We start from the raw sequence: 56,181 nt of genomic DNA, 5'->3' as shown, positions 1-56,181 counted from the left end.
GCCGACAGCTTCTGGTAGAAGTCCACCAGTGGCTTGGTCTGGCTGTGGTAGACCGACAGGCGGTGACGCACGGTTTCTTCCTTGTCGTCATCGCGCTGGATCAGGTCTTCGCCAGTGACGTCGTCCTTGCCTTCCACCTTCGGCGGGTTGTACTGGATATGGTAGGTACGACCCGAGGCCAGGTGCACGCGGCGACCGGCCATGCGGCCGACGATTTCTTCGTCGTCCACGGCGATCTCGACCACGGCGTCGATGTCGACACCGGCGGCGACCATGGCTTCAGCTTGCGGGATGGTGCGCGGGAAGCCGTCGAACAGGCAGCCGTTGGCGCAGTCTGGTTGAGCGATGCGCTCCTTGACCAGGCTGATGATCAGCTCGTCGGAGACCAGCTGGCCGGCATCCATGACTTTTTTCAGCTCCAGGCCCAGCGGGGTGCCGGCCTTGACGGCGGCACGCAGCATGTCACCGGTGGAGATCTGCGGAATACCGAACTTTTCGGTGATGAACTTTGCCTGAGTACCTTTACCGGCCCCGGGAGCTCCCAGCAGAATTACGCGCATCTTGTGCTCCTCATATTTTTCTTTGCAAATCAACGGATTCGGCGCACAAGGCCAACTCCGGAAAATCGGACGAGACCGTAAAATCGGTCAAAAGGCTGCTCAAGATACACAGCGCCCGCCCCCCCGACAAGCGTCCAAAAGTGCCAGGAACGGGCCGCCCGCGGCTGGCCGGGGCACGGGTTGCGCCCGGCGCAACCGGCCGTCACGGGTTGGCGCAAGGCCAACCCCGTCCATCACCGGGACCGGTTTCGAACGACCTCAGCCGGTATTGCGCAAACCAGCCGCGATCCCCGCCACGGTCACCAGCAAGGCCTGCTCCAACGGGCTGTCCAGAGCGGCTTCACGGCTGCGCGAGCGCGCCAGCAACTCGGCCTGCAGGCGGTGCAACGGGTCCAGGTAGGTGTTGCGCAGGCGGATGAATTCCAGGGTTTCCGGGCTGTGCGCCAGTAGCACCGGCTGCCCGGTCAGGCCCAGCACCACCTGGCACGACTGCGACAATAGGTCGCGCAGGTGCGCGCCCAGTGGCAGCAGTTCGGGTTGCACCAGACGTTCGTCGTAGGCCTCGGCGATTTGTGCATCGGCCTTGGCCAGGACCATCTCCAGCATGTCGATGCGGGTGCGGAAGAACGGCCATTGCTCGCGCATCTGCGCCAGCAGCGCCCCCTGTCCGCGTGCCAGGGCATTGTTCAGCGCCGTTTCCCAGCCCAGCCAGGCCGGCAGCATCAGCCTTGTCTGGGTCCAGCCGAATATCCACGGGATCGCCCGCAGGCTCTCGATGCCGCCGGCGCGGCGCTTGGCCGGGCGGCTTCCCAGCGGCAGGCGGCCGAGTTCCTGCTCGGGGGTGGACTGGCGGAAGTACTCGACGAAGTCCGGGTTTTCGCGCACCACGTCGCGGTAGGCCTTGACGCCATCGGCGGCCAACTGGTCCATCAACGCGCGCCAGGCCGGCTCCGGCGGTGGCGGCGGAAGCAGGGTCGCCTCCAGCACGGCGGCCAGGTAGAGGTTGAGGTTCTGCTCGGCAATGCCCGGCAAGCCGAACTTGAAGCGGATCATCTCGCCCTGCTCGGTGGTGCGGAAACGCCCGCCCACCGAGCCCGGCGGTTGCGACAGGATCGCCGCGTGGGCCGGTCCGCCGCCGCGCCCGACCGTGCCGCCCCGGCCATGGAACAGCAGCAGCTCGACCTGGTGCTCGCGACAGATGCGCACCAGGTTCTCCTGGGCACGGTACTGGGCCCAGGCCGCCGCGGTGGTGCCGGCGTCCTTGGCGGAGTCGGAATAGCCGATCATCACCTCCTGCGGCCCTTGCAAACCAGCGCGGTAGCCCGGCAAACCGAGCAGACGTTCCATCACCGGGCCCGCGTTGTCCAGGTCGGCCAGGGTCTCGAACAGCGGCACCACGCGCATCGACCGGGTCAGCCCGGCCTCCTTCAGCAGCAATTGCACCGCCAGCACATCGGAGGCCGCGCCGGCCATGGAGATCACGTACGACCCCAGCGACGCCGCAGGCGCGGCGGCGATCTCGCGGCAGGTGGCGAGCACCTCGGCCGTCTCGGCCTGGGGCTGGAAATGCGCCGGCAACAGCGGGCGACGGTTGTTCAGCTCGGCCTGAAGGAACGTGATGCGTCGCTCCTCGTCCCACTCGGCATAGCGACCGAGGCCGAGGTAGTCGGTGATTTCCGACAGCGCGTCGCGGTGCCGGGCGGCATCCTGGCGCACGTCCAGGCGCACCAGGAACAGGCCGAAGGTCACCGCCCGACGCAGGCAGTCAAGCAACGGGCCGTCGGCGATCACACCCATGCCGCATTCATGCAGCGACTGGTAGGCCAACTCCAGCGGCGCGATCAGCTCGCGATTGTCCACCAGCACCGCAGCGCTGGCAGGTTGTGTGCCTGTCAGCGAGGCATGGGCCCAGGCACGGGTGGCGCGCAGGCGGTCGCGCAGCTGCTTGAGCAGGGCTCGATAAGGCTCGGCGCTGTCGCCGACCTTGTCTTTCAGCGCGGCGCTGGCCTGCTGCATGGACAGCTCGGCGGCCAGGCCGTCGATATCGCGCAGGAACAGGTCGGCGGCCATCCAGCGCGCCAGCAGCAGGACTTCGCGGGTGACCGCCGCCGTAACGTTGGGATTGCCGTCGCGGTCACCGCCCATCCAGGAGGCGAAGCGCACCGGCGCCGACTCCAGCGGCAGGCGCAGCCCGGTGGCCTCGAACAAGGCCGCGTCGACCTTGCGCAGGTGGTTGGGGATCGCCTGCCACAACGAGTGCTCGATGACCGCGAAGCCCCACTTGGCTTCATCCACCGGGGTTGGCCGGGTGCGACGGATCTCCTCGGTGTGCCAGGCCTCGGCGATCAGGCGGCGCAGGCGTTCACGCACCTGCTGGCGCTCGCCGGGAACGAGGTCGCGGTGGTCCTGCGCGGCCAGTTGCGCGGCAATGGCGTCGTACTTCTGGATCAGGGTGCGGCGGGCCACCTCGGTGGGATGGGCGGTAAGCACCAGCTCGATGTTCAGCCTAGCCAGTTGCCGGGCCAGCTCATCGTTGCCGTGGCCCGCCGCCTTCAGCCGCGCCAGCAGTTCCGGCAGCACCCGCGCCTCGAACGGCTCGGGCCGGTCGGCGTCGCGGCGCCGGATAAGCTGGTACTGCTCGGCGATGTTGGCCAGGTTGAGAAACTGGTTGAATGCCCGCGCCACCGGCAGCAGGTCCTCCTCGGCCAGGTCGCCCAGGGTCGAGCTCAGTCGCTCGCCCTGCCCGCGCCGGTCGGCCTTGGCGCTGTGGCGGATGTCCTCGATCTTCTGCAGGAACGCCTCGCCATGCTGCTGGCGGATGGTCTCGCCCAGCAGTTCTCCCAAAAGGTGCACATCCTCGCGCAAGCGCAGATCGATATCACTCATCAGCCTTCTCCACTCCAGGAAACCGCATGCGCCCAAGAGTGCCCACTCGCGCCCGCGCCTGGCAAGCCAGAAGCGCCCAGAGCAACTAAAGTGAACACAGGACATCCGAAGCAATGCCACTACCAGGCTTTGACAGAGAGGTCATCATGAAAATCCGCCAACTCGCCGAGCACTGGGAACAGAACGCCGCCGGCCGCCTGAGTCCCACCGGCCATGTCCTGCACCTGGACATGGAAGCCGAAGCGCGCCTGGCCGCGCTGATCGACATGTACCCCAAGCGCAGCCCCGAGGAACTGCTGGGCGAATTGGTGGCGGCGGCGCTCGAGGAACTGGAAGCCAGCTTCCCCTACATCAAGGGCCAGCAGGTGATCGCCACCGACGAAGAAGGCGACCCGCTGTACGAGGATATCGGCCCCACGCCACGCTTCCTGGCCCTCTCCCGACGCCACCTGCAAGCCCTCGGCAGGGTGCGCAAGGAGCCGTCGCACTGAACCTTTCCGGGTGCCGGGCGAAGCCCGGCATACCGTCATCCACGGCGGAAGTTCCAGGAAAAATCCGCTGACTGATTAGTCAGAAAAAAATACCTTTAGCGTGCAAATTTTTCTGAACTATTCAAAAAATGCCTGGGTCACAGCCAATAGCCATCACGGCAAAACCCTGTAAACACGGGCCTTTGCGCCCGACGCTGGCCACAGGGGAACAGCGATAGCCACCGCGTGGCATCGTCGTTTAACAGGAGTGACCCAATGGAGTTGACCACCATGAAGACCCGCATCGCACAACCTTCCTCCACTCACCTGCGCGGGCTCAAGCTGGCCGCGCTGGCCCTGGGCAGCAGCCTGGTGCTGGCCGGCTGCGCGGGCAAGCCGCCGACCGAGCAATACGCCGTGACCCAATCGGCGGTCAACTCGGCGGTCAGTGCAGGTGGCACCGAATTCGCCGCGGTGGAGATGAAGGCTGCCCAGGACAAGTTCAAGAAGGCCGAGATCGCCATGCACGACAAGCAGTACGACCAGGCCAAGCTGCTGGCCGAACAAGCCGAATGGGACGCCCGCGTCGCCGAACGCAAGGCCCAGGCAGCCAAGGCCCAGAAAGCCGTACAGGATGCCCGCCAGGGTATCAACGACGTACGCGAGGAAGGCCTGCGCAGCGCCGAATGAGCCCTGCCCAGCCTCATGAGCCTTCGTTAACGATCAAAGGATGAACACTATGCGCAACTACGTCATGATTCCCGCCCTGCTGGCCTTGAGCGTGGGCCTTGCCGCCTGCTCCCACGACCCGAACGCCAACCTGGAGTCGGCCCGCACCAACTTCTCCGCCCTGCAGAGCGACCCACAGTCGAGCAAAGTGGCCGCGCTCGAGACCAAGGACGCTCAGGACTGGCTGAACAAGGCCGACAAGGCCTACATGGATCGCGAGGACTCGAAAAAAGTCGACCAGCTCGCCTACCTGACCAACCAGCGTGTCGAAGTGGCCAAGCAGACCATCGCCCTGCGTAGCGCCGAGGCCGAACTCAAGAACGCCGCCGCCCAGCGCGCCCAGGCCAAGCTGGACGCCCGCGACGCGCAGATCAAGAAGCTGCAGGACAGCCTGAACGCCAAGCAGACCGACCGTGGCACCCTGGTGACCTTCGGTGACGTGCTGTTCGACTTCAACAAGGCCGTACTCAAGAGCAGCGCCTACCCCAACGTCACCAAGCTGGCCCAGTTCCTCCAGGAGAACCCTGAGCGCAAGGTGATCGTCGAGGGCTACACCGACAGCGTTGGTTCGGCCAACTACAACCAGACCCTGTCCGAGCGTCGCGCCGCTGCGGTGCGCATGGCACTGGTACGTGCCGGCGTCGATCCAGCACGCATCGTCGCCCAGGGGTACGGCAAGGAGTACCCGGTGGCCGACAACAGCAGCAACTCGGGCCGCGCGCAGAACCGTCGGGTGGAGGTGACCATCTCCAACGACAACCAGCCGGTGGCACCGCGTTCGGTGAGCCAAATCCAGTAATCGCTAGTGCTTGAGTGAAAAACCCCGCCTGATGGCGGGGTTTTTCATGGCTTGGGATTGAACATCGTGCAGGTGACGCCTCGCGGGGCAAGCCCGCTCCCACGCAAAAAACATCCTCTTGAAACCTGGTCTGGCACCGACCCCATCTGAAAGTCAGGACACGCTCACTGCACCTGCTGCGGCGTCTCCTGCCCCATGCAGCGCACCGCGCGCTTGCGGTTGTCCACCAGCACCCCGGTCAGGCCCTTCTGCTCGGTGTCGAACAGCACCAGCACGCCATCGATGCACTGCGCCACCTGTGGCGCCGGCGTCAGCGAGACCTTGTAGTCTTCCCCCGGAATGGTCTTGAGCATGGTGAAATCCTGCAGCAACAGCGCATCCTCGGGCTTGGCGAAATGCAGGTAGCCGTAGTACCAGAGGGCTCCCACCGTCACGATGATGCTGCCGACACCGGTCAGGATCAGCGGGATGGCGTTGCGTTCTTCACTCATTGCTTGTTCTTCTCGTCAGGGTAGTTAGGTACTTCGGCCAGGCGGCGCAGGCCGTTGAAATGGGTAGGGTCTTCCAGGAAACGCAGCATCACCTGACGCCAGGTCGGATCGGCGAAGGTCTGCACATGGTCGCCCCGGGTCAATTGCAGCACCCGGGGCGGCGGCGCCTGGCGGTACAGGCGCAGGCCGTTGTCCAACGGTACGAGGTTGTCGTCGATGCTGTGGAAGAACAGCTTCGGCGGGCTGTCCAGACGGGCGATCGAATTGACCGCGCTGTCGCCGTCCGGCACCAGCCACGACAGTGGCACCTGCAGCGGCCAGGTCATCCACGAAGTGCTCAGGGCATAACGCCCCACCGCCCGGTAGCTGGCGGGCACGCCATCGAACACCAGGGCGCTGAAGCGTCGGCGCTGCTCGGGATGCTGGGCCAGGTAGTGGATGGCCATGGCCCCACCGAGGCTCTGGCCGAGCAGCACCAGCGGCCGGCCCTGGGCCTGGGGCGCCTTGTCGAGCCAGTCCAGCGCCGCGCCGATGTCACCATAGACTTCAGGCAATGTCGGCTTGCCCTGGGACAGCCCATAGCCGCGATAGTCGATCATCAACACCTGGTAGCCTGCTTTCGGCAGCCAGTAGCTGCCGCCCAGGTGCCAGGCCAGGTTGCCGCCATTGCCATGCAGGTGCAGCACCGTTCCCTTGACCTCGACACCCTGCGGCACGGGCAGCCACCAGCCATGCAGGCGCGTGCCGTCGGCGGCGCTGAGGGTCAGGTCCTGATACTGCAGATGGGCCATTTGCGGGGTGAACGGCTGACCGGGCTCGGGATAGAACAGCAGGCTGCTGCAACCGCCCAACAGCAGCAGCCCGAGGCCGAAGACGAGGTGACGGCAGGCGTCAGAGAATGTTCGCGTAGTCGGCTTCAATACGGTCCAGGCTCAGGTGGTTGAGGAAGTTGGAGAAGCACATCCAGGCCGACAGCGCGTTGAGGTCGCGGAACTGCTCGGGCAGGTACTTGGGCGGTTCGACCAGCCCTTCCTCGACCAGCTGGCGCAGCGTGCGCATGTCTTCCAGGGTAGTCTTGCCGCAGAACAGCAAAGGGATCTGCTCGAGCTTGCCCTTCTTCACGGCCAACTGAATGTAGTTGTAAACCATGATGAAGCCCTTGAGGTAGGACAAGTCCTTGGTGAATGGCAGGCCGTTGGGCACCGAGCCCCGGAACACCCGGCTGGCGTTGCTGTAGCTCTGCCCCATCTCGAAGCCCTGGCCACGGAAGAACTCGAAGACCTGCAGGAAGTCGGCGCCCTCCTCCACCATGTGGATGGCACGGGTACGGTTGGTGAGCTTGCGCAGGCGGCTGGGGTAGGAGGCGAAGGCGATCACCTCCATGAGGATCGCCAGGCCCTCCTGGGTCACCGTCGACGAGGGCGGGCCCTTGGCCAGGAAAGTACAGATCGGCTGGTTCAGGCCGTTGAGGGTGGTACCGACGTGCACCAGGCCTTCATGCACTTCCAGGGCGCGCACGTCGCGGCTGTTGAACATGGCGTCGGCGCGTACCTTGATGTAGTCGGCCCCGGCCGCGGCGTCGGCAACGATGCCGTCGGACTCGAACACGCGGATGGTCTCCTCGGCCTCGCCGAACACCTTGTTCAGGCGACGCTGGAGGATCTCCACCGCTTCCTTGGCCGTGAGGTTCTTCGGCTCGTCCTTCAGGTCGCCGCGACCGTCGATGTTGTTCAGGTAGTCCGAGAGCATCAGGCCCAGGTCGGCCAGGGTTGGATCACCGGCGTGGAAGGCGTCGGAGGCGGCGCCGTAGAGCTCCTGAGAGATCAGCCCGAAGTCCTCGGTGCCGCGTGCCTCGAGCATGCGCACCACCATGCGGTATTCCTTGCACATGCGCCGCATGATCTGCCCGACCGGGTTGAACTGGCCCAACTGCCGGGTGATGTCGCGCTCGATGCTCTGGAACTCGGCCTTCACCGCGCTGGAGTCGAACGACAGCGGGCGGTTCTGGTAGTAGGCACGGTCCACCGCCGGTGGCTCCTTGCCCTTGGCCTTGAGGAAGCCCTGGCGGATGCCGTCGTCCCATTTCACTGCGTCGAGTACGCGGATCGGGGTCTGGGTGGCGACGATGCGGTCGGACAACGTGCGTATGGTCTGCTGGTACTCGTCCACGCGGGACTCCTTCTTGGAGCCTCATCGCGGGGCAAGCCCGCTCCCACAACCAGGAGCGGGCTTGCCCCGCGACGAGGCCGGTATGCTCACTGCTATTTACCGGAACGCTGGAAGCGCGCCACCTCGACGAACAGATCGGAGTTGGCGGGATCGTCCAGGTACGCCAGCACCCGCTCGGTCGGGCTGTCGATCAGCACGCCCTCGCCGTTATCTTCCGGCACTTCGGTGTTGCGTCCGCTCAGTTCTTTCTTGGCGACGGCCTGCTGCACCTGCTCGACATCGAGGTTGTAGACCACCAGCTGCTTGCCGTCGATCACCTCGAAGCCACCGATCAGGAAATTGCCACCCAGGCGCTTGGGCACCCCGGCCGACAGGTACCAGCGGTTGCCGTGCCGGGCCACGGTGAAGGCGTATTCCTCGGGGGCCTTGCCCTGGGCACGGGCCACCGCTTTGTAGGTGTTGCCACCCGCGCGGCTGATGCTCAGTTTCAGCGGCTGGCCCCAGGCGTCCTTGCTGCTCCACTGCCCCAGCAGGGCCTTGGGCGCCGGCTGGTTGGCCGGCAGTGGCTCGTCGAACGTCACCAGACAACCGCCCAGCAGGAGGAATGACAAGGTCAACAACACCACACGCCAGGCTTTCATCAGGTTCTCCTTGAAAAGTCGTTCGCCACTCAGGCCGAGGCCAGCACCATCTGCAGGTATCGGACAAGGATAGCGAGCATCTGCTCATCGGCCTGCGCATTCGCATCCTTGAGCAGGCCCTGATATTCCATCTGCTCGATTATCGCCGTCAACATCTGGGCATCCTGCTCGGGCTGGCGCGAGCCGACCACCTGCAGGATCTGCCGTGCGCCATGCAGCAGGATCTGCTCGTGGGCCTGCACCAGCTCGGCCAGGCGCGGGCACAGCAGCGCCTCCTGGCGGAAGGCCTGCTCGGCCATGAGGAAGTCGCGGCGGTTGTTCAGCTGGCGCAGGACGTAGTCGGCCAGCATGCGCGCCACTTCATCGGCCAGGTGCGCCCGGGCCTCGGGGGTGCCGTCGCCCTGGGCCAGCAACTGGCGCAGCACACCTTCGGTGTTGGTCCACAGCTTGGCCATGTAAGCCGCGCTGCGTTCGACGTACTGGGCGAAGGTGTCGGCCAGCAGGTCCTGGATATCCTTGAAATAGTAGGTGGTGGCCGACAGCGGCACGGCAGCCTCGGCGGCCACGGCACGGTGGCGCACGCCGCGCACGCCATCGCGCACGACGATGCGCATGGCGGCGTCGAGGATCTGCTGGCGGCGCTGTTCGCTGCCCTGGCGGGCGGTCTTGCGGCCCTGGTACTGCACGCTCTCGGCGACGGCGGTGGCGATACCGGCGGCACCCTGGTGGGGCATTGCGGGGGTCACTCTGGTTTACCTCACGAACAGTGGGTTGCCTGCCCGGCAATGAGGCCGGCACTGACAACATAAAGCTTCAGGCATGAAAAAGCCGCCTCGAAAGGCGGCTTGTTCAGATCGCTCAGGCCTGTGGACGCATGTGCGGGAACAGGATCACGTCGCGGATCGACGGCGAGTTGGTCAGCAGCATCACCAGGCGGTCGATGCCGATGCCTTCACCGGCGGTCGGCGGCATGCCGTATTCCAGGGCGCGGACGAAGTCGGCATCGTAGTGCATGGCCTCGTCGTCACCGGCGTCCTTTTCGGCCACCTGGGCCAGGAAGCGCTCGGCCTGGTCTTCGGCATCGTTGAGCTCGGAGTAGGCGTTGGCAATCTCGCGGCCACCGATGAACAGCTCGAAGCGGTCGGTCACGGCCGGATTGTCGTCGTTGCGACGGGCCAGCGGCGAGACTTCGAACGGGTACTCGGTGATGAAGTGCGGCTGTTCCAGCTTGTGCTCGACCAGCTCTTCGAAAATCATCACCTGCAGCTTGCCCAGGCCTTCGTGGCCGAGCACCTTGGCGCCGGCTTTCTTGGCGATCTCGCGGGCACGTTCGACATCCTGCAGGTCGGCGGCGGTGAGCTCCGGGTTGTACTTGAGGATCGAGTCGAACACCGACAGGCGCACGAACGGCTCGCCGAAGTGGAACACCTTGTCGCCGTACGGCACATCGGTGCTGCCCAGTACCAGCTGCGCCAGCTCGCGGAACAGTTCCTCGGTGAGGTCCATGTTGTCGCGGTAGTCGGCGTAGGCCTGGTAGAACTCAAGCATGGTGAATTCAGGGTTGTGACGAGTCGAAACGCCTTCGTTACGGAAGTTGCGGTTGATCTCGAACACCTTCTCGAAGCCACCGACCACCAGGCGCTTGAGGTACAGCTCCGGCGCGATGCGCAGGAACATGGCCATGTCCAGGGCGTTGTGGTGGGTTTCGAACGGCTTGGCCGCGGCGCCGCCGGGGATGGTCTGCAGCATCGGGGTTTCGACTTCGAGGAAGTCGCGCTCGATGAGGAACTTGCGGATGTGCGAGATCACCTGCGAACGCACACGGAAGGTGTGGCGGGTTTCCTCGTTGACCATCAGGTCGACGTAGCGCTGGCGGTAGCGCTGCTCGGTGTCGGTCAGGCCGTGGTGCTTGTCCGGCAGTGGGCGCAGCGACTTGGTCAGCAGGCGCACGCTGGTCATCTCGACGTACAGGTCACCCTTGCCGGAGCGGGCCAGGGTGCCTTCGGCGCTGATGATGTCACCCAGGTCCCAGGTCTTGACCGCGGCCAGGGTCTCTTCCGGCAGGGTCTTGCGATTGACGTAGACCTGGATACGGCCGGTCATGTCCTGGATGACCATGAACGAGCCACGGTTGAGCATGATGCGACCGGCGACCTTGACCGGGATGGCGGCTGCTTCCAGCTCTTCCTTGGTCTTGTCCGCGTACTGCTTTTGCAGGTCGTTGCAGTAGCTGTCGCGGCGGAAGTCGTTGGGGAAGGCATTGCCCTTGGCGCGCTCGGCGGCAAGTTTTTCCTTGCGCAAGGCGATCAGGGCGTTTTCTTCCTGTTGCAGGTCTTGCGCTTCGGTCTTGAGGTCGCTCATGTCGTCATTCTTTCCATCAGGTGTTCGTTGCCCCTGTCGGGCAGGGCACGCGATACGGGCCCTGGGCCTCGTATCGCGGCGGTGGTGTACGGTTTACAGCCCCTGCTTGAGGCTCGCTTCCAGGTACTGGTCGAGGTCGCCGTCCAGGACCTTCTGGCAGTCGCTGCGCTCGACGCCGGTACGCAGGTCCTTGATGCGCGAGTCGTCGAGCACGTAGGAGCGGATCTGGTGGCCCCAGCCGATGTCCGACTTGCTGTCTTCCAGGGCCTGGGAGGCGGCGTTGCGCTTCTGCATTTCCAGCTCGTACAACTTGGCCCGCAGCATTTTCATGGCGGTGTCCTTGTTGGCGTGCTGGGAGCGTTCGTTCTGGCAGGCCACCACGGTGTTGGTCGGCACGTGGGTGATACGCACCGCCGAGTCGGTGGTGTTGACGTGCTGACCACCGGCACCGGAGGAGCGGTAGGTGTCGATGCGCAGGTCGGACGGGTTGATCTCGATCTCGACCTTGTCGTCGATCTCGGGCGATACGAACACCGCCGAGAACGAGGTGTGGCGACGGGCGCCGGAGTCGAACGGGCTCTTGCGCACCAGGCGGTGAACGCCGATCTCGGTGCGCAGCCAGCCGAAGGCGTACTCGCCCTTGATGTGCACGGTGGCGCCCTTGATGCCGGCGACTTCGCCTTCGGACAGCTCGATGATGGTGGCGTCGAAGCCACGCTTGTCGGCCCAGCGCAGGTACATGCGCAGCAGGATGTTGGCCCAGTCCTGGGCCTCGGTGCCGCCGGAGCCGGCCTGGATGTCCAGGTAGGCGTTGTTCGGGTCCATCTCGCCGCTGAACATGCGACGGAACTCAAGCTGGGCGAGGGATTCCTCAAGCCCTTGCAGCTCGGTCTCGACATCGCTGACAGCGCCTTCATCGCCCTCCTCGACAGCCATGTCGAGCAGGTCCTTGCAGTCGGTCAGGCCGTTGGACAGTTTATCGAGGGTCTCGACCACCTGTGCCAGCATGGCGCGCTCGCGGCCCAGGGCCTGGGCGTACTCGGGTTTGTTCCAGACAGCGGCGTCTTCCAGCTCGCGGTTTACTTCGACCAGACGATCATGTTTGTGATCGTAGTCAAAGATACCCCCGAATGGACTGGGAACGCTCGGTGAGGTCCTTGATGGTGTTCAGGATCGGTTGGATTTCCATGGGCGGGCAGCTCTCGTGCGAATTCGGTGAAAAGCCCGCGAGTATAACCGAGTCTGGGCCATGGCGGCAGACCCGCCGGGCGGTATGCCGGTAATCCTCACCCGCCCCGCCCAACCCGCTACTGCGAAATCAGCGTGCTTCCATGTGGGCGATCATCAACTGCACGCTCTCGTTCCCGCGAAACTCATTGACATCCAGCTTGTAGGCCAGCTCCACCCACCGCACCGTAGGGTTCGGCCAGACCTCGCGATCGATGCCGAAGGCAATTCCGTCCAGGCGCACCGCTCCGCACTCGCTCTTGAGCACCACCTTCAGGTGGCGCTCCCCCACGACGCGTTGTTCGACCAGCTGAAACACCCCATGGAACAACGGCTCTGGAAAGTGCTGCCCCCAAGGCCCGGCATTGCGCAATGCCCGCGCCAGGTCCAGGTGAAACTCCTCGACCGCCAGGGTACCGTCCGACAACAGCCGACCGGTCAAGTCATCCTCACGCAACTGACGCCGCACCTCTTCATCGAATGCCTCGGCAAACGAAGGAAAGTTTTCGGCCGGCAACGACAGACCAGCCGCCATCGCGTGCCCGCCAAACTTGCTGATCAAGGCCGGATGCCGCGCTGCCACGGCATCCAGCGCGTCGCGGATATGGAACCCCGGCACCGAGCGCGCCGAGCCCTTGAGCATCCCCTCCCCCGCATCGGCGAAGGCGATGGTCGGACGGTGGTAACGCTCCTTCAACCGCGAGGCAAGAATGCCGATCACCCCCTGGTGCCATTCGGCGTCGAACAGGCACAGGCCATAGGGCATGGACTCGACTGGCAGGTCCTTGAGCTGGGCCAGCGCCTCGCGCTGCATGCCCTGCTCGATGGACTTGCGGTCCTGGTTCAGGCCGTCGAGCTGCTGGGCCATGTCCAGCGCCAACGCCGCGTCGTCGCACAACAGGCATTCGATACCCAGGCTCATGTCGTCCAACCGCCCGGCGGCGTTGAGCCGAGGGCCGAGGATGAAGCCCAGGTCGGTGGAGGTGATGCGTCGATGATCGCGCCGCGCCACCTCGAGAATAGCCTTGAGCCCGGGGCGGGCGCGGCCGGCGCGGATTCGCTCCAGCCCCTGGTGCACCAGGATGCGGTTGTTGGCGTCCAGCGGCACCACGTCGGCGACGCTGCCCAGTGCCACCAGATCGAGCAACTCACCGATGTTCGGCTGCGGCTGAGCCTCGTAGCGCCCCAGGCTGCGCAGGCGCGCGCGCAGGGCCATCAGCACGTAGAAGATCACCCCCACGCCCGCCAGGGACTTGCTCGGGAACCCGCATCCCGGCTGGTTCGGATTGACGATGGCATCGGCGGCGGGCAACTGTTCGCCCGGCAGGTGGTGGTCGGTGACCAGTACCTTGAGCCCGGCGGCCTTGGCGGCCGCCACCCCCTCGACGCTGGAGATGCCGTTGTCCACGGTGATCAGCAACTGCGGCTGGCGCTGCAGGGCGACCTCGACGATCTCCGGAGTCAAGCCGTATCCGTATTCGAAACGATTGGGCACCAGGTAGTCGACATGCGCCGCGCCCAGCAGGCGCAGGCCAAGCACACCGACGGTACTGGCGGTGGCGCCGTCGGCGTCGAAGTCGCCGACAATGAGAATGCGCTGGCGCTGGTCGAGTGCCTCGACCAGCAGGTCCACCGCCGCATCGATGCCCTTGAGCTGCTGGAATGGCAGCAAGCGCGCCAGGCTCTTGTCCAGTTCAGCCTCGGTCTGAACGCCACGGGCGGCGTACAGGCGGGTCAGCAGGGGTGGCAGGTTGCCCAGCAATGGCAGGGGCGACGGCAGGGGACGGGGTTCGATACGCATGGGGTCTTCGATAATCTGGTGTGAATCAGGTCAGCCGCGCTCGCCGAGCAGCCACTGCAGCTGCACTTCGTGCTGGCCACGGTCGTCGGTGACGAACACCGTGCCTTCGCTGATCATCACATCCCACTTGATGGTGCGCGGCATGTCGGTGGCGAGGACCTCCAGCACGTCCTGCGGCACGGCGGCGATGCTCAGGTTCTTCAGGCCCTTGACTGCGCCAAGCACCTTGTTCTCCCAGACGCGCAAGCTGCCATAGGCCAACAGACTGGTGCGCTCGGTCCGCCGCGAGCACCAGGTCAGGCGGTCGGCGTCGGGCTGGCCAACCTCGATCCAGTGCAGGATGCGATCGTCCAGGCTTTTTTCCCACAGGGCCGCCTCATCGACGTCCGACAGGCCGCGACCGAAGGACAGCTGCTCGTTGTACCAGAGGGCATAGGCCAGCAGGCGCACGGCCATGCGTTCTTCGGTTTCCGAGGGATGACGGGCAATGGTCTGGCGGACGTTCTCGTACACGCCGCGATCGAGGTCGGTCAGATTCAGTTCGAACTTGTAGGTGGTGGACGGCTGGGCCATGGGCAATGGGCTTCTTGCGGGAGAAAGGCGCACAGTCTAACTGATCCCGGGCGCCAGCGCCGGATCAGACAACGCCGATATACCTGCCATCGCCGAGCTGTGATACAACCTGCCCTCACGCCCAGCCGCCACGGATGCCCCATGCCTACGCCCAGCAAACCCCTCGCCGGCCTGAAAGTCATCGAGCTCGGCACCCTGATCGCCGGCCCGTTCGCCTCGCGGATCTGCGCCGAATTCGGCGCCGAGGTGATCAAGGTCGAATCCCCCGATGGCGGCGACCCGCTGCGCAAGTGGCGCAAGCTCTATGAAGGCACGTCGCTGTGGTGGTTCGTCCAGGCGCGCAACAAGCAGTCGCTGACCCTCAACCTCAAGCACCCGGAAGGCCGCGACGTGCTCAAGCGCCTGCTGGCCGACGCCGACATCCTGATCGAGAACTTCCGCCCCGGCGTGCTGGAGAAGCTGGGGCTGGGCTGGGACGTGCTCCATAGCCTCAATCCGCGACTGGTCATGGTGCGCCTGTCGGGCTTCGGCCAGACCGGGCCGATGAAAGACCAGCCGGGCTTCGGCGCGGTCGGCGAGTCCATGGGCGGGCTACGCTACATCACCGGTTTCGAGGACCGCCCGCCGGTACGTACCGGCATCTCCATCGGCGACTCCATTGCCGCGCTGTGGGGCGTGATCGGCGCACTGATGGCCCTGCGTCATCGCGAGGTCAACGGTGGCGCGGGCCAGGTGGTGGACGTGGCGCTGTACGAGGCGATCTTCGCCATGATGGAGAGCATGGTGCCAGAGTTCGATGTGTTCGGCTTCATCCGCGAACGCACCGGCAACATCATGCCGGGCATCACACCCTCCTGCATCCACACCACCGCCGATGGCCGTCACGTGCAGATCGGCGCCAACGGCGACGCGATCTTCAAGCGTTTCATGCAGGCCATCGGCCGCGACGACCTGGCCAACGATGCGAGCCTGGCCACCAACGACGGCCGGGATGCGCGCCGCGACGAGCTGTACGGAATCATCGACCGCTGGGCCAACAGCCTGCCGCTGGCCGACGTAATGCAGGTGTTGAACGACGCCGAGGTCCCGGCCAGCCGGATCTACTCCGCCGAGGACATGCTGGGCGATCCGCAATTCCTCGCCCGCGAGATGTTCCTCCAGGCACGGCTGCCGGACGGCAAGCCGTTCAAGATGCCAGGCATCGTGCCCAAGCTGTCCGACACCCCCGGCTCCGCCGAGTGGGTCGGCCCGGCCCTCGGCGAACACACGGCCACGGTACTGGCCAGCCTGGGTTACGACGCAACCGCCATTGCCCGCCTGCGCGCGGCCGGTACGGTCTGACCCACACCCCATGGGTATCCGCCATTTGCCCATCGTGCTCTGCCTGTTGCTGACCGCTCTTGCGGGGCAGATGGCCGAGGCCAGGGAACGCCTGCTATGGTTGGTGCGCGACCTGCCGCCGTTCACCATCTTCGAAGGGCCGGCCAAGGGCCAGGGGGTGATCGACCAACTGTTGCCGATGCTGATCGCCCGGATGCCCGAGTACGACCACCGCATCGTCCGGGTCAATCGGGCCCGGGGCCTGCAGATGCTCCAGGAGCCCAGCTTCACCTGCGACCCGACCCTGCTTTGGACGCCCGAGCGCGCCAGGTATGTGCACTTTTCCCAGCCATCGCTGGGCGTGCTGAGCAGCGGCCTGATCGTGCGTAAGCAAGACCAGGCGTTGCTGGCGCCCTACCTGGAAGGCCAGCAGGTCGACCTGCAGCGCTTGCTGGCCGAAACCCACCTCAAGCTGGGGATCGTCGCCGAACGCAGCTACAGCGCGCAGGTCGACGAAGTCCTCCGGAATCTGCCTGATGCCGCGTTCAGCCGACACTATGGCAACGATGCCACGGCCAGCCTGCTGCAGATGCAGCAACTGGGTCGCCTGCAACTGGTGCTCGGCTATTGGCCCGAGATGCGTTACCTGATCCAGCAGCAGAATGGCTCGCTGGACGACTACAGCTTCCACCCCATCCTTGCCGTGAACCGCTACCAGTTCCTGCATGTGGGCTGCTCGGACACTCCCCTGGGACGCGAGGCGATTGCCCATATCGACCAGTTGCTGCCGACCCTGCGCCGCGGTACCTTGCCCGAACTTTACGCCCACTGGCTGGACCCGGGGCTGCAAGAGGACTACCTGGAGCAGGCCAGGCATTTCTTTGAACAGGGGGAGCCGTCGGCACGCTGAAACATCCTGAAGCCGATTGCCCTGGGCGGTTCTGGAATCGAGGCAAAAAGAAACCCCGGCCGCTGGGGAGGACGACCGGGGTCAAGCGAAAGCCCTTGGGACTTCCAGTGACAGTCTGGACGGTACCGGAGCAAAGCACCATTCGACGGCCCTTGCTGAATCTGATGGGTCTGTCAGGCAAAGGTTCCGTGCATCTGCCGCTGATGTTGCAAGGCGGCGATCACACAGGGTTGCAGGCGACCTTCGGCGATCTGCAAGTCACGGTGCAGTCCATCGACCAAGTCGATCAGCAACTGCTGCTCCGCCAATTGACGAGCGCAGACCTCGCGTTGCAGGATCGGCACGCCGTGCTCGTCATGGAGCGTCAATTGGCGACTGCCATGGCTATCGGCCGCACTGAGCTCGGCCTGGTATGGAGTCAGGGCGTCGTTGAGCAGTCTGCAGACTCTTTCCATCCGGATCACTCTCTGGCTAAGGTTCGAGGAAACTGACCATCGGGACCAACGGAAAGTTCGCCTTGGCCCGTTACCGCGAGCATGCGCGGCCAACATGACAGTTTCGGTGCATCCAGCCAGTGGCCGACTAGAGGCGCTCCAACACCTGTTCCAGGCCTACCATCGACATCGGCCATGGCAACTCTGCCAGCACGTTCAAACCGTACTGACGGGCCTCGAGCGCCAGGTCCATTTCCCCCGCGCCGGCGCACCCGACAAACAGCAATCCCCCCGCGCAGGAGGCCTGCATCAGGTACTTGAACAGGCGCCGGGCATAGCCCCTGGACATGCGCTGGTCGAGCACCAATACATCCACGGGGCGCTGCCGCGCCGTTGCGGTAGGCACGTCATCGGTGACCCGGACGTTGTAGACCCCCTGGGCATTGAAAGCCTGATGCAGCAACATCTGGTGGTAGGGCCGAGCCTGGTGGATAAGAACATTGAGCTGACGCATGAGCTTCCCCCGGAACAGTGTGCCTTGTGGGTTGGAACGACCACTTTAGTAGGGGTAGGTACCGAACTACATGGGAAAAGTCTGAAAGATCGAGACCCTGTGTCACGCACACAAAAAAGCCCGTCCAGGACGGGCTTTCTCGCATAGCGCTCGATTTACAGCGGTTTGCCGCGGTTGCCATGCTGGCTGACGAACGCCTGGACGGTCTTCAGGTCGTTGGCCAGCACTGTGCAGCGCTCTTCACGGCTGAACAGGTCGCTCAGGTGCGCCGGCAGCTCCAGGGCCTTGGCGACACCAGCCTTCTCCACCGCCTCGGGGAACTTGACCGGGTGCGCGGTACCCAGCACCACCATCGGCGTATCCAGGCTGCGGCGGCACTCGCGGGCGGCCTTGACGCCGATCGCGGTGTGCGGGTCGAGGACTTCACCGGTGGCCTTGAACACCTCGGCAATGGTCTCGCAGGTCTGCTCGTCGGTGACAGCCAGCGAGTCGAACAGCTTGCGCGCCTCGGTCCAGCGATCCTGCTCGACGCTGAAGCCGCCGCCTTGCTTGAAGGTGTCCATCAGTTGGGCAACCGCGGCGCCATTGCGACCGTGCAGGTCGAACAGCAAGCGCTCGAAGTTGGACGAGACCATGATGTCCATCGACGGCGACAGGGTCGGATGCAGGGCATCCTTGACGTACTGGTTGCCGCTCATGAAGCGGTGCAGGATGTCGTTGCGGTTGGTCGCCACCACCAGCTGGCTGATCGGCAGGCCCATGTTGCGCGCCAGGTAGCCGGCGAAGATGTCGCCGAAGTTGCCGGTCGGCACCGAGAACGCCACCGAACGGGCCGGGCCGCCGAGCTGCAGTGCTGCGTGGAAGTAGTAGACGATCTGGGCCATGATCCGCGCCCAGTTGATCGAGTTGACCGCCACCAGGCGGGTGCCCTTGAGGAACGACTGGTCAGCGAAGCTGGCCTTGACCATTTCCTGGCAGTCGTCGAAGTTGCCTTCGATGGCGATGTTGTGGATGTTGTCGCCGAGAATGGTCGTCATCTGCCGGCGCTGCACTTCCGACACGCGTTGGTGCGGGTGCAGGATGAAGATGTCGACGTTGTCGCAACGGCGGCAGCCTTCGATGGCGGCCGAGCCGGTATCACCACTGGTGGCGCCGACGATCACCACGCGCTCGCCGCGCTTGACCAGTACATGGTCGAGCAGGCGGCCGAGCAGCTGCAGGGCGAAATCCTTGAACGCCAGGGTCGGGCCGTGGAACAGCTCCATGACCCACTCGTTGCCGTTGAGCTGGCGCAGCGGCGCGACCGCGGCGTGGGCGAAGTTGCCGTAGGTCTCTTCGAGGATCTTCTTGAAGTCGGCGTCGGCGATGCTGCCTTCGACGAACGGACGCATCACCCTGAAGGCCAGTTCGTGGTACGGCAGGCCCGCCCAGGAGGCGATTTCCTCCTGGGTGAAGCGTGGCAGGTTCTCGGGCACGTACAGGCCGCCATCGCTGGCGAGGCCCGCCAGCAGGACGTCTTCGAAGTTCAGGGCCGGAGCCTGGCCGCGGGTACTGATATAGCGCATGGGTGCAAACCTTCGATGCTGGGCGCGGGCCGCCGTTGCGGCCCGCCGCCGGAATTAATTGAGCTGTTCGACGCGGATGCGCACGACCTTGCCGACCACGTCCTGGAGCGCTTCCAGGGCGACGATGGCGTCGTCGATGCGTTGCTCGACCACACGGTGTGTCAGCAGGATCATCGGTACCAGGCCGTCCTGCTCCTCGGCTTCCTTCTGCATGATCGACTCGATGTTGATGCCGCGCTCCGAAAGGATGCTGGCGACCTGTGCCAGCACGCCCGGGTGGTCCTTGGCCTGGATCCGCAGGTAGTAGGCACTTTCGCAGGCTTCGATCGGCAGGATCGGATGGGCCGACAGCGCGTCCGGCTGGAACGCCAGGTGTGGCACGCGGTTCTCCGGGTCGGAAGTCATGGCGCGAACCACGTCCACCAGGTCGGCGACCACCGACGACGCGGTCGGCTCCATGCCGGCACCGGCGCCGTAGTACAGGGTGGAACCGGCGGCGTCGCCGTTGACCATCACCGCGTTCATCACGCCGTTGACGTTGGCGATCAGGCGATCGTTGGGGATCAGCGTCGGGTGCACGCGCAGCTCGATGCCGTCGGCGGTGCGACGGGCCACGCCCAGGTGCTTGATGCGGTAGCCCAGGGCCTCGGCGTAGTTGACGTCGGCGGTGGTCAGCTGGGTGATGCCCTCGGTGTAGGCCTTGTCGAACTGCAGCGGGATACCGAAGGCGATGGACGCCAGGATGGTCAGCTTGTGCGCGGCGTCGATGCCTTCGACGTCGAAGGTCGGGTCGGCCTCGGCATAGCCCAGCGCCTGGGCTTCGGCCAGCACGTCGGGGAAAGCGCGGCCCTTGTCACGCATCTCGGTAAGGATGAAGTTGCCGGTGCCGTTGATGATGCCGGCCAGCCAGTTGATGCGGTTGGCAGACAGGCCCTCGCGGATCGCCTTGATCACCGGGATGCCACCGGCCACGGCGGCTTCGAAGGCGACGATGACGCCCTTCTCGCGGGCCTTGGCGAAGATCTCGTTGCCGTGCACGGCGATCAGCGCCTTGTTGGCGGTGACCACGTGCTTGCCGTTTTCGATGGCCTTGAGCACCAGGTCGCGGGCGATGGTGTAGCCGCCAATCAATTCGATGACGATATCGATCTCAGGGTTGCTCGCGACTTCGAACACATCAGCGGTAATGGGGGTACCGGTAATCTGGCAGTTCGGGTTCTGCGAGCGCATGGCAATCTGTGCCACTTCAATACCGCGCCCGGCACGGCGGGCGATCTCCTCGGCGTTGCGCTGAAGTACATTGAAGGTTCCGCCACCGACGGTCCCCAACCCACAGATGCCTACTTTGACCGGTTTCACTGTGAACTCCCCATAGAACGGCCGGCACCTGCGCCGACCGTGAAACATGCCGTCACCCCATGACGACGGCGTACTGAATTGATTACTTGCTCTCTGCCAGGGCCAGCTTGGCCACTTGCGGCGCCGGCTGGTAACCCGGAATCACCTGGCCATTCTGTAGAACGATCGCCGGCGTGCCATTTACACCAATCGACTGGCCCAGCTGGAACTGCTTGCTGACCGGGTTGGCGCACTTGGCGGCCTTGATCTCCTTGCCGTCGACCATCTTGTCCAGCGCCGCGCGGCGATCGCTGGAGCACCATACCGCCTGCAGTTGCTCGTCACCCGGCGAGCCCAGCCCCTGGCGCGGGAAGGCGACGTAGCGCACCTCGATACCGCGGCGGTTGAGTTCCGGCACTTCGGCGTGCAGCTTGTGGCAATACGGGCAGGTGGTGTCGGTGAACACGGTGATGTGCGACTTGGTTTCACCCTTGGCCGGGTAGACCACCATCTCGCCGACCGGAATGCCGTTGATCAGCTTGGCAATGCCCTGGCGCTCGGTCTTCTCGGTGAGGTTGACCGGCTTGCCGTCCTGGATCTGGAACAGGTAGCCCTGCATGACGAACTGGCCGTCGGCGCTGGCGTACAGCACGCGACCGCCCTGCAGCTTGACTTCGTACAGGCCATTGAGCGGGCTGCTGCTGACGCTCTCGACAGGCACTTCCAGCTCGAGGTTCTGCAAGGACTTGCGGATCGCCTGCTCGGCACCGGCATTGGCATCGGTGGCCGCGGCGACGGCAAAGGTACTGGCCAGCGCCAGGGCGGCGGCGGCGAAAATCTGGGTCACGCGCATGGGGTACTCCTGAAGGCGGACGGGGCCGTGGGGGCGTTGCTTGACCCTGGCGGGTGGCGAACATTCGGCCCTTGCAACAAACCGTCCAAGCCTACCACAACAAACTGGCGCAGTAGGGGTACTCAGGCACCGGTCGGCGGAACATGAAAAGCATTCATCCACGTGGATGGTGTTCGGCGTGCAACTGCTGCAGCCGGGCCTTGGCCACATGGGTGTAGATCTGCGTGGTGGACAGGTCGCTGTGGCCCAGCAGCATCTGCACCACGCGCAGGTCGGCGCCATGGTTGAGCAGGTGCGTGGCAAAGGCGTGGCGCAGCGTGTGCGGCGACAGCGGCTTGTCGATGCCGGCCACCCGCGCCTGGTGCTTGATACGGTGCCAGAAGGTCTGGCGGGTCATCTGCTCGCCGCGCTGGCTGGGGAACAGCACGTCGCTGGGGCGCCCATTGAGCAGCTCGGCGCGGCCATCGCGCAGGTAGCGCTCGAGCCACACCACCGCCTCCTCGCCCATCGGCACCAGGCGCTCCTTGCTGCCCTTGCCCATCACCCGCAGCACGCCCTGGCGCAGGTTGACCTGGTCCAGGGTCAGGCTGACCAGCTCGGTCACCCGCAGGCCACAGGCATAAAGCACCTCGAGCATGGCGCGGTCGCGCTGGCCGATGGCCTCGCCAAGATCCGGCGCCTGCAACAGGGCCTCGACATCGGCCTCCGACAGCGACTTGGGCAGGGGCCGCCCCAGTTGCGGCATGTCCACCTGCAGCGTCGGGTCGACAGCGACCAGCCGCTCGCGCAGCAGGTAACGGAAGAACCCGCGTACCCCGGAAAGAAAGCGCGCGGTCGAGCGCGGCTTGTAGCCCTGGTCGAAACGCCAGGCCAGGTGGTCGAGGATCAGTTCGCGCCCGGCATCAGGCAGTGCCACGCCGTGCTCCTGCAGCCAGCCATTGAACAGCGCCAGGTCGCTGCGATACGAAGCGCGGGTGTTGTCGGACAGCCCCTTCTCCAGCCAGAGGGCGTCGAGGAACTGGTCGATCAAGGGGTGGTCCAGTGCAGGCATGGAGACTCGGTGGCAAACGACGAAATGACGCTTAGTCTTTCATAACACGGCATGCAGAGGGAGCCCGCGTGAACGAACAGCAAATTCTTTTGAGTGTCGGCGGCATCGGCGCCGCCGCCCTGCTCTGCCAGTGGCTGGCCTGGCGCCTGAAACTGCCGGCGATCCTGTTCCTGCTGCTGTGCGGCATCCTCGCAGGACCGGTGCTGGGCTGGCTGCAGCCGCAGGCGCTGTTCGGCCCGCTGCTGATGCCGCTGGTATCGCTGGCGGTGGCGCTGATCCTGTTCGAAGGCAGCCTGACCCTGCACCTGTCGCAATGGCGAGAGATCGGCAGCGTGGTGCACCGCCTGGTCACCGTCGGTGCGCTGAGCACCTGGCTGGTGATCGCCCTGGCCACCCATTGGCTGCTGGGCTTCGACTGGCCCCTGGCGATCCTGTTCGGCACCCTGACCCTGGTCACCGGCCCCACGGTGATCGTGCCCATGCTACGGGTGGTGCGGCCGAAGGCGGCGATCGCCAACATCCTGCGCTGGGAAGGCATCGTCATCGACCCGATCGGCGCGCTGCTGGCGGTGGTGGTCTACAGCTTCATCATCGCCAGCGCCGCCGACGAAGGCCTCAGCCACAGCCTGGCGACCTTCGCCGGGGTGATCTTCTGCGGCAGTGCGCTGGGTGTTGCCGGTGGCTGGCTGCTCGGGCAGGTCATGCGCGAGCAGTGGCTGCCGGAATACCTGCACAACCTGGCCTCGCTGGCGGCGGTGCTGGGCATCTTCATCGCCGCCAACCAGATCGTCCACGAATCGGGGCTGCTGGCGGTCACGGTCATGGGCATGTGGCTGGCCAACATGCCCGGCGTGGACGTGCGACAGATCCTGCATTTCAAGGAAAACCTCAGCGTGCTGCTGATCTCCGGCCTGTTCATCCTCCTGGCCGCGCGGCTCGACCTGCACGCGCTGCTGGCCCTGGGGCCGGCGGTACTGGGACTGCTGCTGGTGATCCAGTTGCTGGCGCGACCGCTGAACGTGCTGCTGTCGACCCTGGGCTCGCCACTGAGCTGGCGGGAACGGGCATTGCTGGCCTGGATCGCGCCACGAGGCATCGTGGCGGCGGCCGTATCGGCGATTTTCGCCATTCGCCTGGACCAGGCCGGGCACGAAGGCGCACTGCTGCTGGTGCCGCTGACCTTCGCCGTGATCATCGGCACCGTGGTGCTGCAAAGCGCCACCGCCAGGCCCCTGGCGCGCCTGCTGAAGGTGGCGGAACCGGCGCCGAGCGGGTTTCTCGTGGTCGGCGCCAACCCGCCTGCGCGGGTCATCGCCAAGGCCCTGCAGCAACTGGGCTGCCGGGTGCTGCTGACCGACTCGAGCTGGGAGAACATCCGCGCCGCGCGCATGGACAACCTGCCGACCTACTTCGGCAACCCCGCCTCGCAGCACGCCGACGCCCACCTCGACCTGGTCGGCCTGGGCCATCTGCTGGGGCTGTCACCGGCGGGCGAGCTCAACGCCCTGGCCTGCGCGCGCTTTCGCCATGACTTTGGCCAGGCCCGATTGTTCGTGCTGGCCAGCGGCCTGGAAAAACAGCGCAGCGACAAGCACCGGGCCAGCGAGGAGCATCGCGGGCAATTGCTCGGGTCGAGCCCGATGACCTATGGGCAACTGGCCAAGCTGCTGCACCAGGGTGCCGAGCTGTACAGCACGACGTTGACCGAGGCCTTCTGCTGGGACGACTACCAGCAACTGCATGGCCCGCGCGCCACGCTGCTGTTCGCCCGGGACGGGCAAGGCTGGGTGCATGTGGCCAGCCCGGACAACCCGCTCAAGCCGCAGCCTGGGTGGACACTGGTGGCGCTGGTGGAGCCGGAGCTGACCGAGCAGCCCGTAGCGCATTGACTCATGAGTGGCCCGGCAATCAGGCCAACGGCAGCACCGGCACCGGGCGCTTGTCCTCGTCGATGGCAACGAAGCTGAACACGCCATGGATCGCCCGCTCCCGCCCGTCGAGGTACATGTTCTCGACGAACACATCCACCTGCACCTGCAGGCTGGTGTTGCCGACCTTGATCACCGTGCCCACCAGCTCGACGATCGAACCGGCCGGGATCGGGTGCTTGAAATCGATACGATCGGTGGACACGGTCACCAGTGGCAGCCGGCAGAATCGGGTGGCGGCAATGAACGACACTTCGTCCATCCACGCCAGGGCGGTACCGCCGAACAAGGTGTTGTGGTGGTTGGTGGTGTTGGGGAACACCGCTTTGGTCACGCGGGTCACCGACAGCTCGGTGCGGCGCTGGATTTCCTGGTCTCGGGTGGTCATTTTCGGTCACATCGCAAGGGCGGGTTTCAGAAAGCAAAAAAGCAGCCCGAAGGCTGCTTTTTTCTCGCAAGGCGGCCTAGGCCGCCAGGCAAACTGTACTCAGGACAGTTTTTCCTTGATGCGAGCGGCTTTGCCGGACAGGTCGCGCAGGTAGTACAGCTTGGCTTTACGCACGTCACCACGACGTTTCACGGCCAGGCTGTCGATCTGCGGGCTGTAGGTCTGGAAGGTACGCTCTACGCCAACGCCGCTGGAGATCTTGCGCACGGTGAAGGCGCTGTTCAGACCGCGGTTACGCTTGGCGATAACGACGCCTTCGAACGCCTGCAGACGCGAGCGGTCGCCTTCCTTCACTTTAACCTGGACGACAACGGTGTCGCCTGGTGCGAAAGTCGGGATCTCTTTGCTCATCTGCTCGGCTTCGAGCTGCTGGATGATCTTGTTGGTCATGCTGTGCTCCTAAGATGGATACTTGATCCACCATCGATACGTTTAACTATCGTCCCGCTCGCGGATGTATTCCTCGAGCAGCTTCTTCTCTTCTCCAGAAAGCGAGCGACTTTCCAGAAGATCGGCGCGTCGTTCGAAGGTCCTACCAAGGGACTGCTTCATCCGCCAACGCCGGATATGTGCATGGTTGCCACTTAGCAACACGTCGGGAACACGCTGATCCGCATACACCTCAGGTCGGGTGTAGTGCGGGCAATCCAGCAGACCGTCGGTGAAAGAGTCTTCCTCCGCCGAGTCCACATGCCCTAAAGCTCCGGGCAGCAGTCGTGTAACCGCATCGATCAGTACCATGGCCGGCAGCTCGCCACCGGAAAGCACATAGTCGCCAATCGACCACTCCTCATCGACATGAGCCTCGATAAAGCGCTCGTCGATGCCTTCATAACGACCGGCGATCAGGATCAACGACTCCTGTTCGGCCAGGCCTTTGACCGCTTGCTGGGTCAGCTTGCGGCCTTGTGGCGAAAGGTAGATCACCTTTGCCGATGCTCCGGTCGCCTGCCTGGCGCTAACCAGGGCGTCTTCCAGAGGCTTGATCTTCATCACCATGCCCGGGCCACCGCCAAACGGCCGATCATCTACCGTGTGGTGACGATCTGTGGTGTAGTCCCGCGGGTTCCAGCAGGTCACTTGCAGCAACCCCTGTTTCACCGCGCGGCTGGTAATGCCGTACTCCGTGATGGCCGAGAACATCTCGGGGAACAACGTGATGACGTCTACGCGAAGGTTACCCATCGTCTAGAAGTCCGCGTCCCACTCAACCCGCATCACGCCTGCTTCCAGGTCGATTGCCAGCACGCATTGCCCGGTGTAGGGCAACAGACGCTCGCGATCATCCAGGCTGCCTGCGCAGGGTTTGACCACCATTACATCGTTCGCGCCGGTCTCCAACAGGTGATCGATCTTGCCGAACAGCTGTTCGTCCTGATTGATGACCTTCAGGCCCACCAACTGGTACCAGTAGTACTCGTCGGCTGCCAGGTTGGGCAAAAGGCTCCGCGGTATGCAGATTTCGTAACCGCTCAGAAGACGGGCTTCATCACGATCATCGAGGCCTTTGAGTTTTACGACCAGGCCCTTCTGGGAGCCACGACCGCTGACCAGCTCGACCTGTTTTACCTTGCCTTCGTGCTTGAGCGTCCAGCGCGGATAATCCAACAGGTTTTCAATCGGATCGGTAAAGGAATACACCTTCACCTCGCCGCGAACGCCGTGAACCGAAAAAATCTTGCCAACGACGATGAGGTCGTCAGCCTTTTCTGGCGTCGCGTTCATACTGCTCAGGCTGCAGCCTTGGCAGCTTCCTTCAGCAGCTGAGCAACGCGCTCAGACGGCTGTGCGCCCTGGCTCAGCCAGTAGGTGACGCGCTCTTGGTTGACCGACAGCTTGACTTCGGCGCCCGATGCGATCGGGTTGAAGAAGCCAACGCGCTCAACGAAACGGCCGTCACGGGCGTTACGCGAGTTGGTCACGGTCAGGTGGTAGAATGGGCGCTTTTTCGAGCCGCCACGGGCCAGACGAATGGTTACCATGTGAACATCGTTCCTATAGTCGGTGCTGCAAAACTGAATGCCCAATGGGCACACGGGTGCCCAAAAGGCCGCATATTCTCGGGGAATACACGGACATTTGCAAATGCCTTTTTCGGCAATGCCAGGGCCTGCCGCTCAGTTCTGCCGGTTTGGGCCACCTCGCGGCGGCCATGATCCCGCCGGAGCGGGGGTCTGGCGGGCTTCCTCATATAAGGAAGCCCGCCGGAATCTTTTACAGTTTCGGCATGCCGCCACCCGGCAGCATCCCGCCAAGGCCACGCATCATCTTGGCCATGCCGCCCTTGGCGGAGAATTTCTTCATCATCTTCTGCATCTGCTTGTGCTGCTTGATCAAGCGGCCGATGTCCTGCACCTGGGTGCCGGAACCGAGGGCGATGCGGCGCTTGCGCGAACCGCTGATCAGGTCGGGGTCGCGACGCTCGGCCGGCGTCATGGAGTTGATGATCGCCTCCATCTGCTTGAACTGCTTCTCGGCCGCGCCCTGGGCATTGCCCATCTGCGACAGGTTCACGCCACCGATGCTCGGCAGCTTGTCCATCAGGCCGCCGAGACCGCCCATGTTCTTCATCTGCTGCAGTTGGTCGCGGAAGTCCTCGAGATCGAAGCCCTTGCCCTTCTTCAGCTTCTTGGCCAGCTTGTCGGCCTTGGCCTTGTCGATGTTCTGCTCGGCCTGCTCGATCAGGCTGAGCACATCGCCCATGCCGAGGATGCGCGAGGCAATGCGATCAGGGTGGAACGGTTCCAGGGCCTCGGTCTTCTCGCCCATGCCGATGAACTTGATCGGCTTGCCGGTGATGGCGCGCACCGACAGCGCGGCACCGCCACGGGCGTCGCCGTCGACCTTGGTCAGCACCACGCCGGTGAGCGGCAGGGCGTCGCCGAAGGCCTTGGCGGTGTTGGCCGCGTCCTGGCCGGTCATGGCGTCGACCACGAACAGGGTCTCGATCGGCTTGACCGCAGCGTGCAGGGCCTTGATCTCGTCCATCATGTCGGCGTCGACATGCAGTCGACCGGCGGTATCGACGATCACCACGTCGATGAACTTGAGCTTGGCCTCGCGGATCGCCGCCTCGGCGATGGCCACTGGCTTCTGGCTGATATCGGACGGGAAGAAAGTCACCCCGATGTCGTTGGCCAGGGTTTCGAGCTGCTTGATCGCCGCCGGACGGTAGACGTCGGCCGACACCACCATCACGCTCTTCTTCTTGCGCTCTTTCAGGTGACGCGCCAGCTTGCCGGCGGTGGTGGTCTTACCGGCACCTTGCAGACCGGCCATCAGCACCACGGCAGGCGGCGCGGCGTTGAGCGTCAGCTCTTCGTTGGCCGCGCCCATCAGGCTTTCCAGCTCGGCCTGGACGATCTTCACGAAGGCCTGGCCTGGCGTCAGGCTGCGCGACACCTCGGTGCCGACCGCGCGCTCCTTGACGCTGTTGACGAAATCCTTGACCACCGGCAGGGCGACGTCGGCCTCGAGCAGGGCCATGCGCACTTCGCGCAGCGTGTCCTTGATGTTGTCTTCGGTCAGCTTGGCCTTGCCGGTGACATGGCGTAGCGTCTGTGACAGGCGGTCGGTCAGGTTTTCGAACATGGTGATCCTTTCAGGCCCAGTGAAGCCGAGGTTTTTCAGATGCCCAGGTGAACATGTACACGCGCCGGGCAGAGCAAGGCGGCGATTATAGCGGAGACTGCTTCCTGCGCACACCTCGCTCGGGACCACCGGCTAGCCCCGCGATTGACACGCAGTCTTCCTTGCCCACCGCGATCTATGCCAAACTCCGTCCCTTTAGGGCTTGCCTGCCAGGACTTATGCTCTCTTCACCCAGCCTCATCCCCAATCTGCTCGCCGCCTTCCTCTATCTGGCCGCGTCCGTCTACCAGGCCACCGGGCTGGCCCGTGGCGCCCGCGCCGACAAACGGCTGCTGGGCCTGCTCGGCACGCTGGCGGTGGTCGCCCAGGGCGGCGCCCTGTTCTTCCAGTTGATCACGCCCCTGGGCCTGAGCCTGGACTTCTTCAGCGCCGCCAGCCTGATCGCCGTGGCGGTGATCGGCCTGACCCTGCTCGCCTGCCTGAGCATCCCGGTGGAGAACCTGCTGGTGCTGCTGTTCCCGCTTGGCGCGGTGACCGCGCTGCTGGCCCAGTTCGCCCCGCCCGGCACGGTGCCGCTGATCAACGAAGAGCCCGGCATTCTCGCGCACATCCTGCTGTCGATCCTGGCCTACGGCCTGTTCACCATCGCCGTGTTCCAGGCCCTGCTGCTGTTGCTGCAGGACCACCAGCTCAAGCACAAGCATCCGTCCGGGCTGATCCGCAACTTCCCGCCGCTGCAGACCATGGAAAGCCTGCTGTTCGGCTTCCTCTGGGCCGGCTGGGTGCTGCTGTCGCTGTCGCTGATCTCCGGCTGGCTGTTCCTCGACAACCTGTTCGCCCAGCATCTGGTGCACAAGACCCTGCTGGCCTGCGTGGCCTGGGTCGTGTTCAGCGTGCTGCTGTGGGGCCGTACCCGCCTCGGCTGGCGCGGGCACAAGGCTATCCGCTGGACCCTGGCCGGCTTCTGCCTGCTGATGCTGGCCTATTTCGGCAGCAAGCTGGTCCGCGAATTCATCCTGCATATCTGACGGTCGCCCATGGACACCCTGCCGTACGCCCCGCTGCTCGGCATCATCGCACTGGCGCTGCTGTGGTCGGCGTTGTTCACCGCGGTCGACAGCGCCCGCCAGCAAGCCACTGGCCAGGGCGACGCCACCCTCCCCGCCCAGGGCCTGGTGCTCGGCGCCAGCCTCGGCAAGTTACTGGTGCTGGGCCTGGCCTGCCTGATCGGCCAGCGCTACGACGGTGAGCACGGTTTCTGGCTGGCGGGCCTCGGGGCCGCCTTCACCCTGCTGGTGCTCGCCGACTACCTGCCGCGCCGCCTGGCCCGCCGCGACCCGCAAGCCTTCCTGAGCCTGGGCGGTAACCTGCTTAAATGGCCGCTGGCGCTGCTGCAGCCGCTGGGCTGCCTGCTCGACGGCTGCGCCAAGCAGATCCTGCGCCCGTTCCGCGCGCAACCCACGGCGGTGGCCCTGCATCCGCAAGCAGACGACGACTTCGACGAGGACGGCCCGGCTGACAGCACCCGCCACGGACTGCTCGAAGGCCTGCAGGCACTGGACAAGATCACCGTCAACGACATCCTGGTGCCACGAAACGAAGTCGATGGCATCAACCTCGACGACCCCATCGAACGCATCATCGAGCAACTGATCGTCAGCCGTCACACCCGCCTGCCGGTCTACCACAACGACATCAACCAGGTCGAAGCGGTACTCAACACCAAGCTGATCAGCCACCTGCTGCCGCGAGCCGAGCTGACCCCGGAGAAACTCCAGGCGGCCTGTTACGAACCCTACTTCGTCCCCGAAAGCACTCCGCTGCAGATGCAGTTGCTGAACTTCCACAAGCAGCAGCGGCGCATGGGCGTGGTGGTGGACGAGTACGGCGAGGTGCTGGGCATCGTGACCCTGGAGGACATCCTCGAGGAGATCGTCGGCGAGTTCGAGGACGAGCAGAGCCTGGACAACCCTCACGTCCACCCCCAACCCGACGGCCGCTTCGTCATCGAGGGGACAGCCTCGCTGCGCGAGATCAACCGCACCCTTGGCTGGCACCTGCCCTGTGACGGCGGGCCGAAAACCCTCAACGGGCTGGTCACCGAGGCATTGGAAAGCATCCCGGCAAGCGCGGTCTGCCTGAAAATTGGCAGATATCGGCTGGAAATCCTCGAAACCGAGGACAATTGCGCGAGCAAGGTACTGGTCTGGACACTGACTCGCTAGCTATACTCGAAACACGCTTACCCAGCCCTACCGTCCCGCCCGCTACCCGCACCCGGCGCCCGACGGCCAGTCCGCACCACTGACATGCCCCGCGGTCCTGCTTCAGCACCCCGAACAGCAACCGCTCACCGCCTATCCCCTGGGCTATCGTCAGTCGCGCGACCAACAACAATACGCTCCGGCTCCCGTGTGCCCGTCACATGGGCCGTGCCCCATGGAGCATGACTGTCAGGGACCTTCGCATGACTACCAGCAGCACCTACGCCGAACCTGCCTCGGCAACACCGGTCAATTCGCCGGCCCGGGTGGCCACCGCCAGCTTCATCGGCACCGCCATCGAGTTCTACGATTTCTATGTCTACGCCACCGCCGCCGCACTGGTGATCGGGCCGGTGTTCTTCCCGTCCGGCTCCGGCACCGCGCAGATGCTCGCGGCCTTTCTCACCTTTGGTATCGCCTTTCTCGCCCGCCCGCTGGGCTCGGCGCTGTTCGGCCACTTTGGCGACCGCATCGGGCGCAAGTCGACGCTGGTCGCCTCGCTGCTGCTGATGGGCGTGTCCACCACGCTGATCGGCGTGCTGCCCGGCTATGACAGCATCGGCGTCTGGGCGCCGATCATCCTTTGCCTGCTGCGCTTCGGCCAAGGCCTGGGGCTGGGCGGCGAATGGGGCGGCGCAGCGCTACTGGCCACCGAGAACGCGCCACAGGGCAAGCGCGCCTGGTTCGGCATGTTCCCGCAGCTGGGCCCGTCGATCGGCTTTCTCGCCGCCAACGGCCTGTTCCTCACCCTGGCCCTGGTGCTCAGCGACGAGCAGTTCCGCGAATGGGGCTGGCGCATTCCGTTCCTGCTCAGCGCGGCGCTGGTGCTGGTGGGCCTGTACGTGCGCCTGAAGCTGGAGGAAAGCCCGGTGTTCGCCCAAGCGGTCGCCCGTCACGAACGGGTGAAGATGCCGGTGGTCGACCTGTTCGCCCGCTACTGGCTGCCGACGCTGCTGGGTGCCGCGGCCATGGTGGTGTGCTACGCGCTGTTCTACATCTCCACGGTGTTCTCGCTCAGCTATGGCGTGACCACCCTCGGCTACAGTCGCGAGACCTTCCTCGGCCTGCTGTGCTTCGCGGTGGTGTTCATGGCCCTGGCCACGCCGCTGTCGGCCTGGCTCAGCGACCGTTATGGGCGCAAGCCGGTGCTGGTGGTCGGCGGCCTGCTGGCGATCGCCTCGGGCTTCACCATGGAGCCGCTGCTGACCTCGGGTTCGACCACGGGCGTGGCGCTGTTCCTGGCCATCGAGCTGTTCTTGATGGGGGTGACCTTCGCGCCGATGGGCGCGCTGCTGCCCGAACTGTTCCCGACCCATGTGCGCTACACCGGCGCCTCGGCGGCCTACAACCTGGGCGGCATCGTCGGCGCCTCGGCGGCACCGTTCTTTGCCCAGAAGCTGGTGAGCATGGGGGGATTGAGCTGGGTGGGAGGGTATGTGTCGGTGGCGGCGGTGATCAGCCTGATTGCCGTGTTGTGCCTGAAAGAGACGCGCAATACCGAGCTTTGAAGCAATCGCGGGGCAAGCCCGCTCCCACGCCAGGCTGATACTGGCGTGGGAGCGCCGCGATCGTTGCAGATCAGAACTCGACCTTGACCGCCTGCGAAGCACGGGTCGCTTTGGCTCGCGCCGCCTCGACCGACTCGTCACGGGCCAGGCACACGCCCATGCGGCGGGTGCCGTTGATCTCCGGCTTGCCGAACAGGCGAATGGCGGTATCCGGCTCGCTCAGGGCGGCGCCGAGGTTGGCGAAGCTGGTCTGCTGCGACTGACCTTCCGGCAGGATCACCGCCGAGGCGGATGGACCGAACTGGCGCACCACCGGGATCGGCAGGCCGAGAATGGCCCGGGCATGCAGGGCGAACTGCGACAGGTCCTGGGAGATCAGGGTCACAAGGCCGGTGTCGTGCGGACGCGGCGAGACCTCGCTGAACCACACCTGGTCGCCCTTGACGAACAGCTCCACGCCGAACAGACCACGCCCGCCCAACGCGTCGGTGACCGCCTGGGCCACCCGCTGCGACTCGGCCAAGGCCTTCGGGCTCATGGCCTGGGGTTGCCAGGACTCCTGGTAGTCGCCCTTCTCCTGACGGTGACCGACCGGCGCGAGGAAGGTGGTGCCGCCCACATGGCGCACGGTCAGCAGGGTGATCTCGTACTCGAAGTCGATGAAGCCCTCGATGATCACCCGGCCCTTGCCGGCGCGGCCACCTTCCTGGGCATAGTCCCAGGCCTTGCGCAGGTCATCGTCGCCGCGCAGCAGGCTCTGGCCCTTGCCCGACGAGCTCATCACCGGCTTGACCACGCACGGGTAGCCCAGGTCGGCCACGGCCTTGGCGTAGTCCTCGTAGGTGTCGGCGAAGTGATACGGCGAAGTCGGCAGGTCGAGTTCTTCGGCAGCCAGGCGGCGGATGCCTTCGCGGTTCATGGTCAGCTGGGTAGCGCGGGCGGTGGGCACCACGTTGAAGCCTTCGTTTTCCAGCTCGACCAGGGTGGCGGTGGCGATGGCCTCGATCTCGGGCACGATGTAGTGCGGCTTCTCAGCCTCGATCACCGCGCGCAGGGCGACGCCGTCGAGCATGTTGATCACATGGCTGCGGTGCGCGACCTGCATGGCCGGCGCGTTGGCGTAACGGTCCACGGCAATCACCTCGACACCCAGGCGCTGCAGCTCGATCACCACTTCCTTGCCCAGCTCGCCGCAGCCGCACAGCAGTACACGGGTCGCGGTGGGCGACAATGGGGTTCCGATACGGGTCATTTCAGGTCCTCGAAGGCGTCCGGGGCCGCGCCACGCTGGCTGCCGCCCGCTGAAAAATGGACCGGTATTCTACATCAGGATGTGGCCACCGCGCGCCGTGCCCGCCAGGCCATGATCAACCAGACCGCCGTTACCCCGGCGAACTTCGAGGCCAGCGCCGTGCCGATCACCGCCGGGGTCAGCGCGCCGATCATGCCGAAGAAGATGAAGGTGTCGACCGGGATGCTCAGCGCCGAACTCAGCCACAGGCGGTCACGCAAGGGCCGTCGGGTGATGCTGAACACCAGCCAGTCGATCAGCTCGGAGACGAAGAACGCGGTGGCGCTGGCCAGGGCGATGGCCGGCTCCGACGTCGCGTAGGACAGCACCAGCGCCGCCAGCATGGCCAGCAACGCGCCGTGGCCGTAGCGGGTCTGCACCATGTCGCGCAGGATGAACACCAATCCGCCCCAGGCGGACCAGATCACGTCCAGGTGCGGCGCGCTGGAAAAGGCGTAGTTGATCAGCACCACGCTGCTGATGTAGGCGATGAGATAGAACATGGTCTTTGCGTTCGGTGGGCCAGCCGCACAGATTAGCGCCGGCCCCATCGCGGGACAAGCCCGCTCCCACGCCACCGGCGTCCAGTATTACAGGCCAATCACCAGACCCGCCGCCAGCGCCCGCTCATGGCACTTCTTGAGCACCTCCCGGCGCTGCTCGTTATCCATCCGCCCCCAGCGGGTGATCTCGTCCACCGTGCGCTGGCACCCGGTGCAGATATCCTGCTCGTCCAGCGCGCAGATGCTGACGCAGGGCGAGGCCACGGGCCGTTCGTCAGTCTTCATCGATCACCAGCTCGCGCGCATAGCGCTGGGCGTTGTGCACGTAGTGCGCGGCGCTGGCCTCGAGCATGCGCTTCTGCTGCTCGGTAAGCTCGCGCACCACCTTGCCCGGCGAGCCCATCACCAGCGAACCGTCGGGAATTTCCTTGCCTTCGGGGATCAGCGCATTGGCGCCGATGATGCAATGCTTGCCGATCCGCGCCCCGTTGAGAATCACCGCGTTGATGCCGATCAGGCTGTAGTCGCCGACCGTGCAGCCGTGCAGCATGGCGTTGTGGCCGATGGTCACGCCACGGCCGATGGCCAGCGGCGCACCCATGTCGGTGTGCATCACCGTGCCGTCCTGGACGTTGCTGTCCTCGCCGATGTCGATCAGCTCGTTGTCGCCGCGCAGCACCGCGCCGAACCAGACGCTGGCGCGGGCCTGCAGGCGCACCTTGCCGATCAGCGTGGCGTTGGGCGCGGTCCAGCTCTCGGGGTGGGTCTCGACCCGCAGGTCGCCCAGGCGGTATTTCATGTATCGCTCCTCACGGTTGAACGCGGTGGCGGGGTGTACCCCGCTCAGTTCTTGATGAAACGCTCGGGTGGCTGGTGCAGGCTGATGCCGGCATCGAACAGCAGGTTGACCAGTTCGACGATCATGATCGCCGACAAGCCCCAGATCTTGTAGTCGCCGTAACGGTAGCTGGGCACGTACCAGCTGCGCCCCTGGTAGTCGATGCGATGGGTGTGATCACGGGGATCCTGACGGAAGAACGCAAGCGGCACGGTGAACACTGCGGCAATTTCGGCATCATTGGCGCGGTACTCGACATAGTCGGGGATCAAACCGACGAACGGTGTCACCTTCAGGCCGTGCAACGAGATCACTGGACTGAGCGGCCCGAGCACCTCGACCAACCCGGGCGGCAGGCCGATTTCTTCCTCGGCCTCGCGCAGGGCGGTGAACACCAGGTCGGGGTCTTCCGGATCGCGCCGACCGCCTGGAAAGGCAACTTCGCCGCCGTGGGTCGACAGGCCCTGGGCGCGCAGGGTCAGCACCAGCTCCGGCTCTTCACTGCGGGTAATGGGCAACAACACCGCCGCTTCGGGGAAACGGCGGTCCGTCTCCAGTGACGCGGGGGTATGGTTGCTCATTCGGCGAAGAAGCTCGTCCAGCATTACGCACTCTCGTGTCCAAGGCCTGCCCTGCATGATGCACCAAAGCCGCGAGGCACCCAAGCCCCGCCCGCAGGCCGCTTGCGGTGGGCGGGCCGGGCGCGCCAAGATAGTCCGACCCCAATGGAATGAATGTAAGCATGAAATTCTGCAGCGCGTGCGGCCAACCGGTCACCCAGCGAATCCCCGAAGGCGACAGCCGCCTGCGGTATGTCTGCGACCATTGCCAGACCATCCACTACCAGAACCCCAACATCGTCGCCGGGGTGCTGCCCACCTGGCGTTCCCAGGTGCTGCTGTGCCGCCGCGCCATCGAGCCGCGCCGGGGCTTCTGGACCTTGCCCGCCGGGTTCATGGAGAACGGCGAGACCCTGGATGCCGCCGCCCGTCGCGAAACCGTCGAGGAGGCCTGCGCCCGGGTCGCCGAGATGAGCCTGTACCAGCTGTTCGACCTGCCGCACATCAACCAGGTACACGTGTTCTTCCGTGCCGAGCTGGCCGACCTGGACTTCGCAGTGGGCATCGAGAGCCTGGAGGTACGCCTGTTCGAGGAACACGAGATCCCCTGGGGCGAGCTGGCTTTCCGCACCGTCACACGCACACTAGAATGCTATTATCGCGACCGCATCAGGCAGCACTACCCCATAGGCCATGAATACCTGCCGCCGATGAACGTTTCGTCGCCCACCATTTAAGTCTTCAGGGATACGGTTTCATGCGCTGGCTGCTTGCCCTCTTCTGCCTCAGTGTCGCCTCGGTGTCGCAAGCCGCCTTCACCGAGACCATCATCCGCAAGACACCGTCGGCCGTGCAGTCGCCGGCCCAGCCCGCCACTGGCGGCGCCCAGCAGGAACGGCTGATCGACAAGGTGCTGGTGATCAAGTCCGAACGCCGCCTGCAGTTGATCAGCCGCGGCGAGCCCCTCAAGACCTACCGCATCTCCCTGGGCAAACAGCCCAAGGGCGCCAAGCAGCGCGAGGGCGACAAGAAGACCCCCGAAGGGCTGTACTGGCTTGACTGGCGCAAGGTCAGCGACCGCTACAACCTGGCCATGCACATCTCCTACCCGAACATCACCGACGCCGCCAAGGCCCGCAGCGAAGGCGTGCCCCCCGGCAGCATGATCATGATCCACGGCACGCCGATCAACGAGGAGTACCCCGAGTGGTACTTCCACACCCTCGACTGGACCGAAGGCTGCATCGCCATGCGCAATGACGACATGCGCGAGGTGTGGAGCATGGTCAAGGACGGCACGCTGATCGAAATCCGGCCCTGATCCTCTCCCCAGTATCTGATTACAACGAAGGCCTGTCCTGCTCATGCAGGGCAGGCCTTTCTCTTTCGCCTTCAAACTCTGTTTCCGGGTTTCGCTGCTCACTTTTCCTACAGGCCAGATGGCATTCCCTCCTACAAAGTGATGGCATTGAGCCACATAAATACCCCTACTCGCCTTCTTAAAATTCCCGCAATTGATTACTCGATTTCGTACATCACTTGCGAGGTTCTCATGCAAAATCCTGCTCCCAAAACCACTCCCGACACTTTACGCTGGGCTGTCTTTCTCGCCCTGCTGGGCACCACCCAGGTCCAAGCGCAAGGCGCCCTGACCCCGACGCCGGGCCCTGGCGGTACCCCGATCATCGACAATGGCCACGGCGTTCCGGTGATCGACATCGTCGCACCCAATGCCAGCGGCCTGTCGCACAACCAGTTCCTCGACTACAACGTCGGCAAGCAAGGTGTGGTGTTGAACAACGCCCTGCAGGCCGGGCAATCTCAACTGGCCGGCCAGCTCGGTGCCAACCCGCAGTTCCAAGGCCAGGCCGCCTCGACCATCCTCAACGAGGTCATCAGCCAGAATGCCTCGAGAATCGAAGGCGCACAGGAAATCTTCGGGCAGAAAGCCGATTACCTGCTTGCCAATCCCAACGGCATCACGGTCAACGGTGGCAGCTTCATCAATACGACCCGCGCGGGCTTCGTGGTGGGTAATGCGCACGTCCAGGATGGGCAGGTCAAGCATCTCGACAGCCGTGATGCCCGAGGCGCCCTCGATGTGCTGGGGCGTGGCCTGAGCAATGGCGAAGGCGCCTTGGAGCTTATCGCGCCACGTATCGATGCCAAAGGCTTGCTGTTGGCCAAGGACGACCTGAACCTCACCGTCGGACGTAATACTGTCGATGCCGAAAGCCGCGCAGTGCTGCAGCATCTGCCAGGCATATCCGGATCCATTGACGCCAGCCTGCTCGGCTCGATGCGCGCCGGTCAGATTCGCATCGTCAGCACTGCCGAGGGCGCGGGTGTGCAGATCGGTGGGATGAACCTGCACGCGGAACGTGGTGACCTGAGCATCCAGTCAGCCGGTAACCTGGTGGTGCAAGGCGACGAACTACTCCAGACCAACCTCACCAGCAGCAACGGCAAGCTGGCACTGAGCGCTGAGCGCGATTTGCAGTTCACTGCGGCCAATGGCAAGGGCCGGCAGGTCGAGCTCAACGCCGGGAAGAACCTGACGCTCGATACCATTACCCGTGAAACCTTGCAGAGCGACCCTGTCGACTGGGTCAAGAAGAGTTGGTTCGTCACCACCGAAAGCCGCAAGGGCATTACCGAGACCACCGACCGCAAGATTGTAGGCAGCCGTCTTGTGGCGCAGGACAATCTGGACCTGCTGGCAGGTAATGACCTGACCCTGACCGCCGCACAGCTTGAAGCGGGTAACACCCTGAACCTGCGCAGTGGCAACAAGATGACGATCGGTGCCGGCCTGGAAAGCCGCGATACCAAGGAGCAGCACAGCCACAGCATTTACCTTGACCGCACAGACACTGACGGCACGTCGCACACGGAGCAGCTCAAGGCCAGCACGCTCAAGGGCAACAAACTCGTTGCGCATGCCGGCAGCGATATGCAGGTCAGTGGCTCACACCTCAATGCCAGGCACCACCTCCAGCTGGACACCCAGGGCGACTTGACCATTGAAAGCGCCGAGGAGAACGACCATGGCCACCGCATCACCGGCGTTCGCGACTTCGTTGCCAGCGCCGGGAAAACGGCAACAGATTCAGGCCAGTACTCCGCGAAAATCGGTTACGAGCATTTGCACAAGGATGAAAAGACAGCCTCGACTCGCCAGGTGGCGAGCTCGGTCAGTGCCGGCACCGTTTCCTTGGCCAGTGCTCGCAAGCTGACGCTCAAGGGTTCCGAAGTTGAGGCGAATGCCGGCAGTCTCACCGCCAACGCCAACGACATCGAACTTGCAGCGGCCTACGATAACGAGAGCAGACACACCCTCGACACCACCCGAGGCGCGGCGCTGAGCGCCACCATCGGGACCGAGCGTGTCGGCGTGAGCATCGACGGCTACCATGGTCCGACCGTCGAGCTCCAGAGCCAGTCCACCGTTCAACGCAGCGCGCTGAAATCAAGCGGCGACATGAAGATCGATGCCGCAAAACTGGTTACCTCTGCCGCCCAGGTGCAGGCGCAAGGATCGCTGGAAATAAATGCTGACACGATCGACAACCGCGCGGCAGCCGACACCACGGTACGCGAGACCCTCCTGAGCAAGTGGGATGGCGGCCTGGGTGTCAGTGCCGACTATGCATACGTTACAGATCGCGCCAAGTACGCCTTCGACCATTTGCGCCAGTTGGCTACAGGCCAGAAAGCCGAATCGACGCTCAAAGATTCACAGAAGCCTAACCTGGAGGCAAAGCTGGCCCTGGAGCACCAGTCGCTCAAGCAGAGGGACACCACCAGCACGGCGCAGGTCAGCACATTCGACGCAGGTCGTGTCATCGTCCAGGCCTCTGACAGCATCAGGGACGAGGGCACCGACTACAACGCCAAGTCGGGTGATCTGCGGATCGTGGCTGGCGAACACCAGATGCTGGCCGCCAGTGATCGCACTACCCGCGAAACAAGCCGCGTCAACGCAGGCGGTAGCCTGCGCGTGGACAGCAAGACCTTGACGGATGTCAACGGCACCCTTGAAGGGCATGGGGGCTCCGAGGCGAGCCTGGGAGAAACCACGATCGCCCGCGTTGGCAGTCTGCAGGGCAAGCATGGGGTTCAGGTGGCGCTCACGGGTAACGGACACTACGAGGGTACCCGCATCGACGGCGGCGAGGGTGCAGTGCGCCTGGATAGCCAAGGTGACCTGATCCTGGCGTCCGCCCATGACCGCACCGTGGAGAACACCACGACACTGGACGCGGACCTGGCGCTGAAGGCTGGCACCGCTCTGATCGGAGTCAATGGAGGGGCAAAGGGTAGTCTCAAACGCCACACTTACGAGACTCGGAACAGCAAGGCGCGAGTCGCGCAAATCGACAGCAAGCGTGACGTTGGGCTGTCCAGCCAGGGCGACCTGCGCCTGGAGGGCACACGCATCGGTAGCGACACCGCAGCCACCGGCGATATCACGCTGCACAGCGACGGCCTGCTGACCGTGACCGCAGCCAGCGATACCGAAACCAAGGTGGGTGGTACCTGGGGTGGCAAACTGGATGCCACGGGGAGCGCTGTGGGTGGTGGACTGGGTGCCGAAGGTACCTTTGGCCGGACCAGCCAGCATAAGCGTACGGCCATCGGCGCGACGTTCGACAGCAACGGGGCGGTGCAGCTCACAAGCCTGGCCAGCCATGATGCTGCCCTCAACGTGCAAGGGTTGCAGGCCAGTGCTCGGAAGATCAGCCTGGAGGCTCGTCATGGTGGCGTGTTGATCGAAGCCGCGGGCAACACCGAACAACGCGACAACCTCGATGTCACCCTCGGCGCCGGAGCCAAGCTTTCAGCATTAGGACTGGGGGGCGCGAACGCCCTGGTCCAGCTTGACCTGGACACGCGCAACAACACGACCTGGGGCGACAGCCGTCTGCGCGCCGACACGGTCGAGTTACAGAGCAAAGGCGATACCCGTATCGAAGGTGCCCAGGTCGAAGCCCATCATGTCGCAGGCGAAATCGGTGGCGATCTGCTGGTGGCAAGTCGCAAGAACCAGACTGACGCCAAGACCCTCAATGTCGATATCAAGTTGAACCAGAAAGACGCCGCAGACGCTTCCAGTGATGCCAAGCCATCACTGGCGGACGCCTTCGACAAAGGCGACATCGGTGAAATCGTCGGTGCGCTCTGGAGCACGGTCACCGACAAGGTCACGCCAGCAATCAAGGGAGGCCTCTCCAGGAAGCTGGACGATACCGTCACTCAACAGACCACCCTCTCCGGCACCCAGGGCATCGACCTGGACGTCGGGGGCACGACCCATCTTGTCGGCGCCAAAGTGCAGGCCAGCGATGGCAAGGTCGACTTCGGGAGCAGCATTACCCGACAGAACCTCAGTGGCCGCGACTATCAGAAGGATACCAAGGTCAACGTAGACCTGACGCCTGGAGGCCTGACAAAGAGTGCGGTCGACTTCTTCACCGGCCTGTTCCATGGCAAGGGTGAAGGCAACAGCCACAACAAGCCGTACGAAAGCAGTGGCCACGACACCACCACCGAGTACGTCTCGCAGATCGAGCAGGGCCGCAAAGGCTGAAGCGCGAACACCTGGCTGGCAGCGGCCCACAGGCCGCTGCACTTCCCTATCCAACCCTGAATCGCCGAGCTGGCGAGGACCGGTATCGGACCCAGACCCATGAACACCCGCACTTTCAGCCGCGTCTCATACCGAGCCGCGAGCATCCTGCTCGCCAGCATCTTCCTGGCCTGCCCATCGGCGGTAGTAGCGGCTCCACGCTGGATCGATCCGGCCAGCCAGGACCTACGCGACCAACAGCAGTCACTGCGAAAACTGGAACAGGACCGACGACTCGAACGCTGGGAACATTCACGGCCCAGCGACAGTGCATACCGAAGAGAAACACCGTCCACCGAACAGGGTCAACGCTGCTGGGCAGTGAGTGGCGTACGACTGGCGGGCAACCGAACACTTCGGTCCCGGCACCTTGAACCCACCGTACGCGCCTTGTCGTCCTCATGCATGGGCGCCGCAGAAATCGACCGATTGCTCAAGGCAATCACCCAGCAGTACGTGGAGGCCGGCTATCCCACCAGCCGCCCCTACGTTGCACGCCCCCCTGAACATGGTGCCCCACTGGATATCGTGATTGTCGAGGGTTTCATAGAATCGATCGAAATCACCGACCAGGGCCTGCCCCTGTCACTGGGCAACGCGTTTCCAGGCACACTCGGCCGCCCCCTGCATTTGCCGGATCTAGAGCAAGGCCTCGACCAACTCAATCGTCTGCGCGCCTACGACCTGGAAATGGCCCTGCTGCCTGGGGAGTTGCAAGGGGGGACCCGCGTCGTGATCGAACCTCGGCGGGTCTGCTCACGCGTGCACGTGGACGCCAGCATCGACAACCGTGGCGGTGAAACGACCGGCCGCCATCGCCTGAACCTGGGCCTGGGCCTGGACAGCCCGCTGGGTTTGAACGACGACCTGCGCCTGTCGTTCAACCGGACCGTTTTCGAAGCACCAGGACAAACCGAAGGCTTGAGCCTCTATTACAGCCTGCCTCACGGTGCCTGGACCTTCAGCCTCAACGCCAGCCAGATGCGCTACAGTGCCCCGGTGCCCCGGACCCGCTACAGCAGCAATGGCGAGAACGAGTTTTTCGGCCTTGGCGCGGAGCGTGTGCTCTGGCGCAATCGCCAAGGCATGCTCAGCGCCAGCACCCGCGTGGACCGCAAGGCATTGACCAACCGCTTTGGCCCGGTGGTACTGGCTCTGCAGAGCCCGACGCTGACCAGCGTCGATGCCGGCCTCAATCTGCTGTGGCTGGAGAGCGGGCTATGGAACCTGTACCTGGGCGTGAGCAAGGGCGTGGACTGGTTCGGCGCCGACCAGCCCCACCACAACAAGCGTGCGCCCCGTCCGGACTTCACAAAGTACCGCGCCAACCTCCTGCACCTGCGTCAAGGCCCTGCCGAGCACCCATGGCGTTGGCAGAGTGAACTGGCCCTGCAGTACAGCGCCGATGTACTGCCCGCGATAGAACAGCAACAGCTCAGCGATCACTCGGCCGTACGTGGTTTTCGTCAGCACAACGTGGCAGGCGCCAGTGCCGCCGTCTGGCGCAACACCCTCAGCCAGACGCTGCCCTCGGGTTGGACCTGGCCTGTGCAGGCACGCCCATCGATAGGCCTTGACCACGGCTGGGCCCGCTACATGCGCGAGAGTCCCTCCCAGCGCCTGACCGGTGCCTCGGTGGGTATTGAACTGAGCGTTCCACGCAGCAACCTGCGCCTGGACTACCAGCGCGCGCTGCATGCCAGCGATCGACGGCGCAAGGCGTTGGAACCGGGCTACTGGGTAGCCCAGTGGTCCCTGAGCATTTGAGCTACCAGTTCAACCGACGCTGCCCAACGGTGTCTTCCGGACCCAGCCATTGCAGGCCACGCAGCACCGGTGTCAGGCCGGCATCGACTGACATTGCGAAGTCGAGCTGCGCCTGCCGGGCCACCAGGTCGGCCTCCAGGCCGAGCTGGTGTTGGCCTTGGCGAACCAGCCCCGCGACCAGCCGCCAACCCTGGTGGCAATCCATTTCCAACGTCCCCTGCCCCAATCCCAGGGACCACGGTGCGCTCAACGCCAGGTCGGCCACCGTGATCCGCCCTTCGGCGGCCAGGCAACGCTGCCCCGAGCCTTGCAGGCTGATGCCTCCTTGCCACTGCCCGGTCAGGCGGTATCCCTGGGCTGCGCTGGGCTGCGCGCCCACTGCCTGCAACCCGGCCTGCCAACGCCACGGCCAGCCGCTCAGGCGCCCTTGCCAACCCTGGCCTTGAAAGCCCAACCGTACCTGCAGGTCGCGCTGCCATGCTCGCCACGTCCATTGCACTGGTCCTGCCGCCCCCAGCCGGACGGCCTGCCCTTGCCACAGGCTTCCGGTCACGCCCTCGGCCGGTAGCCCGAACCCCGCGACCAGCCAGCGCGCCGGCAGCTCGCCCAACAGTGTCAGGCTGAACACCAGGGCCACCCACAGACCTGCCCGCCGCGTCATGGCCGCAACCGCACGGTAAAGCGCAGCCCCTCGGTATCCCGCTCCAATCCCCACTGCAAAGGCTGCGCGCCATCATCGCGCAGGACCTGTAACCAGCCCTGCAGCGCCTGGGCATCGGCCACCTTGCCACGCGCCAGCCAGCCTTCGTCCTCGGGCTGCACCTCGGCCAACTCGATGTGTCGCGCCTGGGCCGACTGGTGCAGCCCTTCCAGGGTCAATGCGGGTTGCTGCGCTTGCGTCGTCAGCGATTCGGCCAGCGACCGCCACTGCGCCTGCTCGCGCCAATAGGCGATGCCCTCGCGCAGCGCCAGCAGCGCAACCAAAAGCGCGACGAGGCCCCAGGCCAGCGACAGCCGATGCTGCTGCAACCATTCGCGGTTCATGCTGCGCTCCCCAAGTCGAACACCACGCGACGCGCCTCGTCTTCCACCTGGACCTGCACGCCGATCGCCGTGGCCATGTCGTGCCAGGGCGCGACGTCGCCCTCGCCTTCCAGCTCCAGGTGCCAGCGCTGGCCGTCGTACCGCACCGCCCGCACCTGCCAACCAGGGTGATCGCTCAACCAGGCATGGACCTGCGCCTGCACCGCGTCGAGCAGACGCAGGCGCACCTGGCTTTCACCGGCGTCGTCCCGCAGACGCTTGAGCGCCAGCGCCGCCTGGCGTGGTGTCGCCTGGGGGCCGGTCAGCGCCAGCACCTGGGCGCGATAGACCTGGGCCTGTCGCCACTGTTGCGCGCACCAGAGTCCGCCCCACGCCAGGGCTAGCGCCAGGCAGGCGACGGCCAGGCGCGATTGCCCGCCCTGCAAGCGCGGGCGTGAGCGGGCCTGTCGCGCCTCGAACACCCCCGACAGGCCATCGAGCGGCGCCAGCACCTCTGGCCATGGGCCCTCGATGCATTCAGCGTCATCGGCCAGCCAGTCCAACGTAGGCGGCAAACCGAGCACCTGTGGCCAGGCCAACCAACGTGCCTGGGCCTTGTACAGGCTCACCGTCCCTCGCCGCCAATGCCAACCCGACGCGCCCACGCTGTCGGGCAGCAGCTGGAACTCAGCCCAGCAACGCTCCACCGGCAGCGCCCAGGCGGCGCACTGCGCACGCCATTCATCCAGCCTCGCCCGCGCCACCACCAGCAATTGCACCTGCCCCGCGTGACGCCCGATACAGGCACACAGCACCTCATCGACGCCTTGCAGCAAGCGGTCCTCGACCAGCAACGGCCACTCTTCGCGCTTGAGCCCGGGCGGCGCGGCCAGTTGGAAGTGGCTGCAGTGCTCACCAGGGACGATCAGGGCGACGCGCGCCTCCAGCCCTGGCGGTGGCTCCCCCAGTCCCTCGCGCACGGGACGGCCCTGGATCACCAGCAGCCACTCCCAGACCTCGCCCGGGCGCAACAGCAGCCAGGGTTGTGCCGGCGCCCGGCGGCGCCATTCAAGCTTCATGAGCGCCCCCAGGGCAGAACGAAGGTGCAGGTAAACGGTGCTCCATCACGCACTAGCTCCACGCGCACACCACGCCCGGGGTGCGTCGGTTGTTCGGAAGGCCAGGCCAGCCAGCGGCCGGACTGGTGGTAGAGGATGTTCATCGCGCTGACCCGCTCCAGCCGCTCGCGCATCACCCATTGCGGGGCTGCGGCGGCGTAGAGGTCGGCCGAGGTCTCCAGCAGCAGGCGTTGTTCGCGGGGCTCGAAACGCAAACGCTGGCGTTGCAGGCGCGAGCCGCCCTCGGCCTGAGGCCAGGCAGCGGCGGCCACCCACAGCAGTTGCTGGCGGTCGGGTTGCCAGTCGAGCCAGCGCGGCGCCAGCGGCAGGCGCTGTTCATACAGGCGGCGCAGCACCGGGCTGTCGAAACGCCGCTCCAGGGCCAGGCAGAAATCCAGCACGCCGGTTTCGCGCACCTGTTCGTCAAGCCGCTCGCGCACCTTCAGCCAACCGTTGACCAGCGCCGACAGCAACACCCCGAGCAAGGCGGTGAGGGCCAGGGCCACCAGCAGTTCGATCAGGGTCATGCCCGCCTGGCGCCGCTTCATGGCCGCTCCAGGAACACGGTGTACTGCCCCAGCGGCAGGCGCTGGTCGCGGTCGGCATGCAGCAACAGTTCGCCACGACGCAGGTCGCGCACCCCGGTACGACGCAACTGCAGCTGCCAATGGCAGGCCTGCCCGCCCTCGACCAGCACACCGCTGTCCTGGTTGGCCGCCGGCCAGTACTGCTCGACCGCGAAACGCGCCTGCAACTCGCGGGCGCACAGCAGGCCCAGGCGATGCTGCTGCACGGTGTCCTGCACGGCCAGGCGCTGGCGCAGGACCTGGCTGGTGATCACCGCCAGGACCGCGGCGATGCCCAGGGCCACGCTCACTTCGAGCAAGGTGAAGCCCCGTTGCCCACGTTTCATGGCATCACGCTCACGCGCAACTGGCCGCTGCGGTCCCAGTCCCAACGCCGGCCGCCCTCGGCCCAACGCCAGCGCACAGTGCCCGGGCGAGCCCAGCCATCGGGGGTGAACAGCAGCGCGGGCGTCTGGCTGGCTGGCCAGTCCGGGCGCAGGCCCTTGGGCCAATCGCCCAAGGCCACGGCTTCCACCTGCCATTGATCACCTTGACGGCGCACGAACTCCGGCTGCTGTCCGTTCCAGCGTATCCCCCGCAGTTGCCCGGCATGGCGCGCCAGGTCGGCCTGGGCCACGGTGGCGGCGGCCAGGCGGTCGAGGGTCTGGTCGACGCGGCTCCTGCCGCTGTCGAGCCAGGCCACCGCCAGGCTGGTCATCAGCGCGGCGATGGCCAGTACCACCAGCAGTTCGAGCAGGCTGAAGCCGCGTTGATGGCACAGGAAACCTGGGGCTGCTTTGCAGCCCTTTCGCGACACAAGGCCGCTCCCACAAGGAAACGCGGTCACCTGTAGGAGCGGCCTTGTGTCGCGAAAGGGGCGCGAAGCGGCCCCGACAATACCAAGCCGGACACCCATTCCAGTCACCTCAAAGCGCCCAGTTGCCCAGGTCGGCATCAAGGCCTTCACCACCAGGCTGGCCATCGGCGCCCAGCGAATAGACATCGACCCGGCCATGCTCGCCGGGCATGCGGTACTGGTACGGCGTGCCCCACGGATCCTCCGGCAGTCGACGGATATAACCATCGCTGCGCCAGCTGCGCGGCAGTGGCTCCTGGGTCGGCTTCTTCGCCAGCGCCGCCAGGCCCTGCTCGTTGCTGGGAAAGCGCAGGTTGTCCAGGCGATACATGTCCAGCGCCTGTTCCAGGGTCGCAAGGTCGGCCATGACCTTCTGCTTCATGGCCTTGTCCTGGTTGCCCAGCACGCTGGGCGCGACCACGGCGATCAACAGGCCGATGATGAAGATCACCACCATGATCTCCATCAGCGTGAAGCCACCCTGGCGGTTGCGTCGTTGTTGCATGAGAAGTCTCCTTGTCACAGTTGCAATCCCTGGTTGAGCTGCATGATCGGCAGCAGCACCGCCAGCACGATGAACAGCACCACCGCGCCCATCACCAGGATCATCAGCGGTTCGAACAGCGCCATGGCGGTGTCTACCTGGCGGGCGAAACCACGCTCCTGGTCATCGGCCACGCGCTCGAGCATGTCGGCCAGGGTGCCGCTGGCCTCGCCGCTGCCGACCATGTTCACCAGCAGCGGCGGGAACTGGCCGGCGCCGTCCAGCGCCCTGTGCAGGCTGGTGCCGCCCTGCACCTGCTGGCGCACCTGCGCCATGGCGGCATGGATACGCAGGTTGCCGACCGTCTCGGTGGCCACCTGCAGGGCTTCGAGCAGGGCCACGCCACTGCCGCAGAGAATCGCCAGGCTGCGCGCCAGGCGCGCGCTCTCCAGCACCTGCAGCAGCGCCCCGACACGCGGCAGGCGCAGCAGCAGGTCGTCGCGGCGCAGGCGCCAGTGCGGCTTGCGCAGCAGCCAGCCACCGGCCACTGCCAGCCCGATCGCCAGCGCCAGCAAGTACGGCCCGGCATGTACCAGCCCCTGGCTGATGCCGATCAGCAGCGAAGTAATCAGTGGCAGGCTCTGCCCGGAATGGGCGAACTGCTCGGTGAGCTTGGGCACCACGAAGGTCATCAAGCCAATCACCACCGCCAGCGACACGCCCATCAGCACCGCCGGGTAGATCAGCGCGGTACGTGCCTTGTGGCGCTGGCGCTGCACCTGCTCAAGGTGATCGGCCAGGCGCGCCAGCACCTGCCCCAGGCGCCCGGAGCGCTCGCCGGCCTCGACCAGCGCGCAGTACAGCCCGGTGAACGGCGCGCCTTGGCGTGCCAGGCTACGGGCCAGCCCAAGGCCTTCAGCGAGTGAGCCACGCAGGGTCACCAACACCGCATGCAGGGCTGGTTGGCGCAGTTGCCGCTCCAGCGTCGCAAGGGCATCGACCAGTGGGATGCCGGCACCAATCAGGGTCGCCAGTTGGCGGGTCAGCTCGCACAGCTGGGCGCGGGTCAGGCGCTGGCGACGGGACTGCGTGCTGTCGTGGCGCTGCAACTGCCGGGCGAACAGGCCCTGCTCGCGCAACAACTGGCGCGCATGCCGCTCGCTGTCGGCCTGCACGCTGGCCTTGTGCGCCTTGCCGCTCATGTCCACGGCCTGATAGCGATAGGTCGGCATGCTCAGCCCTGCACCACGCGCAGCACTTCGGCCAGGCTGGTCTCGCCACGGGCCAGGCAGTCGCGGGCCTCAGCCACCAGGCTCTGCCGACGGCCATCCAGGTAGGCCTGCATGGCCAGTTCGCTCTGGCCGTCGTAGAGCAAGGCGACCAGCCCGGCATCCAGCTCGATGAATTCGTACAGCCCCAGCCGACCGACATAGCCACTGCCCTGGCAATGCTCGCAGCCGACCGGGTGAAAGCTTTCGCGCAGGCTGCCCAGTTCCGGCCACAGCTCGCGCTCGGCGCTTTGCAGGGGATGGGCCACCGCGCAGCTGCACAGCCGCCGCACCAAGCGCTGGGCCAGCACGCCGCGCAGGCACGAGGCGATCAGAAAAGGCTCGATGCCCATGTCGCGCAAGCGGGTCACCGCGCCGACGGCGCTGTTGGTGTGCAGGGTCGACAACACCAGGTGCCCGGTGAGGCTGGCCTGCACGGCGATCTGCGCGGTTTCCTGGTCGCGGATCTCGCCGAGCATGATCACGTCCGGGTCCTGGCGCAGGATCGCGCGCAGGCCGCTGGCGAAGGTCAGGCCGGCACGGGGGTTGATGGCGGTCTGGCCGATGCCGGCGATGGCGTACTCGACCGGATCCTCGACGGTGAGAATGTTGCGGCTGCCGTCGTTCAGACTGTTGAGGCTGGCGTACAGCGTGGTGGTCTTGCCCGAACCGGTGGGGCCGGTGGACAGCACGATGCCGTTGGGCCGCGCCAGGCAGCCGCGCAGGCCGCGCAGCACGGCGGCGGGCATGCCCAGGTTGTCCAGCGCCAGCAGGCTGGCCTGCTTGTCGAGCACGCGCATCACCACCCGCTCGCCATGAATGCCGGGCAGGGTCGAGACCCGCACATCCACCTCGCGCCCGGCAGCGCGCAGGGTGATGCGGCCGTCCTGGGGCTGGCGCTTCTCGGCAATGTCGAGCCGGGCCATGACCTTGATCCGCGACACCAGCATCGCCGACAGCGCACGCGGCGGGCGCAGCACCTCGCGCAGGTGGCCGTCGACGCGCAGGCGCACCACCAGGCTCTGCTCGAAGGTCTCGATATGGATATCCGAGGCGCGCAGGCGCAAGGCCTGGCCGAACAGGCCGTTGATCAGGCGGATCACCGGGGCTTCGTCGTCGCTTTCCAGCAAGTCCTCGATGCGCGGCATCTCGCTCATCAGGCTGTCCAGGTCGACCTGCTCGCCGATGCCTTCGATCAAGGCCTCGTTCGCCGCCTCGCCGGCCTGGTAGAGCTGGCCGAGGCGCTCGTCGAACTGCGCGCCGTCAAGGCGCTCCAGGCTGGCCGGCTGGCCGTGCACGCGCAACAGCTCCTGCAACTGGTCGCTGTCGGCATCGCTGCGCAACCACAACTGCCAGCCGCCTTCGGTCGGTGCCATGGCCACGCCGCTCTGGCGCGCCAGGCGATAGGGCAGCATCACCAGTCACCGCCTTCAAGGCGCGCCCGGCTGGAGGGGAACACCTGCAGCAACGGCAGGCCCTCGGCCAGCGACGGCAGCTTGAGCGGCGTGTCCTGTTGCAGGCTCTGGTACTTCTGCTGGCTCAGGCCGGCCAGGCTCTCGCCGTCACGCAGGATGCGCGGGCGGATGAACACCATCAGGTTCTGCTTGGTGTTCTTGCTGGCGTCGGAGCGAAACAGCCGGCCCAGGTAGGGAATGTCGCCGAGCAGCGGCACGCGCTGGTTGCTGGTGGCAAGCTCGTCGCTGATCAGCCCGCCGAGGATCACCAGGCCGTTGTCCTCGACCATCACCTTGGTCTTGATCTCGCGCTTGTTGGTGATCACGTCGCTGGCGGCGCTGGAATCGGCGATCGACGACACCTCCTGGACGATGTCCAGGCGCACGCTGTTGTCGATATTGACCTGCGGCTTGATGCGCAGCTTCACCCCCACTTCCTTGCGCTCGATGGTCTGGTAGGGGTTGGCGTTGTTCTGGGTGACGGAGCCGGTGACGAACGGCACCTCCTGGCCGACCAGGATCGACGCTTCGGCGTTGTCCAGGGTCAGCAGGGTCGGCGTGGACAGCAGGTTGAAGCCGCTCTTGCCCTTGAGCGCATTGATCAGCATGGCGAAGTTGAAACCGCCGCCGATATGGCCGATGCCGGCGGTGGCACCGGTGGTGGCCGACAGCAGCTTGCCGAGCTTTTCGTTGTCGCCGCTGCTGGCGGCCCCGGCGATGCTGGCGATGTTCACCCCATTGCCGCCGAAGTTGACGATGCCGGCGCCGAACTTCTCGTCGGCGAACAGCCACTGCACGCCCAGCTCCTGGGCGCTGCTGTCGGACACCTCGGCGATGATCGCCTCGACCACCACCTGCGCCCGGCGGATGTCCAACTGCTCGACGATGCTGCGGAAGGCGGCCAGCTCGCTGTCCGGGCCGACCATCACCACGGCGTTGGTGCCCTCCTCGTATTCCAGACGGATCCCCGACTCGCTGGCCGCCGGCACCGGCGCTGCGTCCTTGCCCTCGCCTTCGGCGGCCGGCACCGCGCCGGCCTGGCTCAGGCCGCGCAGTACCTTGACCACCTCGGCGGCGTTGGCGTGGCGCAGGTACATGACCTGGGTATTGCTGCTGCGCAGGTTGTCGGCGGGCCGGTCGAGCTGGGCCAGCAAGGCCCGCACACGCTCGCGGCTGTCGGCGCTGCCGCGCACCAGCAAGGCATTGCTGCGCGGGTCGGCGACCACCTGGGCCGCATCGCTGCCTTGCTCGCGAGCCAGCAGGCGGGTCACCAGGCCTGCGGTATCAGCGGCGCTGGCATGCTTGAGCGGGATCACCTGCAACGGCTCGTCGCTGACCTGGTCGAGCTGGCGCAGCAGGCTGTCGATACGCTCCAGGTTGCTGCGCCAGTCGGTGACCACCAGCAGGTTGGCGGCCGGGTATGGGGTGATCACGCCGACCCGCGGGTCGATCAGTGGCTTGAGGATGCCGAGCATCTGCTCGCTGGCGGCGTTGCGCACGTTGAACACGCGGGTGGCCACGCCATCGCTGCCCTCGGACTTCTTGTTGGCGCTTTCCACCGGCACCGGCTCCAGGCGCGCGGCCTGGTCGGGAACGATCTTCACGCTGCCGTTGGGCAGGTCCACGGCGGCGAAGCCCTGGGCCCGTAGCTGGGCCAGGAAGATATCGTAGATGGCGTCGGCGTCATGCCGATCGACCGTGCGCACGGTGACCTTGCCCTGCACTCGCGGGTCGACGATGAACGTGGTGCCGGTGATGCGCGACACGCTGTCGATGAACTCACCCAGCTCGGTGTCGACGAAATTGACCTCGTACAACGGCGTGCCGTCGTCGGCGAACACTTCCGGCTCTTCGGCCCGGGCCAGGGACATGCCGAGCATCAGCAGCCCGGCCAGACAGTACCTTGCGATCATCATTCATCCTTGGCGCTTGAAGCCGGTCACGGCGGGGCGTGGCGGCCAGGGCAGGCGCTCGCGCCGCCCGTTGTTGTCGAAGATCAGGCCATCGGCGTCGATGTCCTGCAGCACGATGCCCGGCGCCAGGCGCTGGCCACGGCCAAGGGTGCGCACCTGCTGGCCATGGCGCAGCACCACCACGCTGGCCGACAGCGGCTGGGCCTTGAGCCCGCCCAGGTAGGCCAGGGGCAGGCGGGTGATGGGGATACTTCCGTCATCGACGGGAGCCTGCCAGTGCTCCACCAGCAGGCCCGGCAGTGCGACGTCCGCCTGAACGGGCGCAGTGGCCGGCAGCGGCTGACGGCTGAGCAGCAACACGCATTGCGCCGCCAGCCAGCCGGCCAGGGTCAGCAAGGCGAAGGTGACCAGGCGCGAAGTCACGCCGCCACCTGGTGCGGGTGCCAGCCCGGATGGCCCTGGACGTAGCGCACCGCCGGCAATTGCAGCGCTGCCAGCGCCCAGCCCGGCGTCTGCCGGGTCAACCAGGCTTCCAGGGTCTGCCACAGCGGTACGCCGGCCTGGGCGTCGAAGTGCAGGCCGAAGGTGCGACACAGGCCCTCCACCGGCTGCAGGCCGATGATGCGCTTGCCGTTGGGGCTGTAGCTCACCTGCCAGTTCTGGCTCTGCCAGCGCGGCAGGTCCTGGCTGTTGTCCAGCAGCAGCGGGTCGCCGAACAGTTGCTCGGCAGCGTTCTCCAGCACCTGTTCGACCTGCCGCGCAGGGGCTTCGACCACTGGCGCGGGGTAGCCACCGGTGAGACTGATCAGGTGTTCACGGGTGATCGGCTCGCCCGCCCGCAGCGGGAAGTCGTAACGCAGGCCGGGCAGCAGCACCGGCATGCTCGAATCGTCGGCCAGGGCCTGGTGCAGCAAGCGGTCCCAACTGCCGCCACGGGTATCGCGACGCCACAGCGCTTCGGGGGCGCGGGCCAGGGGCTGGTCGAGCCAGGCGGCGTGGCCGCTGCGCTGGCGTTGCAGTTCGCCGCGCAGCTGGCTGGCGCGGGCCTGGGCTTGCGGTCCGAGGCTGTGCTCGAAGGCCGGGAAGAACCGCGCCTCGAACTGCCACTGGCCACCGGCCTGGCGGCAACGCAGGCGAAACGCGCCACTGGCCCGGCAACCGGCGAACAGCACCGGAACCCGCCGGCCACTGGCCTGGCTCGCCAGTACCGGCGCGGGCCACAGGTCCTGGCCACGGGCGCACAGCAGCACATCCACTTCCGGCACCCGCTCGGCCAGCCACAGACCGGGGCCGGTACCGACATCCGCCAGCGCCACCACCAGATCGGCCTCGCGCCGGGCCTGCTGGAAGCTCGGTTGCAGCGACTGGTACCACTGTTTCAGGGAGGCTTTCTGGTCCTGGGCGTAAGGGTCGGTAACCCCCACAACCGCAATGCGCACGCCAGCACGCTGGAACACCTTGACGCCTTCAACGCCCAGCGCCTTGGCCTGGGTGTCAGCCAGTCCGGCGCCGAGGGTGATAGAAGAAGACTGGCGATAGAGCCCGGCGCTGCGCTGCGGCCACAGCACCCGCTCATCGCTGCTGACCCGCGCCTCGCTGCCCAGCAGCTGGCTGCCCTGCACGCCGCTTTCGCCCTGGGTGAGGTAGGCCAGGCCACTGCCGTTCCAGCACTGGCCGTTCTCCAGGGTCAGGCACTGCTCACTGCCGGCTTCGGCGCGCAATTGTTCGAGCAGTGCCGCAAGCACCGCATAACCGCCAGTACGGGCCTGACCGGCGAAGCCCGCGTCGAGCAACGGCGCCAGCTCCGGCTGCCCGGCACTGGCGTTGGGCCCGCTCATCCACGGCGCGCGGCCCAGGTGGCTCACCGGCCCCAGGCGCGTGGCCGGTACCACGGCTTGGCCTGGCTGGCGGGCATCGAGGGTATCGGCCACATACAGCAGGTCCAGCGCCCGGTCGCTGCCGCCACGCGGCCCCGGCAGCGCGGAACAGGCGCCGAGCAGCGGCGCCAGCGCACCGACGCCCATCCACCCGATCACCTCGCGCCTGCCCACACTGCTTGCCATCGACTCCGCCATCCCTGTTCACGTTGGGCTCCGGATATTGCGGCGTTGGCGTGACAGTTTGATGGCAGAAATCCGCTGCTAATTCCAAAACAGGCTTGATTAGGCCTTTGGTAATAGCAGTGCGTTTTAAACGCCCTTTAACATTTCTGCCAATCAATCGACATACTTGCCGTCTACAGTCGCGGTCTCCTTCAACTCAGCCAAAAAAGGACACCCTGATGAGTCGAGATACCGGCGATAACCTGGACCGGAACCTGAGCGGCAACCTGCCGATGGCCAGTGTCATGGACACCTACCTGAGCCGTCGCGCCGTGGTGCGCGGCAGCCTCGGCGCCGCCATCGCCATGATCGCCGGCACCGGCCTGACCGGTTGCTTCGACGGCGGCGGCGGCTCCGACAACGACGATCCGGCGCCCCAGCCGGAGAAACCGAAACTCAAGCTGGGCTTCAATTCCATTCCAGGCTCGCGCACCGATGCCTGCGTGGTCGCCGCCGGCTACAGCGCCTATGTGCTGGCGCCCTGGGGCACACCGCTGAACGCCACCGCCAACCCCTGGAAGGCCGATGGCAGCAACACCTCCACCGACCAGGCCAACGCCATGGGCATGCACCATGATGGCATGCACTTCTTCCCCATCAACGGCAGCTCCAGCGATGGCCTGCTGGCGATCAACTTCGAGTACATCGACACCGCCGCCCTGCACCCGGCCGGCCCCACCACCGTCGCCGGCAAGCGCCCGGTCGAGGAGGTGCGCAAGGAGATCAACGCCCATGGCGCGGGCGTGGTGCGCATCAGCAAGGTTGCCGGGCGCTGGCAGGTGGTCGACAACGACCCGCTGAACCGCCGCTTCACCACCGTCTCGTTGATGGACATTGCCGGCCCGATGCGCGGCACCGACCACGTCAAGACCAAGTTCTCGCCCACCGGCACCCAGTGCCGCGGCACCAACAACAACTGCGGCAACGGCTACACCCCGTGGGGCACCTACCTGACCTGCGAGGAGAACTGGCCCGGCATCTTCGTCAACAAGGGCACCCGCCCGGCCAACCAGGTGCGCATCGGCGTCTCCAGCAGCAGCGGCCAGTACAAGTGGGAAACCGCGGCCGGTGACGCCAGCGAAGTGGCCGGCGAGTTCGCCCGCTTCGACATCACCCCCACCGGCGCCAGCGCCACCGACGACTTCCGCAACGAAGCCAGCACCTACGGCTACATCGTCGAGATCGACCCGTACACCAGCAACACCCTGGCGGTGAAGCGCACCGCCCTGGGCCGCTTCCGTCACGAAGGCTGCTGCCCGGGCCTGCCGGTGGCCGGCAAGCCGCTGGTCTGGTACACCGGCGACGACTCCAACAACGAGTACCTGTACAAGTTCGTCTCCGACGCCCTGTGGGACCCGGCCGACGCCAACCCGGCCGACCGTCTGGCCACCGGCGCCAAGTACCTGGACAAGGGCAAGCTCTACGTGGCCCGCTTCGACGCCAACGGCACCGGCGCCTGGCTGCTGCTCGACGTCGCCACCCCGACCACCGGCGGCAGCACCCTCGGCGCGCTGTTCACCGACTTGCCGGGCATCATCCTCAACACCCGTGGCGCTGCCGACGCCGTGGGCGCCACGCCCATGGACCGTCCGGAGTGGACCGCCGTCAACCCGCTCAACGGCGACGTCTACCTGACCCTGACCAACAACAGCGCGCGCACCGCCGCCAAGGTCGACGCGGCCAACCCGCGCGGCCCGAACCGCCACGGCCACATCATCCGCTGGCACGACAGCGACGATCACAAGACCTTCACCTGGGACATCTTCGTGTTCGGCGCCAATGCCGCCGGCGCCCCGGACATCAACCGCTCCGGCCTGACCGAACTGAACCAGTTCGCCAGCCCCGACGGCATGAGCTTCGATAGCCGCGGGGTGCTGTGGTTCGAGACCGACAACGGCGAGGCCACCCTGACCAGCTACACCAACGACCAGCTGCTGGCGGTGATCCCCACCGACCTGGTGGACGCCAACGGCAAGCAGATCCCGGTCAACGCCACCAACCAGGCGGCGCTGCGCCGCTTCTTCGTCGGGCCGAACGGTTGCGAGGTGACGGGCATCACCTTCACCCCGGACAACAAGACGATGTTCGTCAACATCCAGCACCCGGACAACTGGCCGACCACCGACAAGGCCACCGACGTCACGCCGACCGGCACCTCGGTGCGGCCACGGGCTTCGACGGTGGTGATCCAGCGTAATGATGGTGGGGAGATCGGTACCGTCTGATTCGCCCCAAGCGCCGGGCCGCTCCCACAAGGGCTTGTGTACACCCTGTAGGAGCGGCCTTGTTCTGGTCAAGTTTTTCCGGACACCGATTACGGTGATCAAGCCGCCTGCTGCTCCATGGCTATTGGCGACAGGTAGTTGTTGTAGCTGTGG

Annotated in this window: 54 protein-coding genes (1 of these 54 only partly in view); 14 read left to right on the top strand and 40 right to left on the bottom strand. The window is 65.5% G+C overall.

Going from position 1 to position 56,181, the window contains the following annotated elements; translation table 11 throughout:
* Both adk and ppc read right to left on the bottom strand, forming a co-directional pair.
* Nucleotides 1-560: the 5' portion of an adenylate kinase gene (gene adk / locus ACVWZ5_RS18240; RefSeq protein ID WP_028691565.1), read on the bottom strand. 91 nt of this gene lie to the left of the window's left edge; 560 of the gene's 651 nt are visible here — the first part of the coding sequence; it begins with the start codon at nt 558-560; the stop codon falls past the left edge of the window.
* A gap of 258 nt (nt 561-818) precedes the next feature.
* Nucleotides 819-3,446 carry a phosphoenolpyruvate carboxylase gene (ppc, locus tag ACVWZ5_RS18235; RefSeq protein WP_280084102.1) on the bottom strand — a complete coding sequence of 876 codons (2,628 nt, stop codon included), beginning with the start codon at nt 3,444-3,446 and terminating at the stop codon, nt 819-821.
* A 146-nt stretch (nt 3,447-3,592) separates the two neighbouring features.
* Here ppc and ACVWZ5_RS18230 point away from each other — a divergent pair, with 146 nt between their 5' ends.
* The 3 genes from ACVWZ5_RS18230 to ACVWZ5_RS18220 all read left to right on the top strand — a co-directional run bounded on the left by ACVWZ5_RS18230 (nt 3,593) and on the right by ACVWZ5_RS18220 (nt 5,444).
* A complete protein-coding gene (locus tag ACVWZ5_RS18230; protein WP_062574962.1) occupies nt 3,593-3,937 on the top strand; it encodes a hypothetical protein in 345 nt (114 codons plus the stop codon).
* A 255-nt stretch (nt 3,938-4,192) separates the two neighbouring features.
* A complete protein-coding gene (locus ACVWZ5_RS18225; protein ID WP_028691568.1) occupies nt 4,193-4,606 on the top strand; it encodes a DUF4398 domain-containing protein in 414 nt (137 codons plus the stop codon).
* Between the two features lie 49 nt (nt 4,607-4,655).
* Nucleotides 4,656-5,444: an OmpA family protein gene (locus ACVWZ5_RS18220; RefSeq protein WP_062574964.1), complete on the top strand. Its 789-nt coding sequence runs from the start codon at nt 4,656-4,658 to the stop codon at nt 5,442-5,444.
* A 164-nt stretch (nt 5,445-5,608) separates the two neighbouring features.
* Here ACVWZ5_RS18220 and ACVWZ5_RS18215 read toward each other — a convergent pair whose 3' ends face one another.
* The 9 genes from ACVWZ5_RS18215 to ACVWZ5_RS18175 all read right to left on the bottom strand — a co-directional run bounded on the left by ACVWZ5_RS18215 (nt 5,609) and on the right by ACVWZ5_RS18175 (nt 14,707).
* Complete coding sequence (locus ACVWZ5_RS18215; protein ID WP_028691570.1) at nt 5,609-5,935, bottom strand: hypothetical protein; 327 nt, start codon at nt 5,933-5,935, stop codon at nt 5,609-5,611.
* The gene (locus tag ACVWZ5_RS18210) at nt 5,932-6,855 is read right to left on the bottom strand and encodes an alpha/beta hydrolase (RefSeq protein WP_457340775.1); all 924 of its coding nucleotides are present in this window, start codon (nt 6,853-6,855) and stop codon (nt 5,932-5,934) included. Before ACVWZ5_RS18210 ends, ACVWZ5_RS18215 begins: the two co-directional genes overlap by 4 nt.
* The gene (locus ACVWZ5_RS18205; protein WP_028691572.1) at nt 6,827-8,104 is read right to left on the bottom strand and encodes a flavohemoglobin expression-modulating QEGLA motif protein; all 1,278 of its coding nucleotides are present in this window, start codon (nt 8,102-8,104) and stop codon (nt 6,827-6,829) included. The genes ACVWZ5_RS18210 and ACVWZ5_RS18205 overlap by 29 nt, the downstream gene beginning before the upstream one ends.
* 92 nt (nt 8,105-8,196) lie before the next feature.
* Nucleotides 8,197-8,745 (bottom strand): LolA-like protein, encoded by a 549-nt coding sequence (locus ACVWZ5_RS18200; protein ID WP_062574967.1) that lies wholly within the window; start codon nt 8,743-8,745, stop codon nt 8,197-8,199.
* Between the two features lie 29 nt (nt 8,746-8,774).
* Nucleotides 8,775-9,479, bottom strand: a complete 705-nt coding sequence (locus ACVWZ5_RS18195) for a TetR/AcrR family transcriptional regulator (RefSeq protein ID WP_062574968.1) — start codon at nt 9,477-9,479, stop codon at nt 8,775-8,777.
* Between the two features lie 124 nt (nt 9,480-9,603).
* Nucleotides 9,604-11,106, bottom strand: a complete 1,503-nt coding sequence (gene lysS / locus ACVWZ5_RS18190) for a lysine--tRNA ligase (protein ID WP_062574969.1) — start codon at nt 11,104-11,106, stop codon at nt 9,604-9,606.
* Between the two features lie 93 nt (nt 11,107-11,199).
* A protein-coding gene (prfB, locus tag ACVWZ5_RS18185) for a peptide chain release factor 2 (RefSeq protein WP_139121065.1) occupies nt 11,200-12,295 on the bottom strand; the annotation gives its coding sequence in 2 pieces (ribosomal slippage) (nt 11,200-12,222 and nt 12,224-12,295; 1,095 coding nt in all).
* 129 nt (nt 12,296-12,424) lie between these two features.
* Nucleotides 12,425-14,134 carry a single-stranded-DNA-specific exonuclease RecJ gene (gene recJ / locus ACVWZ5_RS18180; RefSeq protein WP_062574971.1) on the bottom strand — a complete coding sequence of 570 codons (1,710 nt, stop codon included), beginning with the start codon at nt 14,132-14,134 and terminating at the stop codon, nt 12,425-12,427.
* 30 nt (nt 14,135-14,164) lie between these two features.
* On the bottom strand, nt 14,165-14,707 hold the full coding sequence (locus tag ACVWZ5_RS18175) for a YaeQ family protein (RefSeq protein WP_050704212.1): 543 nt from the start codon (nt 14,705-14,707) through the stop codon (nt 14,165-14,167).
* 141 nt (nt 14,708-14,848) lie between these two features.
* Between ACVWZ5_RS18175 and ACVWZ5_RS18170 the strand changes: the two genes are divergently transcribed.
* Nucleotides 14,849-16,048, top strand: coding sequence for a CaiB/BaiF CoA transferase family protein (locus ACVWZ5_RS18170; RefSeq protein ID WP_062574972.1), 1,200 nt, complete (start codon nt 14,849-14,851; stop codon nt 16,046-16,048).
* A gap of 10 nt (nt 16,049-16,058) precedes the next feature.
* On the top strand, nt 16,059-16,937 hold the full coding sequence (locus ACVWZ5_RS18165) for a TIGR02285 family protein (protein WP_062574973.1): 879 nt from the start codon (nt 16,059-16,061) through the stop codon (nt 16,935-16,937).
* Between the two features lie 173 nt (nt 16,938-17,110).
* On the opposite strand, the gene ACVWZ5_RS18160 is transcribed toward ACVWZ5_RS18165, so the two are convergent.
* The 6 genes from ACVWZ5_RS18160 to xerD all read right to left on the bottom strand — a co-directional run bounded on the left by ACVWZ5_RS18160 (nt 17,111) and on the right by xerD (nt 22,692).
* Complete coding sequence (locus ACVWZ5_RS18160; protein WP_096049474.1) at nt 17,111-17,392, bottom strand: DUF3509 domain-containing protein; 282 nt, start codon at nt 17,390-17,392, stop codon at nt 17,111-17,113.
* A gap of 127 nt (nt 17,393-17,519) precedes the next feature.
* A complete protein-coding gene (locus tag ACVWZ5_RS18155; RefSeq protein WP_062574975.1) occupies nt 17,520-17,885 on the bottom strand; it encodes a hypothetical protein in 366 nt (121 codons plus the stop codon).
* Between the two features lie 155 nt (nt 17,886-18,040).
* On the bottom strand, nt 18,041-19,450 hold the full coding sequence (gene thrC / locus ACVWZ5_RS18150; RefSeq protein ID WP_062574976.1) for a threonine synthase: 1,410 nt from the start codon (nt 19,448-19,450) through the stop codon (nt 18,041-18,043).
* A gap of 54 nt (nt 19,451-19,504) precedes the next feature.
* The gene (locus ACVWZ5_RS18145) at nt 19,505-20,809 is read right to left on the bottom strand and encodes a homoserine dehydrogenase (RefSeq protein ID WP_023630110.1); all 1,305 of its coding nucleotides are present in this window, start codon (nt 20,807-20,809) and stop codon (nt 19,505-19,507) included.
* An 82-nt stretch (nt 20,810-20,891) separates the two neighbouring features.
* Nucleotides 20,892-21,641, bottom strand: coding sequence for a thioredoxin fold domain-containing protein (locus ACVWZ5_RS18140; protein WP_028691584.1), 750 nt, complete (start codon nt 21,639-21,641; stop codon nt 20,892-20,894).
* Between the two features lie 154 nt (nt 21,642-21,795).
* Nucleotides 21,796-22,692 carry a site-specific tyrosine recombinase XerD gene (gene xerD, locus ACVWZ5_RS18135; RefSeq protein ID WP_028691585.1) on the bottom strand — a complete coding sequence of 299 codons (897 nt, stop codon included), beginning with the start codon at nt 22,690-22,692 and terminating at the stop codon, nt 21,796-21,798.
* A gap of 68 nt (nt 22,693-22,760) precedes the next feature.
* Between xerD and ACVWZ5_RS18130 the strand changes: the two genes are divergently transcribed.
* On the top strand, nt 22,761-24,581 hold the full coding sequence (locus ACVWZ5_RS18130; protein WP_062574977.1) for a cation:proton antiporter: 1,821 nt from the start codon (nt 22,761-22,763) through the stop codon (nt 24,579-24,581).
* Between the two features lie 19 nt (nt 24,582-24,600).
* On the opposite strand, the gene ACVWZ5_RS18125 is transcribed toward ACVWZ5_RS18130, so the two are convergent.
* The 6 genes from ACVWZ5_RS18125 to ffh form a co-directional block, all read right to left on the bottom strand.
* Entirely contained in the window at nt 24,601-25,008 is a 408-nt protein-coding gene (locus ACVWZ5_RS18125) for an acyl-CoA thioesterase (protein ID WP_023629813.1), read from the bottom strand.
* Nucleotides 25,009-25,107: 99 nt separating this feature from the next.
* Nucleotides 25,108-25,458 carry a 50S ribosomal protein L19 gene (gene rplS / locus ACVWZ5_RS18120; protein WP_011535315.1) on the bottom strand — a complete coding sequence of 117 codons (351 nt, stop codon included), beginning with the start codon at nt 25,456-25,458 and terminating at the stop codon, nt 25,108-25,110.
* 42 nt (nt 25,459-25,500) lie between these two features.
* Nucleotides 25,501-26,253 carry a tRNA (guanosine(37)-N1)-methyltransferase TrmD gene (trmD, locus tag ACVWZ5_RS18115; protein ID WP_028691588.1) on the bottom strand — a complete coding sequence of 251 codons (753 nt, stop codon included), beginning with the start codon at nt 26,251-26,253 and terminating at the stop codon, nt 25,501-25,503.
* A 3-nt stretch (nt 26,254-26,256) separates the two neighbouring features.
* The gene (gene rimM / locus ACVWZ5_RS18110) at nt 26,257-26,793 is read right to left on the bottom strand and encodes a ribosome maturation factor RimM (RefSeq protein ID WP_028691589.1); all 537 of its coding nucleotides are present in this window, start codon (nt 26,791-26,793) and stop codon (nt 26,257-26,259) included.
* A 5-nt stretch (nt 26,794-26,798) separates the two neighbouring features.
* Entirely contained in the window at nt 26,799-27,050 is a 252-nt protein-coding gene (gene rpsP / locus ACVWZ5_RS18105; RefSeq protein WP_011535318.1) for a 30S ribosomal protein S16, read from the bottom strand.
* A gap of 232 nt (nt 27,051-27,282) precedes the next feature.
* Nucleotides 27,283-28,659: a signal recognition particle protein gene (gene ffh, locus ACVWZ5_RS18100; RefSeq protein ID WP_028691590.1), complete on the bottom strand. Its 1,377-nt coding sequence runs from the start codon at nt 28,657-28,659 to the stop codon at nt 27,283-27,285.
* Between the two features lie 218 nt (nt 28,660-28,877).
* Here ffh and ACVWZ5_RS18095 point away from each other — a divergent pair, with 218 nt between their 5' ends.
* From ACVWZ5_RS18095 to ACVWZ5_RS18085, 3 genes are all read left to right on the top strand, one after another.
* Nucleotides 28,878-29,687, top strand: a complete 810-nt coding sequence (locus ACVWZ5_RS18095) for a cytochrome C assembly family protein (protein ID WP_062574978.1) — start codon at nt 28,878-28,880, stop codon at nt 29,685-29,687.
* A 9-nt stretch (nt 29,688-29,696) separates the two neighbouring features.
* The gene (locus ACVWZ5_RS18090) at nt 29,697-30,884 is read left to right on the top strand and encodes a transporter associated domain-containing protein (RefSeq protein WP_062574979.1); all 1,188 of its coding nucleotides are present in this window, start codon (nt 29,697-29,699) and stop codon (nt 30,882-30,884) included.
* A gap of 242 nt (nt 30,885-31,126) precedes the next feature.
* Nucleotides 31,127-32,431 carry an MFS transporter gene (locus ACVWZ5_RS18085; RefSeq protein WP_084943535.1) on the top strand — a complete coding sequence of 435 codons (1,305 nt, stop codon included), beginning with the start codon at nt 31,127-31,129 and terminating at the stop codon, nt 32,429-32,431.
* A 70-nt stretch (nt 32,432-32,501) separates the two neighbouring features.
* Here the strand turns inward: ACVWZ5_RS18085 and purT are convergent, their stop codons facing one another.
* The 5 genes from purT to ACVWZ5_RS18060 all read right to left on the bottom strand — a co-directional run bounded on the left by purT (nt 32,502) and on the right by ACVWZ5_RS18060 (nt 35,668).
* Complete coding sequence (purT, locus tag ACVWZ5_RS18080; RefSeq protein ID WP_050704195.1) at nt 32,502-33,683, bottom strand: formate-dependent phosphoribosylglycinamide formyltransferase; 1,182 nt, start codon at nt 33,681-33,683, stop codon at nt 32,502-32,504.
* A 74-nt stretch (nt 33,684-33,757) separates the two neighbouring features.
* Nucleotides 33,758-34,225, bottom strand: a complete 468-nt coding sequence (locus ACVWZ5_RS18075) for a VUT family protein (protein WP_062574981.1) — start codon at nt 34,223-34,225, stop codon at nt 33,758-33,760.
* Between the two features lie 87 nt (nt 34,226-34,312).
* On the bottom strand, nt 34,313-34,510 hold the full coding sequence (locus ACVWZ5_RS18070; protein ID WP_028691596.1) for a DUF1289 domain-containing protein: 198 nt from the start codon (nt 34,508-34,510) through the stop codon (nt 34,313-34,315).
* The gene (locus ACVWZ5_RS18065; RefSeq protein WP_062574982.1) at nt 34,500-35,024 is read right to left on the bottom strand and encodes a gamma carbonic anhydrase family protein; all 525 of its coding nucleotides are present in this window, start codon (nt 35,022-35,024) and stop codon (nt 34,500-34,502) included. The genes ACVWZ5_RS18070 and ACVWZ5_RS18065 overlap by 11 nt, the downstream gene beginning before the upstream one ends.
* 44 nt (nt 35,025-35,068) lie before the next feature.
* The gene (locus ACVWZ5_RS18060; RefSeq protein ID WP_062574983.1) at nt 35,069-35,668 is read right to left on the bottom strand and encodes a CoA pyrophosphatase; all 600 of its coding nucleotides are present in this window, start codon (nt 35,666-35,668) and stop codon (nt 35,069-35,071) included.
* A 137-nt stretch (nt 35,669-35,805) separates the two neighbouring features.
* On the opposite strand from ACVWZ5_RS18060, the gene ACVWZ5_RS18055 reads away from it, so the two are divergent.
* The 4 genes from ACVWZ5_RS18055 to ACVWZ5_RS18040 all read left to right on the top strand — a co-directional run bounded on the left by ACVWZ5_RS18055 (nt 35,806) and on the right by ACVWZ5_RS18040 (nt 43,019).
* Complete coding sequence (locus ACVWZ5_RS18055) at nt 35,806-36,360, top strand: NUDIX hydrolase (RefSeq protein WP_028691599.1); 555 nt, start codon at nt 35,806-35,808, stop codon at nt 36,358-36,360.
* Nucleotides 36,361-36,380: 20 nt separating this feature from the next.
* Entirely contained in the window at nt 36,381-36,944 is a 564-nt protein-coding gene (locus tag ACVWZ5_RS18050; RefSeq protein WP_062360491.1) for a L,D-transpeptidase family protein, read from the top strand.
* A 147-nt stretch (nt 36,945-37,091) separates the two neighbouring features.
* Nucleotides 37,092-41,213, top strand: a complete 4,122-nt coding sequence (locus ACVWZ5_RS18045; protein ID WP_457340774.1) for a hemagglutinin repeat-containing protein — start codon at nt 37,092-37,094, stop codon at nt 41,211-41,213.
* Nucleotides 41,214-41,312: 99 nt separating this feature from the next.
* Nucleotides 41,313-43,019, top strand: coding sequence for a ShlB/FhaC/HecB family hemolysin secretion/activation protein (locus ACVWZ5_RS18040; RefSeq protein WP_457340773.1), 1,707 nt, complete (start codon nt 41,313-41,315; stop codon nt 43,017-43,019).
* Between the two features lies 1 nt (nt 43,020).
* Here the strand turns inward: ACVWZ5_RS18040 and ACVWZ5_RS18035 are convergent, their stop codons facing one another.
* The 12 genes from ACVWZ5_RS18035 to ACVWZ5_RS17980 form a co-directional block, all read right to left on the bottom strand.
* Complete coding sequence (locus ACVWZ5_RS18035) at nt 43,021-43,680, bottom strand: hypothetical protein (RefSeq protein WP_062574985.1); 660 nt, start codon at nt 43,678-43,680, stop codon at nt 43,021-43,023.
* Entirely contained in the window at nt 43,677-44,063 is a 387-nt protein-coding gene (gene gspM, locus ACVWZ5_RS18030) for a type II secretion system protein GspM (RefSeq protein ID WP_457340772.1), read from the bottom strand. The genes ACVWZ5_RS18035 and gspM overlap by 4 nt, the downstream gene beginning before the upstream one ends.
* Entirely contained in the window at nt 44,060-45,121 is a 1,062-nt protein-coding gene (locus ACVWZ5_RS18025) for a GspL/Epsl periplasmic domain-containing protein (protein ID WP_084943517.1), read from the bottom strand. Before ACVWZ5_RS18025 ends, gspM begins: the two co-directional genes overlap by 4 nt.
* Nucleotides 45,118-45,708 (bottom strand): prepilin-type N-terminal cleavage/methylation domain-containing protein, encoded by a 591-nt coding sequence (locus ACVWZ5_RS18020; RefSeq protein ID WP_084943514.1) that lies wholly within the window; start codon nt 45,706-45,708, stop codon nt 45,118-45,120. The genes ACVWZ5_RS18025 and ACVWZ5_RS18020 overlap by 4 nt, the downstream gene beginning before the upstream one ends.
* Complete coding sequence (locus tag ACVWZ5_RS18015) at nt 45,705-46,073, bottom strand: type II secretion system protein (RefSeq protein ID WP_028691606.1); 369 nt, start codon at nt 46,071-46,073, stop codon at nt 45,705-45,707. Before ACVWZ5_RS18015 ends, ACVWZ5_RS18020 begins: the two co-directional genes overlap by 4 nt.
* Nucleotides 46,070-46,507 (bottom strand): type II secretion system minor pseudopilin GspH, encoded by a 438-nt coding sequence (gene gspH / locus ACVWZ5_RS18010; protein ID WP_084943557.1) that lies wholly within the window; start codon nt 46,505-46,507, stop codon nt 46,070-46,072. Before gspH ends, ACVWZ5_RS18015 begins: the two co-directional genes overlap by 4 nt.
* Nucleotides 46,508-46,652: 145 nt before the next feature.
* Nucleotides 46,653-47,087 carry a type II secretion system major pseudopilin GspG gene (gspG, locus tag ACVWZ5_RS18005; protein WP_062574990.1) on the bottom strand — a complete coding sequence of 145 codons (435 nt, stop codon included), beginning with the start codon at nt 47,085-47,087 and terminating at the stop codon, nt 46,653-46,655.
* A 14-nt stretch (nt 47,088-47,101) separates the two neighbouring features.
* Nucleotides 47,102-48,298: a type II secretion system inner membrane protein GspF gene (gspF, locus tag ACVWZ5_RS18000; protein ID WP_084943511.1), complete on the bottom strand. Its 1,197-nt coding sequence runs from the start codon at nt 48,296-48,298 to the stop codon at nt 47,102-47,104.
* 2 nt (nt 48,299-48,300) lie between these two features.
* Nucleotides 48,301-49,749: a GspE/PulE family protein gene (locus tag ACVWZ5_RS17995; RefSeq protein WP_062574992.1), complete on the bottom strand. Its 1,449-nt coding sequence runs from the start codon at nt 49,747-49,749 to the stop codon at nt 48,301-48,303.
* Entirely contained in the window at nt 49,749-51,701 is a 1,953-nt protein-coding gene (gene gspD, locus ACVWZ5_RS17990; RefSeq protein WP_457340771.1) for a type II secretion system secretin GspD, read from the bottom strand. Before gspD ends, ACVWZ5_RS17995 begins: the two co-directional genes overlap by 1 nt.
* Nucleotides 51,702-51,704: 3 nt before the next feature.
* Nucleotides 51,705-52,124 carry a pilus assembly protein PilZ gene (locus ACVWZ5_RS17985; RefSeq protein WP_084943509.1) on the bottom strand — a complete coding sequence of 140 codons (420 nt, stop codon included), beginning with the start codon at nt 52,122-52,124 and terminating at the stop codon, nt 51,705-51,707.
* Entirely contained in the window at nt 52,121-53,764 is a 1,644-nt protein-coding gene (locus ACVWZ5_RS17980) for a bifunctional UDP-sugar hydrolase/5'-nucleotidase (RefSeq protein ID WP_084943554.1), read from the bottom strand. Before ACVWZ5_RS17980 ends, ACVWZ5_RS17985 begins: the two co-directional genes overlap by 4 nt.
* A 218-nt stretch (nt 53,765-53,982) precedes the next feature.
* On the opposite strand from ACVWZ5_RS17980, the gene ACVWZ5_RS17975 reads away from it, so the two are divergent.
* Nucleotides 53,983-56,028, top strand: coding sequence for a PhoX family protein (locus ACVWZ5_RS17975; RefSeq protein WP_062360474.1), 2,046 nt, complete (start codon nt 53,983-53,985; stop codon nt 56,026-56,028).
* Nucleotides 56,029-56,181: the final 153 nt, after the last annotated feature.

Source organism: Pseudomonas sp. TE6283, from assembly GCF_054060555.1.
The sequence above is the reverse complement of the archived record's forward strand: the minus strand, read 5'-3'. Positions and strand labels throughout refer to the sequence as shown.

Coding starts and splice junctions, on each gene's coding strand:
- ppc (WP_280084102.1), bottom strand. CDS start 3,446: ATGAGTGATATCGATCTGCGCTTGCGCGAGGATGTGCACCTTTTGGGA.
- ACVWZ5_RS18230 (WP_062574962.1), top strand. CDS start 3,593: ATGAAAATCCGCCAACTCGCCGAGCACTGGGAACAGAACGCCGCCGGC.
- ACVWZ5_RS18225 (WP_028691568.1), top strand. CDS start 4,193: ATGGAGTTGACCACCATGAAGACCCGCATCGCACAACCTTCCTCCACT.
- ACVWZ5_RS18220 (WP_062574964.1), top strand. CDS start 4,656: ATGCGCAACTACGTCATGATTCCCGCCCTGCTGGCCTTGAGCGTGGGC.
- ACVWZ5_RS18215 (WP_028691570.1), bottom strand. CDS start 5,935: ATGAGTGAAGAACGCAACGCCATCCCGCTGATCCTGACCGGTGTCGGC.
- ACVWZ5_RS18200 (WP_062574967.1), bottom strand. CDS start 8,745: ATGAAAGCCTGGCGTGTGGTGTTGTTGACCTTGTCATTCCTCCTGCTG.
- ACVWZ5_RS18195 (WP_062574968.1), bottom strand. CDS start 9,479: ATGCCCCACCAGGGTGCCGCCGGTATCGCCACCGCCGTCGCCGAGAGC.
- lysS (WP_062574969.1), bottom strand. CDS start 11,106: ATGAGCGACCTCAAGACCGAAGCGCAAGACCTGCAACAGGAAGAAAAC.
- recJ (WP_062574971.1), bottom strand. CDS start 14,134: ATGCGTATCGAACCCCGTCCCCTGCCGTCGCCCCTGCCATTGCTGGGC.
- ACVWZ5_RS18175 (WP_050704212.1), bottom strand. CDS start 14,707: ATGGCCCAGCCGTCCACCACCTACAAGTTCGAACTGAATCTGACCGAC.
- ACVWZ5_RS18170 (WP_062574972.1), top strand. CDS start 14,849: ATGCCTACGCCCAGCAAACCCCTCGCCGGCCTGAAAGTCATCGAGCTC.
- ACVWZ5_RS18165 (WP_062574973.1), top strand. CDS start 16,059: ATGGGTATCCGCCATTTGCCCATCGTGCTCTGCCTGTTGCTGACCGCT.
- ACVWZ5_RS18160 (WP_096049474.1), bottom strand. CDS start 17,392: ATGGAAAGAGTCTGCAGACTGCTCAACGACGCCCTGACTCCATACCAG.
- ACVWZ5_RS18155 (WP_062574975.1), bottom strand. CDS start 17,885: ATGCGTCAGCTCAATGTTCTTATCCACCAGGCTCGGCCCTACCACCAG.
- thrC (WP_062574976.1), bottom strand. CDS start 19,450: ATGCGCTATATCAGTACCCGCGGCCAGGCTCCGGCCCTGAACTTCGAA.
- ACVWZ5_RS18140 (WP_028691584.1), bottom strand. CDS start 21,641: ATGCGCGTGACCCAGATTTTCGCCGCCGCCGCCCTGGCGCTGGCCAGT.
- xerD (WP_028691585.1), bottom strand. CDS start 22,692: ATGCCTGCACTGGACCACCCCTTGATCGACCAGTTCCTCGACGCCCTC.
- ACVWZ5_RS18125 (WP_023629813.1), bottom strand. CDS start 25,008: ATGACCACCCGAGACCAGGAAATCCAGCGCCGCACCGAGCTGTCGGTG.
- rplS (WP_011535315.1), bottom strand. CDS start 25,458: ATGACCAACAAGATCATCCAGCAGCTCGAAGCCGAGCAGATGAGCAAA.
- trmD (WP_028691588.1), bottom strand. CDS start 26,253: ATGGGTAACCTTCGCGTAGACGTCATCACGTTGTTCCCCGAGATGTTC.
- rimM (WP_028691589.1), bottom strand. CDS start 26,793: ATGAACGCGACGCCAGAAAAGGCTGACGACCTCATCGTCGTTGGCAAG.
- rpsP (WP_011535318.1), bottom strand. CDS start 27,050: ATGGTAACCATTCGTCTGGCCCGTGGCGGCTCGAAAAAGCGCCCATTC.
- ffh (WP_028691590.1), bottom strand. CDS start 28,659: ATGTTCGAAAACCTGACCGACCGCCTGTCACAGACGCTACGCCATGTC.
- ACVWZ5_RS18095 (WP_062574978.1), top strand. CDS start 28,878: ATGCTCTCTTCACCCAGCCTCATCCCCAATCTGCTCGCCGCCTTCCTC.
- ACVWZ5_RS18090 (WP_062574979.1), top strand. CDS start 29,697: ATGGACACCCTGCCGTACGCCCCGCTGCTCGGCATCATCGCACTGGCG.
- ACVWZ5_RS18085 (WP_084943535.1), top strand. CDS start 31,127: ATGACTACCAGCAGCACCTACGCCGAACCTGCCTCGGCAACACCGGTC.
- purT (WP_050704195.1), bottom strand. CDS start 33,683: ATGACCCGTATCGGAACCCCATTGTCGCCCACCGCGACCCGTGTACTG.
- ACVWZ5_RS18075 (WP_062574981.1), bottom strand. CDS start 34,225: ATGTTCTATCTCATCGCCTACATCAGCAGCGTGGTGCTGATCAACTAC.
- ACVWZ5_RS18070 (WP_028691596.1), bottom strand. CDS start 34,510: ATGAAGACTGACGAACGGCCCGTGGCCTCGCCCTGCGTCAGCATCTGC.
- ACVWZ5_RS18065 (WP_062574982.1), bottom strand. CDS start 35,024: ATGAAATACCGCCTGGGCGACCTGCGGGTCGAGACCCACCCCGAGAGC.
- ACVWZ5_RS18060 (WP_062574983.1), bottom strand. CDS start 35,668: ATGCTGGACGAGCTTCTTCGCCGAATGAGCAACCATACCCCCGCGTCA.
- ACVWZ5_RS18055 (WP_028691599.1), top strand. CDS start 35,806: ATGAAATTCTGCAGCGCGTGCGGCCAACCGGTCACCCAGCGAATCCCC.
- ACVWZ5_RS18050 (WP_062360491.1), top strand. CDS start 36,381: ATGCGCTGGCTGCTTGCCCTCTTCTGCCTCAGTGTCGCCTCGGTGTCG.
- ACVWZ5_RS18040 (WP_457340773.1), top strand. CDS start 41,313: ATGAACACCCGCACTTTCAGCCGCGTCTCATACCGAGCCGCGAGCATC.
- ACVWZ5_RS18035 (WP_062574985.1), bottom strand. CDS start 43,680: ATGACGCGGCGGGCAGGTCTGTGGGTGGCCCTGGTGTTCAGCCTGACA.
- gspM (WP_457340772.1), bottom strand. CDS start 44,063: ATGAACCGCGAATGGTTGCAGCAGCATCGGCTGTCGCTGGCCTGGGGC.
- ACVWZ5_RS18025 (WP_084943517.1), bottom strand. CDS start 45,121: ATGAAGCTTGAATGGCGCCGCCGGGCGCCGGCACAACCCTGGCTGCTG.
- ACVWZ5_RS18020 (WP_084943514.1), bottom strand. CDS start 45,708: ATGAAGCGGCGCCAGGCGGGCATGACCCTGATCGAACTGCTGGTGGCC.
- ACVWZ5_RS18015 (WP_028691606.1), bottom strand. CDS start 46,073: ATGAAACGTGGGCAACGGGGCTTCACCTTGCTCGAAGTGAGCGTGGCC.
- gspG (WP_062574990.1), bottom strand. CDS start 47,087: ATGCAACAACGACGCAACCGCCAGGGTGGCTTCACGCTGATGGAGATC.
- gspF (WP_084943511.1), bottom strand. CDS start 48,298: ATGCCGACCTATCGCTATCAGGCCGTGGACATGAGCGGCAAGGCGCAC.
- ACVWZ5_RS17995 (WP_062574992.1), bottom strand. CDS start 49,749: ATGCTGCCCTATCGCCTGGCGCGCCAGAGCGGCGTGGCCATGGCACCG.
- gspD (WP_457340771.1), bottom strand. CDS start 51,701: ATGATCGCAAGGTACTGTCTGGCCGGGCTGCTGATGCTCGGCATGTCC.
- ACVWZ5_RS17980 (WP_084943554.1), bottom strand. CDS start 53,764: ATGGCAAGCAGTGTGGGCAGGCGCGAGGTGATCGGGTGGATGGGCGTC.
- ACVWZ5_RS17975 (WP_062360474.1), top strand. CDS start 53,983: ATGAGTCGAGATACCGGCGATAACCTGGACCGGAACCTGAGCGGCAAC.